Consider the following 55771-nt stretch of genomic DNA (forward strand, 5'->3'; position numbering starts at 1 on the left):
GCGCCGGCCTCGGCGCGGCCGATGGCGAGCACGCTGCCGGCGGGCACGCGGTGGCTCTGCCACTGGGCAAGCGGCGCGCCGTCGAGCAGCACCTTCACCGGTGCACCGGTCACGGCGATCACGGCATCCGCGTTGAAGCGCAGCGTGGGGCCGGAGAGCGTGATCTCCAGCGCGGCCGCGTCGTCGGCGTTGCCCACCAGGCGGTTGGCCATGCGGTGGGCGTAGGCGTCCATGGGGCCGCTGGGCGGCACGCCCACGTCCCAGTGGCCGAGACGGCCCGGCCAGTCCTGCACGCTGGTCTGCACGCCGGGCTCTACCACTTCGACGGTCGCGGGCCGGAAGTGGAAGCTGTTGAGGAAACGCGTGACTTGCCGGCCTTCGCGGAACACCGGGTCGCGCACCACCTGGCGCAGGTAGCCCAGGTTGGTCTCGATGCCGGCCAGGCGGGTGGCGGCCAGCGCGGCGTCGAGCTTGACCAGCGCCTGTTCGCGGTCGGGCGCGGTGACGATGAGCTTGGCCAGCATGGGGTCGTACCAGGCGGGCACCTCGGTGCCGCGCTCGACCCAGCCGTCCACGCGGGCATGGTGTGGCGCATCTGTGGGGAAGACGACTTCGGTCAGCAATCCGGCACTGGGCTGGAAGTTCTTGGCCGGGTCTTCGGCGTACAGCCGCACCTGGATGGACGCGCCCTGCGGCGTGGGCGCGAGTGTGGCCAGCGGCGGCAGGTCGCCGGCCGCGAGCTGCACCATCCACGCGACCAGATCGACACCGGTGACCTGCTCGGTCACGCCGTGTTCCACCTGCAGGCGGGTGTTGACTTCGAGGAAATAGAACTGGCCGGTGGCGGCGTCGTAGACGAATTCCACCGTGCCGGCCGAGCGGTAGTTCACCGCCTGCGCGAGGCGCACCGCGGTGGCGTGCAGCTCGTGGCGCTGCGCGTCGGTCAGGCCCGGCGCGGGCGTCTCTTCGATCACCTTCTGGTTGCGCCGCTGCACCGAACAATCGCGCTCGCCCAGCGCGAGCACCGTGCCCGCGCCGTCGCCGAAGACCTGCACCTCGATGTGGCGCGCCTGCTCGACGTACTTTTCCAGGAACAGGCCAGCGTCCTTGAAGTTGGCGCTGGCCAGGCGCTGCACCGAGGCGAACGCGTCGCTGAGTTCGTCTTCGCTCCACACCAGGCGCATGCCGATGCCGCCGCCGCCGGCCGTGCTCTTGAGCATGACCGGGTAGCCGATGCGCAGCGCCTCGGCGCGGGCCTGCGCCGCGTCGGCCAGCAGGCCGGTGCCGGGCAGCAGCGGCACGCCGCGCTGTTCGGCCAGATCGCGCGCCGTGTGCTTCAGGCCGAAGGCGCGCATCTGCTCGGGCGTGGGGCCGATGAAGGCGATGCCCGCGTCTTCGCAGGCCTGGGCAAAGCCCGGGTTCTCCGACAGGAAGCCGTAGCCGGGGTGGATGGCCTCGGCGCCGCAGTCCTTGGCGATCTGCAGGATGCGCTCGGCCCTGAGGTAGCTCTCGGCCGCGGGCGCGGGGCCGAGCAGGTAAGCCTCGTCGGCCTCGCGCGCATGGCGCGCCTGCGCGTCGGCTTCGGAATACACGGCCACGCTCTGCACGCCCAGGGCTTTGAGCGTGCGGATGATGCGGCAGGCGATGGCGCCGCGGTTGGCGATCAGGACCTTGCGGAACATGGGCTCTCCGGTGGCAGGCCGTCCTGCCGAGGGGTGTCGCGCAGCAGGCCGTCCTGCTGGCCGGTTTCACAAGGGTTCGGTCAGGCGGGGTTCCACACCAGGAGCTGGATCGGCGTGGGGTTGTAGGCGTTGCAGGGGTTGTTGAGCTGCGGGCAGTTGCTGATGAGCACCCACAGGTCCATCTCGGCGCGCATCTCCACGTACTTGCCCGGGCCGGACACGCCGTCGTCGAACTTCAGCCCGCCTTCGCCGGTCACTGGCACGTTCATGAAGAAGTTGATGTTGGGCACCAGGTCGCGCTTGGTGAGGCCCATGTCGGCGCGCTGCAGCGCAATCAGGTAGTTGTCGCGGCAGCTGTGCATGAACTTCTTCTGCAGTGCGTAGCGCACGGTGTTGCTCTCGGCCGCGCAGGCGCCGCCGAGCGTGTCGTGCCGGCCGCAGGTGTCGGCCACGATGGTGAGCATGGGCCGCGCGTCGTTGCTGCGGATGACCGAGCCGGTGGTCAGGTAGATGCCGCCCTGGTGCAGCATGGTGTCGGTGGCGCTGTAGTGCTCGGCCAGGTCGTCGCGGTTGTAGAAGATCACGTCGGCGGCCTGGTTGCCTTCCAGGTCGACGATGCGCAGGGTCTGGCCCTGATTGACCGCAAACAGGATGGGCTCGCCCGCGGGGTGGCGCTGGTTGAGCACGGCATTCGCCGGGTCGAGCGCGCTTTCCTGGATGCGGATGTCGGTGGCGGTGGTGGCGTTCATCTTTGAATCTCCCTCGTTCACAGGTACAGGACATCCGAGTTGTGCAGCGCCCGCGCGTTCTCGGGGCGGAAGGCGCGGCAGGCGTCGTTGGCCGGCGCGGGGCCGCAGCGCCAGGCCAGCAGGCCGACCTTCTTCGGCGCCCACTCAGGGGCAGGGTCCAGCGGGTGCGGCGCGCTGGAGACGGCGACGATCACGTCCATGTCGAAGCGCAGCTCGACGAAGTCGCCCGCGCGGCTGTGGTCCTTCGCGAAATGAAAGCGGCCCTGTTCGTCGACGCTGACCTTGCTGAACAGGTTGACCGGCGCCACGAGGTCGCGCTTGGTCAGGCCGTACTTGCCGATCTCGATCAGCAGCCCGTCCTTGCCCGAGCGGTGCATGGCGTTGCGCACCTGTTCGTAGGGCAGCGCGCCGTACTTCGCGTCCATCAGCTCGTTGTCCAGCAGCGCGCCCAGCGGGTCGTGCCAGCCCAGGCTGTCGGCCGTGACGCTGGCCATGCTGCGGCCCATGTCGCTCATCAGCACATGGCCCTTGCCGTAGTGCGCGGTGTGCTGCGCCTTGAGGCTGTCGGGCATGTTGTAGCGCTCGAGTTTTTCCAGCGCGGAGTACATGACCACGCTCACGTTGGCGCCAGCTTCCAGCGCGACGAAGCGGATCGCGCTGCCGCGCGGCATGCGCCAGCCCCAGTGGCTGCCGCCGGGCATCACCTCGCTCCACATGGCGTGGCCGGTGTGCACCCCCGCCAGCGCGGCTTGCGGAAAACGCTGCCACAGCGCGGGCGCGTCGACCGGCATGGCGGCCGGCGGGTTGGAGGGGATCACGCTCAGCGGGTCGGTGAGCGTCTCGGGAACGGGGTAGGTGTGGGTGGGGCTCATGGGGGGTCTCCGTTCGGGTTCACACGGTCTCGGCCGTAAGGCCCGAGAGGCGCTGCAGCTGTTCAAGGTCGGTCTTCATGCCCGAGGTCTCGCGGATGCGTTCGAGGATCTCGCGCTTGAGCCGCAGGAACTCGGGCGCGTGCTTGAGGTCCTGGTCGCGCTGGTCGCCAAAGGGCACGTCGTAGACGGTGTCGATGCGGCCCGGGCGCGGCGCCATCAGCACCACGCGGCCGCCGAGGTAGATGGCTTCTTCCACGTCGTGCGTGACGAAGACGATGGTGGCGCGCTCCAGCCGGTGCACGTGGCGGATCAGGTCGTGCATCACCTCGCGCGTCTGCGCGTCCAGCGCGCCGAAGGGCTCGTCCATCAGCAGGATGCCGGGCCGGCCCATGAGTGCGCGCGCAATGGCCACGCGCTGCTGCATGCCGCCCGAAAGCTGGTTGGGCCAGGCGTTGGCCGAGGCCTGCAGGCCCATGAGGCGCAGCAGCGCGTCGGCGCGGCCCGAGGCGGCCTCGACCTGCGCCGAGGTGTGGTCCTTGCGGTGCGCGGCGAGCTGGCGGCAGAACTTGATGTTCTCCATCACCGACATCCAGGGGTAGAGGCTGTAGTGCTGGAACACCATGGCGCGGTCGATGTCGGGGCCGGTGACGGGCCGGCCGTCCACCAGCAGCTCGCCGCTGGTGTGCGTTTCCAGCCCGCCGATGGTGCGCAGCAGCGTGCTCTTGCCGCAGCCCGAGGCGCCAACGAAGGTGACGAACTCGTTGTGCGCGATGTCGAGATTGATGTGTTCCAGCGCGTTCAGCGGCGCGCCGTCGAAGCGCTTGTGCAGGTCGCGGATCTGGATCTTGGAGACCAGGGGGTTGAAGGCGGGAAAGCGCATGGCGGTCAGCCTTTCAGGTAGAGCCAGGGGAACGCCTTGCGGTGGGCCAGGCGGAACAGCTGGTCCGTGGCCAGGCCGATCAGGCCGATGACGATGATCCCGGCGAAGATGGTGTCGGTCTGCAGGAAGCGCTGCGCGCGCAGGATGGCGTAGCCCAGGCCCGAGTTGGCCGCCACCAGCTCGGCCACCACCAGGTAGGTCCAGGCCCAGCCCATGGTGATGCGCAGCGTGTCCAGCAGCGCGGGCTTGGCGCTGGGCAGGATCACCTTTTCGATCAGCTCGGCGCGGCTGGCGCCCATGGTCTGCGCCGCCTCGACCTGCGCGGCCGGCACGCGCCGCACATCCTCGGCCACCATCAGCACCATCTGGAAGAAGGTGCCGATGAAGATGATGGCGATCTTGGAACCTTCGTCGATGCCCACCCACAGCATCACCAGCGGGATGAAGGCCACCGCCGGCATGTAGCGGATGAAATCGGTCAGCGGCTCCAGCAGCGCCTGCACCGAACGGAACGAACCGATGAACAGGCCCAGCGGCAGCGCGAACACGGCCGAGAGCACAAAGCCCGCGACCACGCGGTAGGTGCTGATCGCCATGTCGTTGAGCAGGTCGTTCTCGGTCAGCCGCGCCCAGAACTTGCCAAGAACCGCCGCGGGCGAGGGCATGAAGGTCGGGTCCAGCCCGCCCCAGGCGGCCAGCGCGGCCCAGGCCAGCAGCGGCAACACGAGGCCGGAGAGCGCGAGCACCCAGTAGGCGCGGCGGTTGATGGGCGCGCGCACCGTCCAGAGCGAGGACAGCGGGCGGCGCGGCGGTGGCGGCGCCAAGGGCGCGGGCTGCAGCGCAGCCGCCTCGGCGACGGGCGCCGGGGCCACCAGCGGAAACGAAGGGGGCGACGTGGACATGCGCGGGCTCCTGTTCGGGGGGACGACGGCCAGAGAGGCTCGCGCAACCGCATCAGCGGCATGCCAGCTTCTCCCGGGCTTTTGTCCCTCCGTGGAGCCACACGATCGTGGCCGACCGCTCTCGGACCAGGCGGCGCTGCGGACTACATATATATGTGTCGGTGTGCAGCGCCCGGAACCCTAGCGGTCATTCAAGGCTGCGAGTCACTGTTTTGGTGCACTCGCCTCTCTGTGCTTTTGCTTTAGCAGGTTTGGTGCCAAGGCTGGGTCACTAAAAATGCGTTGGATAGAAGCAAAGCCCCAACAAGGTGACCTCCAACCCCGTACCAACCAACGGCACAGTGCCGCCAAGCTCGGTCGACTCGATGCACAGAAACTCTGGCCCGGTCTGCAGATACATGTCCACCAAGCTCACTCCAGAACTGATCGGCATGACGCTGTGCACTGCGCCCGTGACACAGATGCCGCCTGGAACATCTGCGCTTGCCTTGATGCAGGAGTCTTCATCTTTGAAGCCTGCAGCGATCCGCCAACTTACGACTTTCTCGAACCCCAACTCGACAAGACATTCGTGCCCAAGAAGCCGCTGAAGTTCTGACTGCTTTCCGTTCACCAAGGCGTTGAAGAGAAATCTGCCGTGGCGCACTTGGGCCAAGGTCGTTGATCCGACTTCGTGCTCCAAGCTTTCAATAACGATTGCCATGAAACCGCTTCGTTCGATGATGAATGGCTCCGGACGGGTGCTTCACCTCTACGGCGTCCGTCCGTAGAGCGCCCCAAACTTGTCTTGGTCAGCCTTGGCCACTGCGATGGCGGATGGCCCTGGAAGTTGATGCTTGGCAGCAGCTGCCTTGACCTCTTCGGGCGTGGCGAAGCCGTGTTTCAACTCCAGCGCATTGAACAGGTTGACGATGTGCTCCAAGTTGTCCTCCTCGCTCAGAGCGCCAAGCACCACCCTCACGCCATCCGGTGGATCACCTACCGCTTCTTCAGCAAACCCAATCAATTCTTCTGCACCATTCGCGGTGTTGGCAAACGACTTCTCAGCCCAACCGGAATCGGTCTCGACGGCAACGTTGAGCGAGCCCGAAAACACGAGGATGGCGATGATCTTCAACATTTGCTCACTCCAATAAAAGCATAACTCTTTGAATTTGGGGCATTTGATGCAGCTCAACGCCCATTTTTATGGAGCTCGACTCCGCATCTGTGATGGCCACAAAAACAGCCACAAATAGCCAAAAACAGTCATTTCACCGCCCGGACGCCACATACCAGGTGCCGCGGCCGACACCCTGCTTGACCAGGCGGCCATCTCTGACGAGTTTGGCCAGGTGGGCTTTGATGGTGGCCCTGTTTGCACCGGTCTGTTGCTCGGCCAGGGCCGTGGTCAACCGGCCATGCTCTCTGGCCAGGGCCACCAGATCGGCGGACAGTTTCGGCAGCCGCTGGGACAGCAGTTGCTCTCTCTCGACCTTGACCGACAGGCGCTTGACCTGCGAGCTCAAGGACGAGAGAAAGAACACCAGCCAGGGCTGCCAGTTGGGAGTCTCGGTGCGAATCGTCCCCTGAGTCTGGCGCAGTGCGATGTAGTACCCCCCCTTGTTTTGTTCGATGATGCTTTCCAGTGAGCTGTAGGGCACGTAGCCATAGCCGAACTGCAGCATGAGCAGTGTGGTCAGGATGCGCGACAGGCGCCCGTTGCCGTCTTCGAACGGGTGAATCTCCAGGAACACCACGACAAAGACCGAAACAATCAACAAGGGATGCAGGGTCTTGTTGTCGCGGGCGTACCGCACCCAGTCCACCAGCTCCTGCATGAGGCGCGGCGTGTCAAATGGATTGGCAGTATCGAAGACCACGCCCACCTGCTGGCCTTCTTCATCAACGGCCACCACGCTGTTCGGCACTTTTTTGTAATGGCCGCGGTGGTGCGCGTCTTTGTCGGAATGGGTCAGCAGATCGCGGTGCAGTTGCTGGATGTGGTTTTCGTTGAAGGGGATGTGTTCCCAGGACGCGAAGAGCAGTTCCATCACCTCGGCATAGCCCGCCACCTCCTGTTCGTCGCGGGTGATGAATTTCTTGACCTTGAGGTTGGAGAGCAGGGCGTCCACCTCGGCATTGGTGAGCTTGCTGCCTTCAATGCGCGTCGATGAGGCGACGCTTTCAACAGTGGCCACGCGCCGCAGGGCCATGAGTCTTTCCGGAGCCAGAGAACCGAGCGCCCGCCACGCACCTTTGAACTCGTCAATCTGCGCGATGAGGGCCAGGATTTCTGGTGTGATGTGGATGCTGTCGGTTTTGAGCATATCCGCAAATATATCCAGAAATATCCATAAATCTAGCGAACTCGATATTTACCCCGGTGGTACAGACCGAAAATCGGCATTGCTCTGCAAGAAACACATTCCCATGACCCCCTGGCAACTCCAGCAAATGATCAAAGCCTCCGGCTGGCCGCTGGCCGCGGAGCATCTCGCGCCCGGCGCCAACTTCAACGCGCGGCTCGACGGTGGGCTGGTGCCGCTGCACTGGGCCTGTGCGGGCGGCAAGGCGGGGGTGGTCAAGTTCATGATCGAGCACGGCGCCGACGTGCTGGACGCGGCGGCCGACGGGCAGACGCCGCTGACGATGGCGGGGGGCTCGGGCAGCTTTCAGGTGCTGATGCTGGTGATCGACCGGCTCAAGGCGCTGGGCGCGCCGCCGCCGGACGAGGCGCTGCGCCGGCAGATGGCCGAGACTTTCGGCCAGAGCCATACCGACGCGAAGAACCGGCTGCTGCAGACGCTGCGCGACTGGGACCGCATCGCGAAGAAGCAGCGCCCGCCGGCGGGCTGAATCTGGCCGTGGGTCTTAGGCCGCAGCGTCGCCCAGCCGCCGCTGGACGGCCGACTCCTCTTCCACCGCCTGCTCGAAGCGCTCCAGCCCGATCTGGTTGAGCACGCGCTTGAATTCGCGGGCCACCTCGGGTTTGAGGTCCGCAATCCGCCGGGCTGCGGCGAGCGACACCGCATCGAGTTCGTCCGCCGGCACGCAGCGGTAGACCAGGCCCCAAGCCAGCGCCTGCGCCGCGTCGAACGGCTCGCCCAGCAGCGTCAGCGCCTTGGCGCGCATGGGGCCGATGGCGGCGGGCAGGGTGGCCACCAGACCGCCGGTGACGAAGACGCCGAGCGAGGCCTCGGGCAGCTTGAAGCGCGCGTCGGCGGCGGCGAAGACGATGTCGGCGTTCATCGTCCATTCGAAGCCGGCGCCGACCGTCCAGCCGTGCACTGCGGCGATGACGGGGCAGCGGTGCGCGACGATGGCGCGCGAGACCGCCTGCACCAGTTCCAGGTCGCGCTCGGTGGGCGCAGCGCTGATGTCGCGGCCGGCGCAGAAGGCGCGGCCATCGCCGCGCAGGCGGATGGCGCGCACCGCGGCGTCGGTGGCGGCGGCGTTGAGCGCTTCGAGCAGGGCCTCGGCCAGCGGGTTGTCAATGGCGTTGAGCTTGTCGGGACGGTTGAGCGTGAGCGTGAGGACGCCGGCTTCGCGCTCAAGGAGGAGTGTGGATGTGGAGGGCATGGCACAGGCTAGCAGGGTTGCGGCGTGTAGGACCCGTCCTACCGCCAGACTGCGCCTTCACCGATGCCGGGGCGGCGGCACGGCCAACAGAATGGACTGCAACAGAAAGGAGTGCCTCATGACACAACAGACTGGATACATCGTTGGCAAGGTGGAGTTCCGCCCGGGCGACGGTGCCCTGATGCGGATCCCGCAGGGCCCGGTGGACATTGAGACGAACCGGCTCGAAGCCACCCTGAGCTGGGTGGACGGCGAAACCCACGGCGCGGCGGCCATGCCGCTGACCGACTTCAAGCGCTACGTGACCAAGGGCGCAATTGCGCTGCCGTAGCCGGCCGCCGGGGGCCTACACACCGAGGTAGCGCCCCGGCTTGTGGTTGAGCGCGAGGATGGCGCCGATGGCCACGGCGCCCACCACCGACTGCGCCACCTGCAGCGGCGGCAGCACCCACAGGGCCGCCAGCACCACGACAAGGTCGACCGACATCTGCACCTTGCCGGCGCTGTAGCCCCGGGCCTGCTGCAGCCACTGCGCAAGGATGTTGACGCCGCCCACGCTGGCCTGGTGGCGCAGCAGGGCGAGCAGCCCGAAGCCGATGAGGAAACCGCCGAGCACCGAGGCGAGCCAGGGGTTGAGCAGTTCAAAGCGCACCACCTTGGGCGCCAGCGTGGTGCAGACGGACACCAGGGCCACGGCACCGAAGCTCTTGAAGGTGAAGGCCGGGCCGAGCCGGAACCACGAGAGCACGAAGAACGGCAGGCTCAGCAGGAAGAAGAACAGACCGAAGGGCAGGCCGCTGGCGTAGCTGGCGAGGAAGGCCACGCCCGCGACGCCGCCGGTGAGCAGGCCGGCGTGGCCGAACATGGTCATGCCCAGCGCGACGAAGAGCGAGCCGGCGATCAGCGCGTGGGTGTCGTCGAACCAGGAGTGGGCGGCGGGTGCGGTGGCGGTGGAGGCGGCGGGGTCCATGTGCAGGGACAAGCATGGGATGTGCCATTGACACCGTTTGTCACGACCCGGCGGGCCAGCCGCCCTAGATTGCGCAGCGGAAGAACCGTCGTGAAAGGAAACAACACATGGACAAGTCGATGATCAAGGGCATGGCGGTGGGTGGCATCGCCATGGTGGTGCTCGGGGCCGGTGCGGTCACCGGGTACCAGAAGCTGGCGCAGCCGAAGGTGGCCGAGGTGGTCGCCGTGAAAGAGGTGCTGCAGACCGTGTCGACGCCACAGGTGCGCTGCGAGAACGTGGCGGTGCGCCGGCAGGCCCCGGTGCGGGACGAGCACCGCATCGCGGGCACGGTGATTGGCGGTGTGGCGGGCGGTCTGCTGGGCAACCAGATCGGCGGCGGCAACGGCAAGAAGGTGGCCACGGTGGCGGGCGCGGTGGCCGGGGGCTACGCCGGTAACCGAGTGCAAAAGAACTTGCAGGAAAACGACGTGGTCACGACCACCGAGCAGCGCTGCAGGACGGTGCAGCAGAAGTCGCAGCGGCTGGTGGGCTACGACGTGACCTACCGCCTGGGCGGCCAGGAGGGCAAGACGCGCACGTCTTTTGAACCCGGCGCCACGCTGCCGGTGAAGGACGGGCAGGTGGTGGTCACGCCGCCGCCGACGGAGGTGCGGTCTTAAGCGGGTCCGGGCGCCGCGCTCACGCCGTCAGCGTGAGCAGGATGTCGGCATACCAGGCGCAGTTCAGCCCCAGGGATTCGTCCTGCACACGGTCGCGGTTGCCCATGTCCATGCGCGCCGAGTGCACGCCCAGCAGCTGCCAGGGCAGCGGTGCGCCGTCGCGCGTCATGGCATGGTGACGCGTCACCACCGCCGCCCCGCTGGTGCCCCGGTGGGTGCGCGCGTCGGTGAGAAAGAAACCCCGGCCCTGGAAACGCACACCGAACGGTGAGGCGATCGCCGCGTGGCGCAGCACCGGCAGCTGGTACACGGTGTCGCGGAAGCCCAGCGGGAAGCCGGCGATGCACAAGGCCGCATCGATGGGCACGCTGTCAAAGTCGCCGGGCAGGTGCTCCGGCGTGAAGGCGCGGACGATGGCGCCTTCGGGCAGGGCGGTGCGATCAATCTCCAGCACGGCCACGTCGATCTCGCCACCACCGTCGCTGCCCTGGCGCCAGACGGCCGTCCCTTTCGCATAGAGCAGCATCGAAAACTCGGTGCAGCGCGAGAGGTTCTGTGCGTCCAGGTGCAGCGTGATCGCCAGCCGGCTGGGGCGGTGGTTGCTGGGTTCGTCGATCAGCACATGGCGGCTGGTCACGAGGAACAGGCGGTCGTCGCGCTGGAAAAAGAAGCCGGAGGCGTTGGTCAGGGCGATGTCACCGTCGTAGGTGGTGATGCCCGGCGTGGCCAGGAACAGTGGGTCCACGGCGGGCGTGGGCGCGGTCGGCCGGTCGGCAGGAGCTGCATTCATGTCCGCAGTGTCGGCGCATTCGGGTGCCTGTGCCATGTTCGCGCCGCTATGACCCGGGTGGGCGGTCCAGGTAGGCCCGCACCAGCGCGTGCAGCCGCTCGCGCCCGAAGCTCGGGTCGTGGCCCGCGTGCACCACGTTCACCGGCAGGCCGAGCAGGCGTTCCATGGTGCGCGCGTAGGCCGCGCGGTCGGAGTGCGGCAGTGCGTCGAGCAGCGGGCCGTCGTAGACCGCATCACCGGAGAACAGCGTGCCGGTGGCCGCTTCCCACAGGCCGATGCTGCCGGGCGAGTGGCCGGGCAGGTGCAGCACCTCGAAGTGGCGGTTGCCCAGGTCGATGACGTCGCCGTCTTCGAGTTCGCGCGTGACCGTGGCCTGCCGGATTTGCCAGGCCGAGAGGTCGTAGTCCGGCCGGGGCAGGGCGGTGAGCGCGGCGCCGCCGGTTTCGTAACCGGGCGCCGCGAAGTCCAGGTGATTGAGGTCGATGTCGCCCAGCGTGAAGGCCGGGTCGGCGCCGCGCAGGCCGGGCGCTTCGAGCCGGTGGCACCAGCAGTCGGCGAACTCGTGGTGGCCGCCCACGTGGTCCAGGTGCACATGGGTGGCCAGCGCCGCGACGCGCTGGCCGAACAGGTGGCGCGAGGCCTGGTAGAGGCTGCTCACGCCCAGGCCGGTGTCGACCACGAGGTCAATGTCTCGCCCGCGGATGTGCCAGATGTTGCAGCGGAGCAGCGGGACGACGTGGGGCTCGGTGATCAGCGTGAGGCCGTCGCCGAGGGAGCGGAATTCAAACCAGTCGCCGTCGAGGGTCGGGAGCATGGTGGGCCTGTGGGTGGGGAGGGCCAGTCTAGGCGGGCGTCTCGCTGAACACCAGCTCGAAGTCGAGCAGACCCGGCGCAGCGTCGGGGTGGCGCTGCACCAGTTCGGCCAGGGTTTCGTCGGGCCGCAGGTCGGCCGGCCAGGCGGCGCCGCGCGGGCGCACGGTGAGGGTGTATCGGCCGGCCATGAAGCGCATCGCGCCGGTGGGCAGGCCCTGTGCGTCCACCTCGGTCTGCGCAGCGTAGGGGCCGGTGGAGCCGGGCAGGCGCTCCCACACCTCCAGATAGCGGCCGTGCACGCCTGTCTCGATCACGCGGTCGGTGGCCTCGAACACCATGTAGCCGGCGTCGGGCGTGCTGCGCGGGGGCTGCACGTCCCAGCGGCGGTGCCAGGTGCAGACATCGGGCTGGCCGCCGCTGCCGAGCGTGATGCGGGTGAGGCCGCAGAAGCCCTGCAGCTGGGCGCGGCCGGTGGGCGTGGCGGGGTCCACACCTGCGGGCACACGCAGGTCGGCGTGCCAGCCCTCGGTCTGCAGCCAGTGCACGCGGGTCGTGGTGTCGCGGCCCTCAGGCGTTTCGAGCAGGGTGCGTTGCCACACGCCGCGGTAGGCGGCGGGCACGGGTTCGTCGGTCGCGGGCAGGTCGATCCAGTGGGTCATGGGTTCACGCCGCTTCGCGGTTCGCGCGCGGCAGGGCGTTGAGCGCGGCCACCGCCTCGGCCGTGCTGCAGACACCGCCGAGGATGCCGCCTTCGACGCCGATCATGGCCAGCGCGGGCGCCTGCAGCTCGGCCTGGCTGGCGGCGGTGGCGTCGCCCACGGTGGTGCAGACGAAGCCGCGGTCGATCGCCTCGCGCAGCGTGGAGTGCACGCAGACCTCGGTGGTGACGCCGCACAGCAGCAAGCGGCGGATGCCGAAGGCGCCGAGCAGCGCGCCCAGCGTGGTCTTGTGGAAGGCGCCGTAGCCGGGCTTGTCGATCACGTGTTCGCAGGACAGGGGGCGCAGCTCGGGCACGAAGTCGTGGCCCTGCTCGCCGCGCACCAGCAGGCGTCCCAGCGGCCCTGGGCTGCCGATGGGCGCGCCGGCCGCCACGCTGCGCGCCAGCTTGGCGGGCGGGCAGTCCGACAGGTCGGGCAGGTGGCCTTCTCGGGTGTGGAAGACGTGCAGGCCGGCCGCGCGCGCGGCCACCAGCAGGGCTTTCACCTGGCCCACCACAGCCTGCATGCGCGCAATGTCCAGCCCGGCCTGGTGCGCGTAGCCGCCGGGGCTGCAGAAGTCGCGCTGCATGTCGATGACGATCAGCGCGGTGGCCTGGGGGTCGAGGTCTTGCAGGTTGGTCATGGGCGGGTGAATCCGGTGGTGATGGCCTCGGCCATGCGGCGCGCGACCTCGTCGGCCAGCAGCTGGCCCTTGGCGGCGTCGGAGCCCTTGGCGGACGACAGCACGCCCGAGGGCGGCACCCAGTCGGTGCGCGGCGGGTACATGTCGTAGGGCGGGAAGTCGGCCGGGCCGTCGTCGGGCAGCAGGTCCATGCGCACCAGGCTGGGGTGGTGGTGCAGCATCATCGAGGTCTCCAGCACGGCCGCGTGTTCCAGCGCGAAGCCGGGGAAGCCGTCGGGGAACACGTCGCCCAGGGTCTCGGGCGTCATGAAGTCCCAGTACTCCAGCCGCATCACCTGCAGCGCGCAGGCCGGGTCGCCAGCCTTGGCGTCGCGCAGGCCGAGGTCGATGCCTTCGATCAGGAACCACTGGTTTTCGTAGTGGCCGTTGACCACCACCAGCTTGTCCACGCCGTGGCGCGCGAACTCGCGCACCGCATCGCGGATCTGGCCGATCAGCGTGGCGGCGTCGACGCTGGTGGTGCCGCAGAAGTGCTGCCCGCCGCCGCACTTGGGCTGCGACTTGTAGCCGTAGCTCAGCGTGGGCGCGACCAGGCCGCCCACGCGCGCCGCGGTGTCGGCCGCGACGGCGCTGGCCAGCAGGCCGTCGGTGCCCAGCGGCAGGTGCGGGCCGTGCTGTTCCAGCGCGCCCACGGGCAGCAGCACGGGCGGGTGGTCGGCGCGGATGCGCTGCTGGTAGTCGACCCAGGAGAGCTGGTTCATCCAGACGGTGGTGTTCATGGTGTGTGCACAGCGGTGGGGGCGGTTTCGGTGAGGGGCTTTTCAGCGGGCGGGAACAGGGCTTCGGCCAGCGCCGCGAAAGTGATCAGCGCGCCGCCGGCCCAGCCCAGGGGGCTGAGGCTCTCGCCACCGAATGCAATGGCCGTGCCCACCGAGACCAGCAATTCCGCCAAAAGGATGACGCCGGCGCGGCTGCTCTCCAGGTGGCTCACGCCGTACTGCCAGGTGACGGTCGCCAGCAGCATCCAGCCGAAGCCGTAGGCCAGCAGCGCGAGCCACAGCCACGCACCGATGCCGGGCAGTTCGCGCCCGGTGAGCGCGGTGGCGATGCCCGAGAGCAGGCCGCAGCCGACGAACACGGCGAAGGTCTTGGTGCGCAGCGGCACGCGGTGCGCGGCGCGCGCGATCACGTTGTTGGCCGCGAAGGCGAAACCGGCCGAGAGCGAGAGCGCGTCGACCCAGGTGAAGGCCAGCGCCTCACCGCCGATCCCCGGACCGCCCAGCACCAGCCACAGCCCGACGATGGCGCCCGCCACCGCGGCCCAGCGCGCGGGCGGGATGCGCTCCTTGAGGAACAGCCAGCCGCCCAGCACCGACCACACGGGCGACAGATAGAACAGGAACATCACCCGCGCCACGTCGCCCAGCATCACCGCGTTGACGAAGGAGGTGTTGGCCCATCCTCCTACCAGCACCAGCGCCAGCACCAGGCCCCACTGCGCACGCCAGGCGGCGCGATCGCGCCAGAGCACGACCAGCGCGAGCAGGCCCACCGAGCCGTAGGTGAGCAACGACACCAGCGGCCCCGGCAGGCCCTGCGCGACGAAGGCCTTGAGCGGCATCCAGGTCAGGCCCCAGAGCGTGGCCGAAAGCAGCAGCACGGCGGTGGCGACGCGGTCGGTGGGGTGGGCGGGCAACAGGTTCATGTGGGAACGTTCAGGGCATCACCGAGCCGCCGTTGGGGCCCAGCACCTGGCCGGTGTAGAAGCGGGAGAGGTCGCTCGCAAGGAACAGCACGGTGTCGGCGATCTCTTCCGGCGCACCGAGGCGGTGCTGCGGAATCGCCAGTTCCTTCTCCACCCACTCGACGCTCATGTGTTCGAGCGAGACCATGGCGGTGGCCACCGGGCCGGGCGCGACCGCGTTGGCGCGGATGTGCTGCGGCGCGAACTCGCGCGCCAGCGATTTGGTGAGGCCGATCACGCCGGCCTTGGCCGCGCAGTAGGGCGCGTAGCGCTCGCGGCCCAGGATGCCGAGGTCGGACGCGATGTTGACGATGGCACCCTGACCCCTGGACAGCATGCCGGGGATGAAGGCGCGGCAGACCAGGAACACGGCCTTGAGGTCCACGGTCAGCATCCGGTCCCAGTCGGCCTCGGTGGTCTCGAGGAACGGCTTCTCCTGAATGACGCCGGCGTTGTTCACCAGCACGTCCACGGCACCCACGGCTTCGGCCATGCGCTGCACCGCGGCGGCGTCGCTCACGTCGGCCTCGATGGCCTGCGCGCGGCCACCGGCCGCGGCGATCTCGCGCACCAGGGCATCGGCCGCGTCCGCCTGCCCGAGGTGGTTGACCCACACGAACGCGCCGGCCTGCGCCAGGCGCAGCGCCGTCGCACGGCCGATGCCGGTGGCGGCGCCGGTGACCAGGGCGGTGCGGCCCCGAAACGACAGCGCGACCGTCACAGCATCACCTCGCCGTGGCTGGGGCACAGGCACTGGCCGGTGAGGGCCGCAGAACCATCGCTGGCCAGGAAGAGAAAACTGCCGGCCAGATCGTCCGGCGTGAGCATGACCGGCACGGCCTGGCGCGCCAGGATCTCGCGCTCCACCTCGGCTCCGCTGCGGCCCTGCTCCTGCGCCATGGCCGCGAGCGATCGCATGGCGGCGTCTGTGCGCACCCAGCCGGGGCAGACCGCGTTGACGCGGATGCCGCGCGGGCCCAGTTCCAGCGCGAGCGAGCGCGTGAGGCCGACGATGGCGTGCTTGCTGGCGCTGTAGGCCGAGAAGCCGGCCACGCCGATGCGGCCCCAGATCGAGGACTGGTGGATCACGCTGGCGCCGCGCGGCAACAGCGGCAACAGCGCGCGCGTGAGCCGCCACATGCCGCTGACGTTGTTGTCCAGCAGCGCGGCCCAGCGGGCGTTGGCGTCGTCGGCACCGTCGTCGACGGGCGTCGGGTATTCGCTGCCGGCGTTGTGGACCAGCACGTCCAGCCGGCCGAAGCATTCGGCCACCTGCGCGGCGACAGCGGCCACCGCGGCATCGCTGCCCAGCTCGCACACCGCGCTGTGCACCTGGTGGCTGTGCAGGGATTCGACCAGCGCGTCCAGCGGCGCGGCCTCGCGGTCCAGCAACAGCAACCGGGCGCCCTGCGCGAGAAAGGCCCGCGCCAGCGCCTGGCCGATGCCACCGGCCGCGCCGGTGATGAGCACGGTGCGGCCTTCCAGGCCGTAACGGACCGTCATACCGCGGTCAGAAACGACACACCGACAGCGCCGATGAAGCCGTCGGCCCGGCCCGGCGTGCCGGGCGGCAGCACCTGCCCGTAGTCCTTGGCCAGCACGCGCGTGACGCGGTGGCGGTGGTAGGCGCGCAGCAGCTCGCCCACCGTCACCACCTGCGGGCTCTTGTCGGCATACAGCTGGCGATGCAGCGCGGGCAGCTGGTACCAGGGCGCGACGGGGCGCTCGTGGTGCGCGTTGTGGAAGCCGAAGTTCAGCCACACCAGGTTGAGCCACTTCGCGTCCAGGCCCACCACGTCGCTGTAGGTGTTGGCCTGCTCGTAGGCGCGGTCGCGCAGCTTGTCCTGCGGAATCGGCTTGTCGTCCAGGATGGGGTAGGCGTCGTAGGTGTGCTGGAAGCAGTCGGCAAAGCGCAGCAGGTGCACGAACAGCAGGTAGGCCAGCGCGTACAGCGCCAGCGCCTTGAGCGACCACCAGGCCAGCAGCGCCCAGGCGGTCAGCCGCACCACGGCCACGCCGACGATGCGACCGCGCGCAGCCTTCTTGCGCCCGTCCATGAAGGGCAGGGCGATGACGAAACCGCGCATCACGAACTCCACCGCCGGGATGTGCAGCCACTCCAGCGCCAGCACCACGCGCCGCACCACGGGGTGTGCGCGCAGGAAGGCCTGGTGGTCGAAGGTGATGACGTCGGCGCGCTCGACGTGGTGGCGCATGTGCTTGCGGCGCAGGTCGTCGAAGCTGGCGTAGGCGCTGCCGTTGATCCAGCTCATCAGAACGCCCCAGCGCTCGTTGGCCTGCGGCGTGCGGAAGATGGCCTGGTGAGCGAACTCGTGGATGAAGTAGGCCGACCAGGTGAGGGTGAGCGCGACCAGCAGCACACCGGCGGCGTTCAGCCACCAGGCGCTCTGGCCGAGCATCCAGATGCCGGCCGGCCAGCCCAGCACGGTCACCGCAAGGGCGAGCGTGTTGGGCAGCGCGCCGTCGGCGTGCCGGAACAGGGCGGGCATGGCCGCTTTCCTTTCGGGCTCTGGCGCTTACTTGACCAGGGCCTTGACCAGCGAGGCGTCGAAGGTGGCCTCGGTGGCGGGGATGGCGTTGATCTGGCCCTTGGCCTTGAGCAGCTGGCCGATCACCTCGCCGCTGGCGTAGTAGGAGGTGGTTTCCTTGGCGGGCAGGAAGGCCTTGGGCATCTCGGCCAGCGGGATGTTGTACACGCCGCTCATCTGTTCCTTGGCTTCCTTGGCAGAGACCCCCATGAACTTGCCGATGATCTTGGCGGCCTCGTCGGGCTTGGCCTTCATGTAGGCCATGCCGTCGAGGTAGGCCTTGATGAGGCCGGTGATCTCGGCCGGCTTGGCCTTGATGACCTTCTCGTCGAACACCAGCACGTCGGCGATCAGGCCAGGCGCGTCCTTGGACGAGAACACCACCTTGAACTTCTTGCCGCCGCCCTGGCCCAGCACCTGCGACAGGCTGGGCTCGTAGGTCACGCCGATGGGCAGCTGGCCCGAGGCCATGGCCGCCGGCACGGCCTCGGGCGTCATGCTGACGGGGCTGATGTCCTTCTCGCCCAGGCCGTTGACCTTGAGCGCGTAGGACAGCAGGAAGTCGCTGGGCGAGAGCGGGTTGTAGCCAACCTTCTTGCCCTTGAAGTCCTTGACCGACTTGATGGAAGCGTCGGCCACGATGGCGTCGCCGCCGTTGGAGTAGTCGATGGGCATGACCACCTTCATGGCCTTGCCGGCCGCCACCTGGCCGACCACCTGGTCGTAGGTCAGCATGCCGCCGTCGACCGCGCCCGAGGCGATGGCCGGCGGGATCAGCGCCGGGTCGGTGAAGACCTGCAGCGAGACCTTGAGGTTGTACTTCTTGAACAGGTCCAGCGACTCGGCCACATAGAAGGGGCCATAGCCGATCCACACCACGGTGGCGATCTTCATGTTGGTGGGCGCCGCCATCGCGGCCGCCGTGGCCAGCGAGAGCGCCACGCCCAGCGCCGGCTTGAACAGCCGGCCGAGCAGGGACGAAGAAGGGGTGGACGCTGCGGGAGAGGAGAAGAGACCAGCCAGTTTCATGGGAAAGCTCCGGTTGATGAGGGACGGGCGCAGGAGAGACGATCTGATGTCGTTCTCCCGGGCTTTTGTCCCTCCGTGGAGCCTGCGATGAGGCCGGCCCACTCTCGGACCAGACCCTGCGCTGCCGCAGACGGAACCCTAGTGGACCTACGCACGAGCCGCTGCAACCACCGGTCACAGACCGCTCATCCATGCTGGCGAGGTCAATGCACGGAGCGTGCCAGGGTCTGCGGGGCGGGTGGGCGCACCAGGCGCACCAAAGCGCGGCAGAAACCCGGTGGCGCGGGCCGCGCGTGAACAGACTTGGTGCGCCGGACCTTGGCGAACCGGGTGGCGCTCAGTCGTCGCCCAGGTCCTTGCCGTGGTTGCTGCGCCAGATCGCGCGCAGCAACCAGATGGCGCCCGCGAAGGCGCTGGCAAAGCCGATGAAGCCGAAGGCCGGCAGCCCGAACAGCGTGGGGCCGCCCTGCACCGTCATGACGATGGACGAGCCCACGATCAGCGCCGCGATCAGCAGCGCCATCGCCAGCCGGTTGGCCGCGCGGTCGATCTGGTCGCCCACGCGCTTGAGGTGGGCGATGTCGATGCCCACATGCACCTTGCCGCGGCGCGCGTTGCGCAGCAGCCGCGTCACGTCGTCGGGCAGCTGCTCGGCCACCGACAGCGCGCGCCGCAGCGTCTTCCAGGCGCGCGTGGCCATGGCCTTGGGCTGGTAGCGCGCGCGCACCACCTGTTTGAGCAGCGGCAGGGCCTCGCCGGTCATGTGGAAGTCCGGGTCCAGGCCGCGGCCCATGCCTTCGAGTGTGATGAAGGCCTTGATCAGCAGCGCCAGATCGGACGGCAGGCCCAGCTGGTGGCCGCGCAGGATGGCCGTCACGTCGCCCAGCATCTGGCCCAGGTTCAGCTCGGCCAATGGGGAGCCGTGGTACTGGTCGACGAAGGTCTCGATCTCGGTTTCCAGCGACGAGAGGTTGGCGGTGTGCGCGTCGCCCGCCCAGTCCAGCAGCACGTCGGCCACCGTGCGCGGGTCGCGCTCGACCAGGCCCATCAGCAGCTGCAGCAGCTCCTCGCGGCGGCGCGCCGAGAGGCGGCCGACCATGCCGAAGTCGATGAAGGCGATGCGGTTGTCGGGCAGGTAGAACACGTTGCCCGGGTGCGGGTCGGCGTGGAACAGGCCGTCCTGCACGATCTGCTTGAGCACCGCCTGCGCGCCGCGCCGCGCCAGCAGGGTGCGGTCCAGCCCGGCCTCGTCGAGCTGGGCCAGCTCGTGGCCCGCGATGCCCTGGACGAAGTCCTGCACGTTCACGCGCGCGCGGGTGAAGTCCCAGTGCACCCTGGGCACCACGATCCAGGGCAGGGTGGCCATGTTGGTGGCGATGCGCTCGGCGTTGCGGCATTCACTGGCCAGGTCCAGCTCGCGGCGCAGCGACTGCGCCAGCTCGCGCACCAGCTGCTGCGGGCGGTAGGGCTTGAGCGCGGGCAGCTCGGCCTCGGCCAGCGCGGCCAGGCGGCCCATCAGGCGAAGGTCGGCCTCGATGGTGCGGTCGATGCCGGGGCGGCGGATCTTGACCACCACCTCGGTGCCGTCGTGCAGCTGCGCGCGGTGCACCTGCGCGATGGACGCCGCGGCCAGCGGCTCGGTGTCGAAGCGCGCGAACACCGCCTCGGGCTCATCGCCCAGGTCCTCGCGCAGCTGCGGCCGCAGATCGTCCAGCGGCAGGCCGGGCACGTTGCTGTGCAGCTTCTCGAACTCGGCGATGTACTCGGGAGAAAACAGGTCGGCGCGGCCCGCGAGGATCTGGCCGAGCTTGACGAAGGTGGGCCCCAGCTCTTCGAGCACCAGGCGCAGCTGCACCGGCGGCTCCAGCCGCGCGAGGTCGGCCGCGTGCTCCCAGCGCAGCGCATGGCCGGCGCGCTCCAGCCGGTCCGCCAGGCCCAGCCGGCGCACGCTGTCGCCAAAGCCATGGCGGATGAGCACACCCAGAATCTGGTTGAGGCGGCCCATGTCGCGGGCCGAGCCCAGGGTTTCGATCAGCATGCGGCCATCATAGGCCGGGCGTGAGGCGCACGCACCAGCGCGACGGCAGCTCCTGGGTCAGCGTGGCGCGCACCAGCAGAAAGCGCTGGATCACCGCCAAGTTGGTCCGCAGGTGCTCGGTGGCCTCGCTGCAGGTGTAGGCCATCTCACGACCGCTGCGCTGCACCGCCAGCGCCGCGGGCAGGGCCAGCTGGTCGGCCAGATGGGGGCCGACCGCCGCGCTGCTGGCCTGGTGCGCCCGCAGCTCGCGCAGCAGGCGCGCGGCCACCTGTTCGGAGCTGAGCGATTTTTCGCCGAGGGACGTGAACACCTCGGTGACGTGCTCGTGCGCCAGGGTCAGCATCAGCGCGTTGCCCGGGCCTTCGTTCTGCCGCACGTTGGGAATGCGCAGTTGGTCGCCGGACCAGCCCATCGCCTCGCCCAGCACCGCCAGCTCGCGCTCGGCCACGCGGCGCGGCACGGCCGCCACCAGCGATTCGGCGAACGACGCGCAGGCTGCGCCCCGCTCGCGAAGGTCGAAGGGTTGCAGGCCATCAACCGCTGGAGCGATCTCCGCCAGCATCTCGCCACCACCCGCGGGGTAGAAGCCATGCCGGCGCAAGGTGACGCCAACCGTCGCGCCCATGCGCGCCAGCAGCGGCAGGAACGCGCGCTCGATGGAGTGGAAGTTGGGCGCCAGCGGGTTGTGCGTGCCACCCGAGAGCGAGAGCCGGCTCGGCGCGTCGGCCAGCATCAGCGCCGGCAGCAAGGTCTGCAGCACCAGCAGGCAGCTGCCCGCCGAGCCGACCGCAAAGCGGTGCTCACCGGGCCGCAGGGCACCGGGCTCGAACACCAGCGTCTGCGAACCCAGCTCGGCCCCGCTCACCTGCGCGCCCGACACCGCCTGCGCGGCCAGCACGCAGGCCAGGTGCTGGCGCATCAGGCCCGGCTTGGGCCGCTTGGCGCGGATGCGCTCGATGGTCACGGGCTGGCCGGTGATCATCGACAGCGAGAGGCTGGTGCGCAGGATCTGGCCACCGCCTTCGCCGGTGGAACCGTCGATGGTCAGCATGCGGGCTCCTTCATCGCGGTGGGATCGAAGCGCAGCACGGTGTCGTGCAGCATCGCATCCAGCGCCACCGCGCCTCGCGTGGGCAAGGCCTGCACCGGCTCCACCGCATTGCGCGCCAACTCGGCCTCGATGAACGCGTGGATGCCCGGCCAGCGCGGACTGGTGGCGGCCTCACCGGCGCGCATCTTCACTTCCAACAAGGCATTGATCTCGGCGATCAGCGCGGCGTCGGTCGCCGGGTCCAGCGTGTGCTGGGCCAGTTCGGCAAAGCGCATGGGCGGCACGCCGGGCTGCGCGCGAATCCAGCGCGCGGCCAGCAGGGGGCGCAGCACGTAGAGGTACTTCTTGTAGCGCACGGTGTCGGCCTGCAGGTGCTCGCGAAAGTTCTTCTTCGCCATGGAGGCGTAGTGGTGCCAGCCCTTGGCGTTGGAGAACACCTGCTCGGCCAGCGCGCGGAACCGCGCCATCACCTCGGTCTCTTCGCGGTACACGATGGGCGAACGCAGCCACTCCAGCAGCGTCGGGTTGGACTCGCGCAGCAGACCCAGCGCCTTGCGCAGGTCCCAGCCGTTGATGTCCAGGTCGCCACTGATCGGCAGCTCGATCACATCGCGCCCCGGCGCCACCGTCAGGTACCACGGCAGGCGGTTCACATAGATGAAGCGCACGTCGTAGTCGCTGTCGGGCGAGGCGAAACCCCAGCCCCGGCTGCCCGATTCGCAGGCGAAGAGGATGGTGACCTGGTGCTCGACCTCGATGGCGCGCAGGTGGTCCATGACCTGTTCGCGCATGGCGGGGTCTATGGGGTGGGCGGAGTGGAGGAATTCTTGTTTGTGTGACATGTTTTTTGTCATAGATTTCAGTTCATCTATGCAATCTCTATTGATCAGTCCGTGCTGCTGGCAGCCAGGGCGGATATGGTCCTTTTTCGTGGATTCCAGACCGTCAGACACCAGATGCCCCACCACTCTTTCCCAGCGTCAAAATAGTTGCTCCAGGTGCTGCGCTCTGGTTCGGCATCGCAATTTCCGACCCAGTCCAGCACATCGATTTCCTGGTCGGCGTCAAGCCCAACAACCTCACAGAAGTCGGCGAACAGTCCTTGTCTGCACATCGCCCGGTAGGGCGGGTTGTCAAATGATTGAAACAGCCATTCGAAATCGGTGACCGATGCAAACGGTTTGATAGACGATGCGTAAGCACCCGGCACGAAAGGTCGCGGATCGACGATCTGGTCCGAACCCCAACGGGTCGGACGGGCATGGGTCAGGTCAAACTCCAATTTGCAGTCGACCTCATTGCGCTCCCTGATTTCGCGAAACAACGTGTCGAGAACCTCGCGATGCTGGATTTCCGAAGGGACCGATTCGTCGGGCTCCACGACCCGTACGGTGAAGTCGAAAACACAACCGGAAGCTTTCATTTCCTTTCGCACGTCGTCGACAAGCCGTTGCGAAAAATCTGGTGATGACTTCTTGTTTTCTTTCGGTAGTTTGTTCATGTGGTTTCTCCCTTGAAAGTGCTCACCCCTTCACACACAACACCTGCTTGAGCGTGTACACCACCTCCACCAGGTCCTTCTGCGCCTCCATCACCGCGTCGATGTCTTTGTAGGCCATCGGGATCTCGTCGATCACGGCTTCGTCCTTGCGGCATTCCACGCCCTCGGTCGCCTTGATCTGGTCCTCGACGGTGAACATCTTCTTGGCCTTGGTGCGGCTCATCACGCGGCCCGCGCCGTGGCTGCAGCTCTCGAAGCTCTCGGGGTTACCCAGGCCGCGCACGATGTAGCTGCGCGCGCCCATGCTCCCCGGGATGATCCCCAGCTCGCCCTTCTTCGCGCTCACCGCGCCCTTGCGCGTCACGAACACCTCTTCACCGAAGTGCGTTTCCTTCTGCACGTAGTTGTGGTGGCAGTTCACCGCTTCCACGTGCGTCTCGAAGGGTTTGGTGATCACCTGCTTCACCGTGGCCACCAGGTTCTTCATCATCACCTCGCGGTTCAGGCGCGCGAACTTCTGCGCCCAGCCCACGCCACGCACGTAGTCGCCGAAGTACTGTGAGCCTTCCTCGAAGTACGCCAGGTCCTTGTCGGGCAGGTGGACGTTGTTGCGCTCGGCGTCCTTCTTCGCCAGTTCGATGAAGGTGGTGCCGATGGCATTCCCCACCCCACGCGAACCCGAGTGCAGCATGAACCACACGGCACCGGCCTCGTCGAGGCAGACCTCGATGAAGTGGTTGCCGGTTCCCAGCGTTCCCAGGTGCTTGTAGTTGTTCGTGTTCTTCAGGCGCGGGTACTGCTCGCAGATCGCGTCGAACTCGTCCTTGAGCGTGGACCAGGCCTGGTCCACCAGCGAGGGCGGGTTCTCCCAGCTGCCCTTGTCGCGGCCCGCACGCTGGCGGATCGGCGTCATGCCGTGCGGCACGGCCTTCTCGATCGCGGCGCGCAGCGGCCCCAGGTTGTCCGGCAGGTCTTCAGCACGAAGCGTGGTCTTGCAGGCCATCATTCCGCAGCCGATGTCCACACCGACCGCGGCGGGGATGATGGCCTTGAAAGTCGGCACCACCGAGCCCACGGTGGCGCCTATCCCTAAGTGCACGTCGGGCATGGCCGCGATGTGCTTGAACACGATGGGCAGGCGCGCGGTGTTGGCCAGCTGCTTCTTCGCTTCGTCTTCGACGGGCACGCCCTGGGTCCACATCTTGATGGGCACGCCGCCTTCGGGTTGTTCGGTGTTGTAGTTCATTCTTTGTTTCTCCATAGATATCTGGTGGACGCGACGGGATTCGAACCCGCATCAATGGGGCAACCACGGTTTTGAGTCCAGTGGCCCAGTGGGTGATTGGAAACGCGCGCCAGTGGCAGACCCGTCATCGGAGCCAGCACCTGCATCCTCAACCTTGCTCACCCACCGACTTGCCTGCCCCACCTGGTGTTACCCAGCCTGCCGGCATGTCTAATCATTTTTGGCAGTGGCGCTCCCTTCTGTGCCAGCGCGCCCGTGACCTTCAAAAAAATGCAGCGACGAGGGTTGTTGAAACGTTTTTTCTCCGCCATCCATTGCTGGACCGGGATTTGAACCCGGGCGCCGCAGACCGCTTTCGAAGTCCTTGGCCCACGTCCCGAAGGTCGTGTGCGTCTACCTGTAGTTCCATCTGCATTCGCTGCGAAATGAGGAGGATGTCCCTCGGCGACAAGGGTTGGTGAAACGTTTTTCTCGTGCTCTACCTGACTGAGCTACGACCCCAGTGATGGAGCCGACAGGATTCGAACCCGCGACCACGAGCATCTGTAGTTCCACCGGCATTCGCCGCGAGACATCCAAAACAAAAGAGCGCGACCAGATCGACAAGACGTAGCCTTGACCGGTTGCCCGGTTGGGGATTCGAACCCCGGCATCCAGATGTAGTCCTGTCCGCATTCGCGCAAAAAATCATCCTCTCAACGGCCCCCGCGTGGCGACCAACAAGTGGTGAGACAAGACAGTTTGGATGTAGTCCCACCTGCATTCGCCACGCGACGACGTTTTCTTCTTTCTACTGCTGGGCCAGCGAGACCTTCTCAATCTCGCCCACCCAGTGGTCTGCACCAGCGTTGCCCTTGGCAAACTGCGCCAGCATCGTGAACACCGCGTCCGAGAAGCCTCCGACATTCAGGATGTCGGCGCGCTCCACGGCCTGCGTGGTGCCGTCGGGCTGGATGTCGATGCACACCAGCTTGGCCTGCGGGCAACGCAGCTTGAGCTTTTCCCACTCGATCAGCGTGTGCGTCGCGCCACCGCGCCGCGCATCGACCCACGACTCGTTGTCCGAGACGAGGACCACCAGATCCACCTTCGCGCGCTGCTGGTTCAGCAGAGCCAGCGGCGCGCTGCAGTTGGTGCCACCACCACCGATGGCGGCCAGCGCCTGGGCGTTGGTCATCACCGAGTCGCGCGGATTCAGCGTCAGCTTCACCACGTCGCGTTCGAACGGCAGCACACGGGCCTGCGGGTTCTTGCGCAACACGGCGGCTGCCACCAGGGCCGCGACGTCGATGCAGCGCACCGACGAAGTGGCACCCACGCGGTGGCCGGTCACGGGCGAACCCATGGAGCCCGACACGTCGGGACACACCACCACCTGACCCTGCAGCGCCGGCACGTTCACCAGCGCCGCTTCCATCGCGTCCTGCAGCGCCTCGCGCACGGCAGCCGGCACGTTCTCACCGCAGGCCTTGAAGGCCGCCATGAGCTGGTACGGGAACACCCGCGCCTTGGCCACCGCCACCGGGTCGCGCAGTTTCGCCGCGACCGCTTCGGTCATACCGGGCTGCTCGAACACGCCGTGCCGCGCAAAGGTGTTCAGGTTCTGACGCACCATCTGCCACGAACCGGCGCGGGCGATCTGCGCCCACTGATCGGCTTGCAACTCCAGCGCGGTCAGCATCTGGAACGGCACGTCCGGCACCTCGGCAACCTCACCTGCAGCCAGCGCGCGCTTGAAGCGCTCGAAGGCTTGCGTGGCGGGCGGCAGCGCGGCCTCGTCATACGGCTTGCCGATCAGCCAGGCGAACCAGGCGGCGCGCCAGGCCTCGGCAGGCTTGGGGTGCACCATCTTCACCACGTCGGCCAGCGAAGGCGTGTTTCCCACAGCGGCGTTCAGCAGCTGCTTTTCGGTGGCGTTGAGCAGCCATTGCTGCACCAGCTTCTTGGGCCGCGTACCGAGGGACTTGCGACCCAGGGCGCCGCTGCGCAGCATCTGCACGAAGCCGCGCAGCGTCTTGCCGTTGTCCACCACGCGGCCGAACACCTGCGACAGCAGAGCCACTTCGCGCACCGCCAGCATCGAGGCCAGCAGCACGGGCATGTCCTTCATGTAGGCGGACTGACGGGCGTACACGGCGGTCTTGGCGACGAAGGCGGGCTCGACTTGCGCGGCCAGCGTCTGCACCGCGTCCAGTTGCGACTGGGCGTCGGCGTAGAAGGTCTGGCTCAGGCAACCGGTGGCCGCGATCTGCGCCAACCGGTGCTTGGGGCTCAGGGCGTAGGCGGGTGCGCCGGCCTGGTTGCGGGCCGTGGCCTGGGGCAGCAGCCGGCCCTTGAGCGTCTGGAAGAGTTGGGTGTTGACCATGTTGTTCTCCGTGTTCATTCAACTTGTGTGCTTCTTCCTTTGCAACGGGTGTGCCAGGTCGGGATCGGATCAACCGGATTTCTCTTAGATCATTGATTTAATTGAACAATTTTTCATGAAAAGGCCCAACCAGCCCGTCGTGTCGTCAACACCTACACCTTGAAATATAGAATTTCAGCTAACTATCTATCCATGAAGCCATGCCATCCAAAACCGTCGTCATCGGATTCCTCGGCACCCAGCTCGACAGCGGTCGCGGCGCCGGGCGCTGGGAAAAGTGGCGGCCCACGGTCTCACTGGCGCAGCACGAAGACATGCAGGTGCACCGCCTGGAGCTGCTCTACACGCGCCAGCACCAGGCCCTGGCCGATCAGGTGAAGCAGGACATCGAGACCGCGTCGCCCGAGACCGAGGTGCGGCTGGTGCCGCTGCAGATGGCCGACCCCTGGGACTTCGGCGAGGTCTATGGCGTGCTCTACGACTGGGTGAAGCAGTACCCCTTTCAGCCCGAGCGCGAGCGCTACTGGACCCACATCACCACCGGCACGCACGTGGCGCAGATCTGCATGTTCCTGCTGACGGAGGCGCGCCACATTCCCGGCGTGCTGCTGCAGACCTCACCGCCGCGCAAGCAGCGGACGGGCAACCCCGGCAGCTACGCGCTGATCGACCTGGACCTCTCGCGCTACGACGGCCTGGCCCAGCGCTTCGAGGCGGCGCAGCGCGACGCGCTGGACTTCCTCAAGAGCGGCATCGCCACGCGCAACCCGGCCTTCAACGCGCTGATCGAGGAGATCGAACGCGTGGCCCTGCGCTCCAAGGCGCCGATCCTGCTGACCGGGCCGACCGGCGCGGGCAAGTCGCACCTGGCGCGGCGCATGTTCGAGCTCAAGAAGTCGCGCCACCAGGTGGCGGGCGAGTTCGTCGAGGTCAACTGCGCCACGCTGCAAGGCGACGGCGCGGCCTCGACCCTGTTCGGCCACAAGAAGGGCTCCTTCACCGGCGCCGCAACCGACCGCGCCGGCCTGCTGCGCATGGCGCACGGGGGCGTGCTGTTCCTGGACGAGATCGGCGAACTGGGGCTGGACGAGCAGGCCATGCTGCTCAAGGCGGTGGAGGAAAAACGCTTCTACCCGGTGGGCAGCGACCGCGAGGTGCAGAGCGACTTCCAGCTGATTGCCGGCACCCACCGCGACCTGCGGGCCGACGTGCGCGCGGGTCGTTTTCGCGAAGACCTGTTCGCGCGCATCAACCTCTGGTCCTACCACCTGCCGGGGCTGGCCCAGCGCCCGCAGGACATCGAGCCCAACATCGACCACCTGCTGGTGCGCAGCGCGGCCGAGCTGGGCCGCGCCGTGCGCTTCAACGCCGAGGCCAAGGCGCTGTACCTGCGCTTCGCGCAATCGCACGAGGCGCACTGGCGCGGCAACTTCCGCGACCTCGCGGCCAGTGTGACGCGCCTGTGCACCCTGGCCGAAGGCGGGCGCATCGGCACGCCGCTGGTGGAAGCGGAGCTGCAGCGCCTGCGCTGGCTCTGGCAAGACGACGCCCCGGCCGGCGGCGCCACGGCGGCGGTCGACCTGGGCACCTTGCTGCCCACCGAACAGCTGGACACCATGGACCTGTTCGACCGCCTGCAGCTGGAAAGCGTGGTTGCGGTCTGCCGGTCCTCACGCAACCTGTCGGAAGCCGGCCGCACGCTGTTCGACCGCTCGCGCAGCCAGCGCAGCGTGGTCAACGACGCCGACCGGCTGCGCAAGTACCTGCAGAAGTTTGGGCTGCGCTGGGACGATCTGGCGCAGTGAGCCTCAGCGCAACGCCAGCGACTCCCGCTTCCAAGCCGCATCCGGCCAGCGGCTGAACGGCCCCAGCGCCTCGGCGTCGAAGGCGGTGCGTTCTGGTGTGAGCGTGGCCACCTTCACCACCTCGAAGCGGCGAATCGTCTTGCCTTCGGCCAGGGCCTCGCGCGCCACCAGCATGCGCTGGCCACCGGGTTCCCAGCCGGCGAACTCGGCGTAGCCGGTGCCAGGTTGCAGCGCGGCGGGCGGCAGCACCTGCACGGCCCAGCCGCTTGCGTCCTTCCTGAACACCCACAGCTCGCGCCAGCCGTCGACCGGCTGCACCGCCAGCGCCAGCGCCGTGCCTTCGCGGTTGGGCGCGGCCGAGGCGGCCCAGACCTGGCCCCAGCTGCACCGTTCGGCCAGTGCGGGTGCGTCGGCCTTGGCTTTCGGGTCGCGCAGGCTCACGCAGGTCTGACCGTCGTCGGCACGGCGGGTGGCGACGGTCAGGCGGCCCGATGCGGGCACGGCCGGCGCGGCGGCCCAGCGCACGGCGTTCACGCGCACGGCGGCGGCGTGGAAGCGCGCGAGGTCGTCGTCGACCAGCTCAGCCTTCTCGATGCGGCCGATGGCGTCGATGGCGCGTTGCGCCGCCTGGCGCGCGGTGTCGGCCTGGTTGCGCTGGGCGCGGGCGTAGGCGATGCGGCTCCACACCTCGGCCTGGCGCGTGGCGATGCGGGCGCGCCAGTGGGGCACGAGCGCCGGTGCGTCGGCGTGGGCCAGCAGGTCGGCCAGGCCTTCGTCCAGCGCCTCGCGGTCGGCGATGCGGGCCGGCTGTTCCAGGCACTCGGCGCGGGTCAGGGCCAGCGCGGCGCGGGCCTTCTGTTCGGCGCTGGCTGCGGGCAGGACCAGCAGGCGGCGCCAGGCATCGCCTTCGTAACAGATGTTCATGCGGCCATCCTGTTCCCGTGTGGTCAGCTCGACACCGTGGCGGCGCGCCACGTCCAGGTGCGCCGTCAGCAGCGGGTCGTCGGCGCGGCCGGTGCCGGCGGTGGCGCGTTCGGCCAGGCGCTCGGCCTGGCGGCCGATGGCGTCCATCACGGCCGCGCCGGGCGGCCCCTGCAGCGCGGCGGTGGGCAGGGCCTGGATGGCGGCGGCGGCCAGCGCCAGGCCCAGCGGCTCTGCGCCGGGCTGTTCGCTCACGAAGCTCATCAGAGCCAGCAGCTGCGGCGCCTCGGCGGCGTCGCCGGCCACGCGCATGAGCTGGGTGGCGCGCACATAGCCGCCGCGCTCGCGGTGGTGGTCCCAGACCTGCAGGAAGTCGCCCTGGGCGCCGCGGATCTCCAGCGCCTCGCCGCGCCAGAGCAGGGTCTGGCTGGCGGCGCTGTCGCTGGGCGCGGCGCGCAGGACGACCTTGTCGCGCGTCACCAGGCCGACGGCAGCGGCCGGCGCGGACGCGGTGGTGGTGGTGGCGGCGCGGACCGTGGCGGTGTAGAGCGTGGCGGCCAGCGCGATGGCCAGGGTGCCGGCCCAGAGGTAACGGGCCCAGCGGGTTTTGGGTTTGAAGCTCATCTCATTGCTCCCCGTCGTCGTCGGGCAGTTCGGTGTTGCGCGGTGCGGCGGCGACGTTGCCCAGCAGGTTGCCGCCGATGAAGCCACCACTGTTGGGCGGCGCGATGATGACCTGCACCTTGTCGCTCAGGCGGTCGGCCATGGTCTTCTGGATCAGCAGCGGGTGCTTGGTGATCAGCGCGCCCTCCATCGCCATCTGTTCGGCGTTGACCTTGCCGATGTTCTTGAGGCGGTAGGCCTCGGCGTCGGCCAGTTTCTGGCGCGCTTCGGCCTCGCCCTCGGCCTCAATGCGGCGCGCCTGGGCCGCACCCTCGGCCTGCTTGACGCGCGAGACGCGCGCGGCCTCGGCTTCGAGCTGGCGCTGTTCGATCTGGCGCTGCTTGAGCGGCAGCACGTGTTTCATCGCCTCTTCCTGCGCCTTGGCCGCGATCACCTGTTCACGCGCAGCGGCCTCGGCCTCGACCTCGCGCCGTGCCTTCTCGGCCGTGGCGGTCAGCTCGCTTTCTTTCACCTGCTTCTCGCGCAGCTCCAGCGTGTAGCGCATCTTCTCGGCCGACAGGCCTTCGGTCAGCAGCACCTCCATGCCTCGACGGTAGTCCTCAGGCAGGTCGATCTTGCCGATGTGCACCGAGCGCAGCAGCAGGCCATCGGTCTTCAGGCGCTCGCGGATCTGGGTTTCGATGTCCTGCTCGATCTGGGCGCGCTGCGAGGAGAAGATCTCGCGCACCGTGTGGCGGGCGACGATCTTGTAGACCGTGGCCTGCACCGCGGGCTCGACGATCTGGCCGTCGATGTCCTTCGGGTAGCTCAGCGCCTTCGCGCCGCCGATGCGCGAGGGGTCGATGGCGTAGCGCACCCGCAGGTCCATGCCGATGGACAGGCCTTCCACCGTCTGCGCCGGGGCGGGGCCGTCGGCCGTGGCCATGGCGACGGCCATCCAGGTGCGGTCCTGCAGCGACAGCGTGGCGAGCTGGTGCAGGCCGGGCCACACCCAGACGGGGCCTTCGCGCCAGACGCTGGTGTCGCCGGTCAGGTTGTTGGTGCGCAGCGCCAGATGGCCGGGTTCCAGCGGCTGCACCGGCGGGTGTTTCACCAGCGTCCACGCAGCGCCGGTGGCGATGGCGGCGGTGCCCAGGGTGAGCAGCACGGGGCGCAACGGGTAGGGCTGGCGCGGGGCGCGGTCCACCGCGTCGGTGCCCACGGTGTCATCGCCCGCGTCGGCGGTGGCGATGCGCCCCCCCCGCAGCCATTGCGCCAGGGCCAGGCGGGTGGAACGGGTGAGGGTCTTGAGTCGGTGCAGCATGGTGTCCTCCGGGTGTTGTGGCCGGCGTTCCCAACCGCGGGTTCGCCATGCCCTGCATCGTTCCGGAGTGGCGCGGAAGTCTCAATGCGGCCGCCGGGCGGGTTTGCCGCCGGCCCCGGAAGAAAAACTCACAGGGGCCCATCCCGGGGCGCTTCGATAATCGGCCCATGCCCACCGTTGCCGTGATCGAAGACGACCGCCCCACCAGCGACCAGCTGGCCGGCTGGATCCAAGCCGCCCGCCCGGAGCTGACCGTGCACCAGTGGTTCGACCGCGACAGCGCCGAGGCCGCGCTGGCGCGCGAGCGCTACGACCTGGTGGTGCTGGACATCGAGCTGGGCCGCGAGCGGCACGCGGGCGTGGCCATCATCAACACCATCAACAAGCTGCACCAGGGCACGCCGGTGCTGGTGGTCTCGGCAATGCCGGCCGCCATCTACCGCAGCATCATGAAGGCGCTGGACGCCTGGGACTACCTGCAGAAGACCACCTTCGACGAGGCCGAGTTCGTCGAGACCTTTCTGGACATCCTGCGCAGCGCGCGCTCGCAGAAGGGCGCCGAGCCGGCGGCCGCGGCCGACGACGAACTGAGCCTGGACCCACTGTGGCAGCGCTCGCCCACCTGGCGCGGGCAGCGCATCAACCTGCCGCTGACGGCCCAGCGCATCCTGGCCGTGCTGGTGCAGCACAAGGGCCAGACGGTGAGCTACGAAGACCTGTTCGAGGTGGTCAAGAGCGGGCGCAACCGCGACAACGTGCGCAAGCACGTGAGCGCGATCCGCGACGCGTTCCGCGATCTGGACCCCACGTTCGACGCGATCGAGAACGTCCCCATGCGCGGCTTCCGCTGGTCAAGATGAAGTTCGGCCCGCTGGACCTGCCCTCGCTGCCGGCGCTCACGCTGCCGCGGCTGCCGCTGGCGGCGTTCCGGCGGCGCATCGTGTTCCACGGCGTGTTCCTGCTGCTGGCGCTGGCGGTGGTGGGGTTGGCGCTGACGCTGCTGGCCGAAGAGAAGCAGCGCGCGCGGGCGCGCTACGAGGCGGGCTTCCGGCAGACGCTCTCCACCCTGGCCGCGCAGCTGCGCCACCCGACCGGGCAGCTCGCGCTGATCAACGCCGACGCGGTGGCGCCTTCGGCAGCCGGGCTCTCGCCGGTGGTGCTGCCGTTCTCGGCGCTCGACTACTCCGACCCGTTCAAGGCGCGGCAGGCGGTGGAGATGAGCGGCTGCGCGGTGCACTGGCCGGACGACGGCGGGCAGCTGTGCGTGGGCGTGGGCAACAGCGCGTACGCGGGCGGCGTGGTCTACCTGGTGGCCGACCTGGTGCTGCCGCCCGCGGTGGCGCGCGAGAAGGGCACGCTGGAACTGGGCCCTGTGAGCCACGCGGTGATCCGCGCCGAGACCAGCGCGGGCTCCGAGCGCTGGGTCGCACCCTTCGAGGCGCCGGGCGACGCGCCGGCCGACCTGGGCGACGGCGGGCTGCGCGGCCGCATCACCGGCTTCGCGGGCGAGGGCACGCTGCTGGTCAAGGGCTCACTGCCGGTGCGCGATTTCCGCGGCTGGCTCTGGCAGGAAGCGGGTTGCGCGGTGCCGGGCCAGGCCCTGCCGGACTGCGCACGCCGCAGCCTGCTGTCGCTGCGCGTGCCGGTCGAGGCCTGGCGCAAGGCGCTGTTTGCGAAAGGCCCGCGCACCTGGCCGCCCGCCGACCTGGCGCAGACGCGGCTGCAGCTGCAGTGGGTGGCGCCGGGCGGGCAGGTGCTGTTCGACAGCGCGCGGCCGGACGCGGTGCAGCCGTTTTCGCTGCAGCAACTGGCGGGCACGCTGTCCGAGGGCGAGGTGCTGCGCATCGAACGCCTGGGTGGCAGCACGCCGCAGCTGGTGACGCAGCTGCGCGGCCAGGCGCAGGGCGAGGGCGTGGCCGCGCCCTGGCTCACGCGCCTGATCCTGCGGCTGCCCTCCAGCGACATCCGCACGCAGGTGCAGGCCAGCGAGACCGTGAGCACCTCGAGCGGCCGCTACCAGCTCAGTCTCAGCGGCGAGCTGGCCAGCGTGGACCGCAGCCTGAGCGCGACGGCCACGCGCGTGAGCGGTTTCGTCGGCGCGATGCTGGCCGCCATCTTCCTGGCCTGGCTGGTGATCGAGCTGGGCCTGATCCGGCCAGTGGCGCTGCTGACCAAGCGCGCGGCGGCGCTGAACTACAACATGCAGGACCCGCAGGTGGAGCGGCGGCTGGGCGAGCTGGAGGTGCGCGACATGGCTGGCCGCGACGAGATGGGCATCCTCGCGAGCACGCTGGCGGCGCTGCTCCAGCGGGTGAAGGAGGGCGTGCGGCGCGAGCACCTGCGCAACGAGCAGGAGCGCGACATGTGGCACGCGGTGGGCCACGAGATCATGTCGCCGCTGCAGTCGCTGATGGTGCTGCACGGCGACGCGGCCGACCCGAGCCACCGCTATGTGCACCGCATGCAGCAGGCGGTGCGCGTGCTCTACGGCACGGCCTCGCCGAGCGAGGCGATCACCGCGGCGACGGTGGAGGTGGACGCACTGGACCTGGACACCTTCCTGCGCCACGTGGCCGAGAACGCGCCGTATGCGGGTATCGCCGACGTGGTCTACGCGCCGGCCGGCGCGCCGGTCTGGGTGCAGGCCGACGAACACTCGCTGGAGGACGTGGTGACCCATGTGCTGCGCAACGCCGACCGCTTCCGCCCGGCCAGCACGCCGGTGACGCTGGCGCTGTCGGGCCTGGGCGAGGCGATGGTGGCGCTGGCAATCCACAACACCGGCCCGCCGATTCCCGAGGCGCTGCTGGACAAGATTTTCGACTACGGCGTGAGCGACGGCGCGGCCAGCGGCGCGCAGGGCGAGGGCCGCGGACAGGGCCTGTTCGTCGCGCGCACCTACATGGCCAAGATGGGTGGCACCATCACGGCCGCGAACGCCGCAGACGGCGTCACCTTCACCCTGCGCCTGCCACGCGCCACTTCACGGGCTTCCACTTCTGCATGAACCGCATCGCCGTCATCGACTTTGAAACCACCGGCACTTCGCCGAACCTAGGCGACCGCGCGACCGAGGTCGCGATCGTGATGACCGAGGGCGGGCGGGTGGTGGACCGGTTCCAGAGCCTGATGAATGCGGGTGTGCGCATCCCGTCTTTCATCACGCAGCTCACCGGCATCACGAACGCGATGGTGCAGGCCGCGCCGCCGGCGGCGCAGGTGATGGCCGAGGCCGCGCGCTTCGTGGGCGACGCGCCGATGGTGGCGCACAACGCGGGTTTCGACCGGCGCTACTGGCAGGCCGAGCTGGCATTGTGCGGGCTGCCCGCCATGCAGCCTTACGCCTGCACGGTGCTGCTCTCGCGCCGGCTGTACCCGGATGCGCCGAGCCACAAGCTGGGGCAGCTGGTGGACTGGTTCGGCCTGCCGCGCACGGGCAAGGCGCACCGGGCGCTGGCGGACGCGGAGATGGCTACGGAGCTGCTGGGGCGCATCCGGCACGACCTGATGTTGAAGCACGGCGTGGCGCGACCGGACCACGCGTTTCTGTGTGCCTTGCAGGCGTGTTCCAAGGCCGCGCTGCCAAAGTTTTTTGTCCGGCAGGCAGCGGCCCTGATGGCCTGAGTGGGCTGTCCCGTTGTCTGCGTGCGGCTTTATTTGGGCCGCACAGCGTCGGCCGTGCCCTGGATGAAGGCCTTGATCTTCTCCACGTCGCTTTCGCTGAGCTTGCCCTGGAAGTTGGGCATGCCGCGGCTGACCAGTGCCCCGGTCAACACCGTGTCCTTCAGGTTTGAGATCACCACCGGCGACGAGTAGCCCAGGTTCGGGATGTTGCCGCCGCGGTCCACCGCCGGCACGCCATGGCAGAAGGCGCAGTTCTGCACATACAGCGCCGTGCCGGCTTGCACGTCCTTCGGGTCGTAGGACACACCCTTGAGCATCTGGCCCAGGCGGTATTCGACAAAGTCGGGCCGCTTGGCCTTGCCGCCGATGGCGAAGGTGTAGACCGTGCCTGGGCCGGCGCGGTCCGAGTGGCGGGCGGCCAGGCCGTACACGCCACCCCAGCCGACGGCAATCGACACGTACTGCTGACCGTCGACTTCATAGGTGGCCGGCGCAGCCACCACACCCGTGCCAGTGGGGGCTTCCCACAGCTTGGTGCCGTTGCGCGCGTCGTAGGCCACGAAGCGCCCGTCTGCCGTGCCCTGGAACACCAGGTTGCCTGCGGTGGTCAGCGTGCCGCCGTTCCAGGGGCCCACATGGTCGACCTTCCAGGCCGGCGCCTGCTTCACCGGATCCCAGGCCACGAGCTGGCCGAAAGGCTTGCTCTTGGGCGGTTCGGCGTTGAGCACCTTGCCCAGGTTCCAGCCCAGGCCGCTGTGCGGCTCGAACACGTTCTGCGCGTTGAACTTCCACTCCTTGTTGTCGAGCATGGTCACCGGCACGCCCTGCACCGGCATGTAGGCCAGGCCGGTCTGCGGGTTGAACGACATCGGATGCCAGTTGCGCGCACCAAAGGCGCTGGGAATGATCTCGGTGGGACGGTCCGCCACGCGCGCGATGTCGGTCTCGATCGGTCGACCGCTCTTGTCGTAGCCCTTGGCCCAGTTGACCTCTGTGAAGTTCTGGGCCGAGATGAACTCGCCGTTGGTGCGGTCGATGACGAAGAAGAAGCCGTTCTTGGGCGCGTGCAGGATGACCTTGCGCTTCTTGCCCTGCAGCGTCAGGTCGGTGAGGATCATCGGCTGGGTGGAGGTGAAGTCCCAGTTGTCGCCCGGGGTCTCCTGGTAATGCCAGACGTACTGGCCGGTGTCGGGGTTGAGCGCGACGATGGACGCCAGATAGAGGTTGTCACCGCCGGCCGGGCTGCGCTTTTTCTGCGCCCAGGGGCTGCCGTTGCCGGTGCCCACGTACATCAGGTTCAGCTCGGGATCGAAGGTCATGGTGTCCCAGGCCGTGCCGCCACCGCCGAACTCCCACCACTTGCCTGCGGGGTCCCAGGTCTTGGCCGCCTTGGCCATGGACTCGTCCTCGAAGGGCTTGGACGGATCGCCTGGCACCGTGAACCAGCGCCAGGCCTGCTGGCCCGACTCGGCGTCGTAGGCCGTGATGTAGCCGCGCACGCCGTACTCGGCGCCGCCATTGCCGATGATCACCTTGCCCTTGAACACGCGCGGTGCCCCGGTGATGGTGTAGCTGAACTTGCGGTCGATGATGGTGTCGACCTCCCAGGACTTCTGGCCGGTGGCGGCGTCGATGGCGATCAGGCGGCCGTCGTACGAGGCCACATAGACCTTGCCTTTCCACACCGCCACCCCGCGGTTGACCACATCGCAGCAGCCCTTGTAGCCCGCGCCCCGGTCCACCTGCGGGTCGTACACCCACAGGCGCTTGCCGGTGCGCACATCGATCGCATGCACCACGCTCCAGCTGGCCGAGACGAACATGACGCCGTCCACCACCACGGGCGTGGCCTCCACCCCGCGGTTGCTCTCCAGGTTGTAGGACCACACCAGGCCCAGGTCCTTGGCGTTTCCAGCGTGGATCTGCTTGAGCTGGGAGAAGCGCGCCTCGCTGTAGTCCAGCCCGTAGCTGGGCCAGTCCTTGGTGGTCCTGGCATTGGCGACGATGGCCGCGCCGTCGACACGCGCAGTGGCCGCACGGATGTGTTCGGGCGAGCCTTTGGCAGGTACCTGGGCGATGGCGGGTGGCGTGAGGCAGAGCACGGCGCCGAGCGCACACACGGCCCTGTGGAACAAGTTCATGGGTTGTCTCCTGTGGGATGAGGCTGCGCCTCTGGTTGTTGTCTGTCCTCTTTCATTGTGGGAATTTGGGCGCCGCCGATCACGTCCGGGTTTTCCCGGTGGGAAAAGTGTTCTGCGGTGGAACACTCACCCACACCGCCGCTTCGGACGCGAGACTTCGCCCCCACCACCACCATGCGCGCCACCCACCGAACCTTGTCCACCCAGGACCTGCCGCCGCAGCCCTTCTTCCAGACGCCCGAGCAGCGCGCGGCGCTGGCGCGCCAGCGCTTCTTCGAGGAGCAGCAGCACCCGGCCGGCCTGGTGAGCGAGGCGGTGATCCGATCCTGGGGCCGCAGCCGCGCGCTGGGCCACGCCAGCCACAAGATGCCCGCGCTGGACCCGGTCAACCGCAGCGCGCTGAGCGCCGCGCTGGCGCGCAACCGGCGCCTGCTGGAGGCGGCGCACGGCGACCTGCAGCAGCTCGAAGCCGCGCTCGCGGGCACCGCCAGCCGCCTCATGCTGACCGACGCGAACGGGGTCATCGTGCACGCCTCGCGCGGCACGGGCGACCCCGAACAGAAAGTGCTGGACGCCGCCACGCGCGTGGGCGTGCACCTGGCAGAGGAGGTGCTGGGCACCACGGCACCGGGCATCGTGGTGCAGACCGGCATGGCCTGCACCGTGCAGGGCTGCGAACACTTCTACGAGCTGTTCGGCCAGGTGCGCTGCGCGGCCGCGCCGATCCACGACGTGCACGGCCGCCTGGTGGGCGTGCTCGACGTGTCCACCGAGTCGCGCGCCTTCGGCTTCGACGCCGCTGCGGTGGTCGGCGTGTACGCGACCTCGATCGAGAACCGCCTGCTGCAGGCGCAGTCCGACGAGCACCTGGTGCTGCACTTCCAGGCCGCGCCGGCGCTGCTGGGCACGCCGATGGAGGGTCTGGCCGGCGTGGACCACGACGGCCGCGTGGTCTGGGTCAACGCCACCGGCCACAGCCTGCTGGGCCGCCCGTCGCGGCAGGATGTGGCGCCGGTGGAAGAGCTGTTCGGCCACGGGCTGGCGCAGCTGATGCCCCTGTGCGGCGCCACCGAGGCCCGGCGCCTGCAGCTGCCCAGCGGCCTAGGCATCTGGCTGCGGGCCACGCTGGGCCTGCGCGATGGCATCGACTTCCGGCACGCGGTGGCCTGGCCGGCCACCATGCCACCCGCGCCCGAACCGTTGCCCGCCGCCGAGCCCGAGGTTCCGACACCCGCCCCGGTGGCCGCCCCCTCGCTGGCCCAGACCCAGCAGCGCCTGATCGAGGACGCACTGCAGGCCAACGGCGGCAATGTCGCGCGCACCGCACGCCAGCTCGGCGTCTCGCGCGGCCTGGTCTACCGGCACCTGCAGAAATAGGCGTCGGCCGGGGCCGCCCGGAACCCCGCTCGGGTTCACGGGCGGATGCCATCGTGCGTGATAAGGTCAAAAGCTCCCCCTCACCGACCCACGCCCGAAGGAACCCCGCACGGATGCCCCATGACGTCAACCTGATCGCCACCATCGCCGCCGCCTTTGGCCTGGCCATGGTGTTCGGACTGCTCGCCGCCCGCCTGAAGCTGCCGCCCCTGGTGGGTTACCTGCTGGCGGGCATCGTGGTCAGCCCGGCCACGCCGGGCTATGTAGCCGACGTGGGCCTGGCCGGGCAGCTGGCCGAGATCGGGGTGATGCTGCTGATGTTCGGGGTGGGTCTGCACTTCTCGCTGTCCGACCTGATGTCGGTCAAGAAGATCGCCGTGCCGGGCGCGGTGGTGCAGATCGCGGTGGCCACCGCGCTGGGCGGCGGTGTGGCCATGCTCTGGGGCTGGGACCTGGGCGCCGCCATCGTGTTCGGCCTGTGCCTGTCGGTGGCCAGCACGGTGGTGCTGTTGCGCGCGCTGGAGGCCAAGGGCCTGCTCAAGTCGGTCAACGGCCAGATCGCGGTCGGCTGGCTGGTGGTGGAAGACCTGGTGATGGTGCTGGTGCTGGTGCTGCTGCCCGCGCTGGCGGGCGTGCTCAAGGCGCACGGCGGCGACGTGGCGGTGGCGCCCGAGGCCGGCGCGATCTGGACCACGGTGGGCATCACCCTGGCCAAGGTCACGGCCTTCGTGGTGCTGATGCTGGTGGTGGGCCGCCGGGTTCTGCCCAAGCTGCTGTGGTGGATCGCACGCACCGGTTCGCAGGAGCTGTTCACGCTGGGCGTGGTCGCCATCGCGGTGGGCGTGGCCTTCGGCGCGGCCAAGCTGTTCGACGTGTCTTTCGCGCTGGGCGCCTTCTTCGCCGGGATGATGATGCGCGAGTCCGAGTTCAGCCACCGCGCGGCCGACGAGTCGCTGCCGCTGCGCGACGCCTTTGCCGTGCTGTTCTTCGTCTCGGTGGGCATGCTGTTCGAACCGTCGGTGATCGTGCAGCAGCCGGTCAAGCTGCTGGCGGTGGTGGCCATCGTCCTGATCGGCAAGACGGTGGCGGCCGTGGCCCTGGTGCTGCTGTTCCGCTACCCGCTGAACACCGCGCTGACGGTGGGCGCGAGCCTGGCGCAGATCGGCGAGTTCTCCTTCATCCTGGCCGGCCTGGGGGTGGCGCTGGAGCTGATGCCGCGCGAGGGCCAGAGCCTGGTGCTGGCGGCCGCGCTGATCTCGATCGCGGCCAACGCGGCGCTGTTCTCGGCGGTGGAGCCGCTGCGGCGCTGGATCCTGTCGCGGTCGGCCTTCGCGCGCCAGCTGGAAATGCGCGACGACCCGCTGGCCGAGCTGCCGACCTCGACCGACCGCAAGCTGCTCAGCGGCCAGGTGGTGCTGGTGGGCTATGGCCGCGTGGGCCGGCGCATTGCCCAGGCGTTGCGCGAACACCATCTGCCGTTCGTGGTGGTGGAGCAGAACCGCGAGACGGTGGACGCGCTGCGGCGCGATGGCATCGCAGCCGTCAGCGGCGACGCCATGACGCCCGAGGTGCTGGTGCAGGGCCACATCGCCGAGGCCGCGATGCTGGTGGTGGCCATCCCCGACGCCGTGGACGTGCGCAAGATGGTGGAGATCGCCCGCACGCTCAACCCCGGCATCGCCGTGGTGCTGCGCACCCACAACGAGGAAGAGGCCGATCTGCTGCGCAAGGAGAGCCTGGGCACGGTGTTCCTGGGCGAGCACGAGCTGGCGCGCGGCATGACCTCGCACATCCTGGACCGGCTGCAGGAGGCTGCGCCCGCACGGGAGGCTGCATGAGCCATCAGCCCCGCTGGCACGCCCTGGAAGGCCCCGAGGTGCTGCGGCGCCTGGGCGTGGACCCGGCCGACGGACTGGACAGCGGCGAGGTGGGCCGGCGGCTCGCGCAGCACGGCCCCAACCGCCTGCCCGAACCGCCCCGGCGGCCGGCCTGGCAACGCTTTGCGCTGCAGTTCCACAACCCGCTGATCTATGTGCTGCTGGTCGCCGGGCTGGCCACGCTGCTGCTGGGCAGCCTGGTGGACGCGGGCGTGATCCTGGGCGTGGTGCTGATCAACGCGCTCATCGGCCACGTTCAGGAAGGCAAGGCGGAACAGGCGCTGGCGGCCGTGCGCAGCATGCTGGCCGCGCGCGCCACGGTGCAGCGCGGGGGCGAGCGCCACCAGATCGACGCCGGGGAACTGGTGCCGGGCGACATCGTCTGGCTCGAACCGGGCGACCGCGTGCCGGCCGACCTGCGCCTGCTGCAGGGCCGCAACCTGCGCACGATCGAATCGGCGCTGACTGGCGAATCGGCCGCGGTGGACAAGGACCCGGGTGCCGCGGCCGAAGGCGCGCCGCTGGGCGACCGCCATGGCATGGCCTTCTCGGGCACGCTGGTGGCCTGCGGCAGCGGCTGCGGCGTGGTGGTGGCCACCGGCGGCGCCACCGAGATCGGCCACATCGGCCAGCTGGTCAGCGAGGTGCAGACCCTGGCCACGCCGCTGACGCGCCGGCTCGACCGCTTCGCGCGCCAGATCACCGCCTTCATCCTCGGCGTGTCGGTGCTGACCATGGCCTGGGGCCACTTCGTGGCCGGCATGGCGCTGTTCGACCTGTTCCTGGCGGTGGTGGGGCTGGCGGTGGCGGCCATCCCCGAGGGCATGCCGGCGGTGGTGACCATCGTGCTGGCCATCGGCACCCGGGTGATGGCGCGCAAGAAGGCCATCGTGCGGCGGCTGCCGGCGGTGGAGTCGCTGGGCTCGGTCACCGTCATCTGCAGCGACAAGACCGGCACCCTCACCCGCAACGAGATGACCGCGGTGCGCGTGGTGCTGCCGTCGCACGAGGTCGTCGTCAGCGGCACCGGCTACGCGCCCGAAGGCGGCTTCCACCTTTCGGACGGATCGGTGCTGCACCCCGGCGACGACCCTGCTCTGATGGCCCTGCTGCACTGCGCGCTTCTGTGCAACGACGCGCGCATTCACCGCGAAGAAGACAAAGGGTGGGTCCTCACGGGCGATCCGACCGAGGGTGCGCTGACCACCCTCGCGCACAAGGCCGACCTGGACGCCACCACCGAAGCCCAGGCCTACCCGCGGCTGGACGCGATCCCCTTCGAGTCCGAGCGGCAGATCATGGTCACGCTGCACCACGACCACGCCGGCCACCACGAGCTGCTGCTCAAGGGCGCGCCCGAACGGGTGCTGGCGCTGTGCACGGGCGAGGCGGGCGGCCGCCCGCTGGACCGCGCGCACTGGACCGCGGCGGTGGAGCGCGCCGGCGGCGCGGGCGAGCGCGTGCTGGCGCTGGCCCGCTGCGACTGGCCCGCCGGGCGCACCGAGGTGGACCTGGCCGACCTCACCCCGCGCTTCGAGATGCTCGGGCTGGTGGGCATCATCGACCCACCGCGCGACGAGGCCGTGGCCGCCGTGGCCGAGTGCCAGCGGGCGGGCATCCGCGTGAAGATGATCACCGGCGACCACGCGGTGACGGCCGCGGCCATCGGCCGCCAGCTGGGCCTGCAGGCCGACCGGGCACTGACCGGCGACGCCATCGCCGCGCTTGACGACGCGGCACTGCGCCGCGCCGCACAGGACACCGACGTGTTCGCGCGCGCCAGCCCCGAGCACAAGCTGCGGCTGATCGCCGCACTGCAGGCCGAAGGCCACCAGGTGGCCATGACCGGCGACGGCGTGAACGACGCGCCCGCGCTCAAGGCCGCCGATGTGGGCGTGGCCATGGGCGGCAAGGGCACGGACGCGGCGCGCGAGGCCTCCGACCTGGTGCTGACCGACGACAACTTCGCCACCATCGCGCGCGCCGTGCGCGAGGGCCGCGTGGTCTACGACAACATCAAGAAGTCGCTGATGCACATGCTGCCCACCAACGGCGGCGAGGCCGGCGTGATCCTGCTGGCCATCTTCGCCGGCCTGCCGCTGCCGGTGACGGCCGGGCAGATCCTGTGGGTCAACACAGTGACCTCGGTGACGCTGGCGCTGTCGCTGGCCTTCGAGCCGGCCGAGCCGGGCGTGATGCACCACCCGCCACGCCCGCCGCAGGAATCCATCATCACCCGCGCACTCGGCGGGCGCATCCTGTTCGTCATCGCGCTCATGGTGGCGGCCACCTTCTGGGTGTTCCACTGGGAGCTCGCACGCGGCACCGCGCTGGAGACCGCGCGCACCGCAGCGGTCAACACCATCGTGATGTGCGAGCTGTTCTACCTGTTCAACGTGCGCCACTTCACCCGCCACGCCTGGCGGGCCGAGACGCTGACCGGCAACCCCGTCGCGCTGGGCGTGGCGGCCCTGCTGGTGGGGCTGCAGCTGCTGTTCACCTATGCGCCGCCGCTGCAGCGCCTGTTCCACACCACGCCGCTGCACGCCAGCTCCTGGGCCATGATCCTGGCCATGGGGGCGGGCGTGTTCGTGCTGGTGGAGGCCGAGAAGGCGCTGCTGCGCCGCCGCGGTGTGCGCCGCATCTGAGGCTCCCGCAGGCGCAAGCGCGCCACCAACACAGTTCGACACAAGCCCCGCGCGGGCTTGCCGTAAGCTCGCCGCCATGCGTCTGGCCCTGCACACCCTGAGTCTCTCCGCCGCCCTGCTGCTGGCCGCCTGCGGCAGCACACCGCCGGCCCGCCCGCCCGCGTCCTCGCTGCCGCCGCTGTCGGCCGAACACAGCAGCGACATCGCCATCCACGCCATGGGTCTCGTGGGCACGCCCTACCGCTGGGGCGGCAACACGCCCGAGAGCGGCTTCGACTGCAGCGGCCTGATCGGCTACGTCTACCGGCACCGCGCCGGCGTGGCGCCGCCGCGCACCGTGGCCCAGCTCTCAGGCTTCGGCCAGGCGGTGGACGCCGACGAGTTGCGCACCGGCGATCTGGTGATTTTCGGCCGCGACCCGGCCTGGCACGCCGGCATCTACGTCGGCGAAGGCCGCTTCGTGCACGCGCCGTCTACCGGCGGCACGGTGCGGCTGGACCGGCTGGACAACCGCTACTGGGCGCGCCAGATGGTGCGTTACCGCAGGCCCTGACACGGCTTTTGCGAACAAGCCGGCGACAATCGGAACCATGCCCCACGTTCACGCCACCCCGCCGCTGTCCACCCACGACACCACCCGCATCGACGACCTGCGCATCGGCGCGGTGCGGCCGCTGATCACGCCCGCGCTGCTGCAAGAGTGGCTGCCCACGCCGCCGGCCGCCCAGGCCCTGGTGGAGAGCAGCCGCGCCGCGCTCTCGCGCGTGCTGCACGGGCAGGACGACCGGCTGATCGTGGTGGTCGGGCCGTGCTCGATCCACGACCACGGCCAGGCCATGGACTATGCGCGGCGCCTGAAGGAACAGGCCGATGCGCTGGCCGAGGACCTGCTGATCGTGATGCGCGTGTACTTCGAGAAGCCGCGCACCACGGTGGGCTGGAAGGGCTACATCAACGACCCGCACCTGGACGGCAGCTTCGCCATCAACGAAGGCCTGGAGCTGGCGCGCCAGCTGCTGCTGGACGTGCTCGCGGTCGGCCTGCCGGTGGGCACCGAGTTCCTGGACCTGCTCTCTCCACAGTTCATCAGCGACCTGGTCAGCTGGGGCGCCATCGGGGCGCGCACCACCGAGAGCCAGAGCCACCGCCAGCTGGCCTCGGGCCTGTCCTGCCCGGTGGGGTTCAAGAACGGTACCGACGGCAGCGTCAAGGTCGCCAGCGACGCGATCCAGGCCGCGCAGGCGCCGCACGCCTTCATGGGCATGACCAAGATGGGCCAGTCCGCCATCTTCGAGACCCGCGGCAACGCCGACTGCCACGTCATCCTGCGCGGCGGCAAGGCGCCCAACTACAGCGCCGAAGACGTCAACACCGCCTGCACCCTGCTCAAGGCCGCCGGCCAGCGCGAGCAGGTGATGATCGACGTCTCGCACGCCAACAGCAGCAAGCAGCACCGCCGGCAGATCGACGTGGCGGCCGAAGTGGCCGGCCAGATCGCCACGGGCGATGCGCGCATCACCGGCATCATGATCGAGAGCCACCTGTTCGAAGGCCGGCAGGACATCGTGCCCGGCCAGCCGCTGCTGCCGGGCGTGAGCGTGACGGACGCCTGCATCAGCTTCGAGCAGACCGTGCCGGTGCTGCAGGGGCTGGCGGCCGCCGTGCGCCAGCGCCGCGCCCGCTGACGCGCGACATGCGCCTGCCCTGGCAGACCACCGCGCCCGCGCTGAACCTGGCACTGCAGGGCGGTGGGGCGCACGGGGCCTTCACCTGGGGCGTGCTCGACGCGCTGCTGGAAGACGGACAGGTCGCCTTCGACGGCGTCAGCGGCACCAGCGCGGGGGCCATGAACGCTGTGGTGCTGGCCCAGGGCCTGATGGACGGTGGCCGCGAGGGCGCGCGTGCCGCGCTGCGGCGCTTCTGGACCGCCGTGGCCGGCAGCCTGCCGTTCGACGTGGCGGTGCCGCGGGCCGACGGCTCGGGCTACCAGCTGGCGCCGGCCATGCGCCTGATGCTGCAGTGGACCCACCACTTCACACCCGAGCAGCTCAACCCCTTCGACCTCAACCCGCTGCGCGACGTGCTGCGCCAGCAGCTGGACATCGAAGGTCTGCGCCAGCGCTCGCCGGTGCGGCTGTTCATCGCCACCACCGAGGCCAACACCGGCCGGCTGCGGCTGTTCCGCAACGCCGATCTGTCGCTGGACGCGGTGCTGGCCTCGGCCTGCCTGCCGCGCCTGCACCGCAGCGTGCTGATCGACGGCCAGCCCCACTGGGACGGCGGCTATTCGGCCAACCCCGCGGTCTACCCGCTGCTGCTGGAGACCCCCACGCGCGACACGCTGCTGGTGATGCTCACGCCGCTGCGCTACGCCGCCACGCCGCAGTCGGCGCAGGACATCGAACACCGCATGCAGGAACTGGCGTTCAACGCCACCTTCCTGCGCGAGATGCGCATGTTCGCGCACCTGCGCGAGCGCATCGCCCACATCGGCTGGTGGCGCCGCGGGCCGCTGGAGCGGCGGCTGGCGCAATCGCGCTTTCACGCCATCGAGCCCGGCCCGGTGCTGGGGGAGCTGGGCACCGACACCAAGGCCGCCGCCAGCCAGCGTTTTTTCGAGATGCTGTTCGAGGCGGGTCGGGGGCAGGGCCGGCAGTGGCTGGACGAGCACCGGGCGGCCGTCGGCCGCCACGGCACTGTCGAACTTGCGGGGCTCTTCGGTTGACCTCGGGCCGGCACTGGCCAGAATAGGGGGCCGGATCGCCCCGACGGGCCATCCCCCACCCGGAGAAACACCCATGAGCTCTCTCTTGCAGGGCCGCACCGCCCTGGTCACCGGCGGCGCCCGAGGCCTGGGCGCCGGCATGGCGCAGGCCCTGGCCGCGGCCGGCGCGGCCGTGATGATCGGCGACATCCTTGAAGACACGGGCCGAGAGACGGCCCGGTCCATCGTGGCCACGGGCGGGCGGGCGGCCTTTGTGCAGCTGGACGTGACCGACGAGGCCGGCTGGCTCGCCGCGATCTATGCCGTGCACACCACCTTCGGCGGCTTCGACATCCTGATCAACAACGCCGGGGTTGAGGAGACCGCGCTGGTGTCGAAGATCGACGCCGACGCGCTGCGGCGCATGCTGGACGTGAACATCGTCGGCACGGCCCTGGGACTCAAGCACGCGTTCCGCGCCATGCGCCCGGGTGGCGTGGCCGGGAAGGGCGGGGCCGTGGTCAACGTGGCCTCGGTCGCGGCCACCATCGCGTTCCCGGCGATCGCCGGCTACTCGGCCACCAAGTCGGCGGTGGACCGGCTCACGCGGGTGGCCGCCATGGAAGCCGGCCAGCTGGGCTACGGCGTGCGGGTGAACTGCATCTACCCGGGTCTGGTACCGACCGACATGGGCATGAAGCTGGCGGCCGACGTGGTGACGGCCGGGCTGTTCCCGACGCCGGAGGCCGCGGTCGGCGCCATCGTGGCGCAGACGCCGCTGGGGCGCCTGGGCACGGTGGCCGACATGGCCGATGCGGTGGTGTTCCTGTGTTCCGACGCGGCGCGTTTCATCACCGGCGCGGGCCTGCCGGTGGACGGTGGCATGGGCATGTGAGCCCCGCCGCGCCGCTGAGGGCCGTTCAGCGCGGCTTGCGCGGCGCCATCGGGCCGCGGCCCTCGATGTGGCGAAAGTTGATGCGGCCCTTGGTCAGGTCGTAGGGCGAGAGTTCGAGCGAGACCCGGTCACCCGCCAGGATGCGGATGTGGTTCTTCTTCATCTTGCCGGCGGAGTAGGCGATCAGCTGGTGACCGTTGTCCAGCGTGACGCGAAAACGGGTGTCGGGCAGCACCTCGTTGACGATGCCCATCATGTCGATCAGTTCTTCCTTGGCCATGGTGTGGTTCTCCTGGAGTCGTGGGATTCGGATCAGTTGGTACGGATCGCGGGGCGCGCGGTCTCGCGCACCCAGTCGATGCCCTGGGCCATGGCGTATCTTGCCGCGGCTTCGTGGGTAGCGAAATCTTCGGTAAAGCGCATCACGCGGTCGGTGCTGGCGCTGCCGGTGCCGCTGGCGATGGACACGAAGGCGGCAAAGCGCCCGTCCGCCAGGGCCCGCGGGCGGGCGCTGATGCGGTAACGCCCCAGGGTCATGGGGGCGGAGGTACAAGGGGTCCGCACCACAGGCGCGGACGCGGGAAACGTCTGGATCATCAAGAACTTCTATGGGCAGGACCTGCGGCTGAGCCGCCGGCCCGACAAGGCCCGACATACACGGTGGCAGCCCCAGGGTGCCGGGGTGCCCAACTGCGCCAACCCGAAGCACCGCACCGCATCAGCGGCATCGGGGCTTTCTGGTACCAGCCCTCGGCAGAGGCATGGGGAGAGCAGCGGGGAAAAAGTGCCTCGCCGGGGGACCGCGTTGGGTGCGGTGAGGGCTTGGCTCGCGTTGGAGGGGCTGGACAGACCGACCCTCTGCCGGGGTGGTGGGCCGCGCCATGGGCGCTGCAACCGGGTCTGTCGCCCAAGGCGAAGCCGCTAATGTACCACGATGTGGAAAAAATTGCCAAGTGACGCCGGTTCAGCGGCCACAACGCAGGCGGAACTGTTCGTCGCGCGCCTTCTTGCGGTCGCGCCGGACCGAGTCCTGCTCGCGCGGCGGCAGCGGCTGGCGCGCGTAGTCGTCCAGCACGGCCACCAGCTCGTCCAGGCGCCTGCAATCGTTCGCCTTCTTCTGGGCGGCATTCATGGGAGCGACAGGACCGACACCGGTCGGCCGCGGCGCAACCCCCTTGGTGGGCCTGGCCAGGGCTTCCCGGTTGCGGGCGAACAGGATCTGCTCGGCCAGCGACAGGTTCGCCGGCACCGTGTGCATGGCGACGATCTCGGCACCGCGGTGCTGGCAATGCACCACCGACCAGAACTGGCCCGCACCGCGACAGCGGAAAAGCGTGGTGCCACCCGCACCGTCGACACTCAGCGCGGTCGTCGTGTCAACCGGGTGGCCGCGCATGCCGGTCGGGCAGGGGCCGTCGGTGTAGGTCACCTGGCTGGCGTTTTCACAGCGGTGCACCGCGGACGAGAGCTCGGCGGGTGGTGGTGGCTCGGCAACGGGCGCCGGGCCTGCGGCGGCGGTGGCCGTGGGTTCCGGCGCCACAGAGGATGCGGGGACGGCAGCGGGTGTAGACGCCGTCGCCGGCTCCGCAACAGCCACCGGAGCGCGAGACCAGGGCCAGTTGACCAGCGCATACAACCCCAACACCACGACCGCGGCCAGCAGCCCGATGGACAGGCCGCTCATGCCGTCGCGCTCGGGTGGCCGGAACACGGTGTCGGCCACCCGGTGCGGCACCAGCGGCACGGGCCGGGAGGGCGGGATGCCGGGCGTGGTGTCCGGCCCGTTGTCGGGTTCGGGGTTCATATCCGGTGTTGCCAAGGCGGGCTCCTGCGTCGGGTCACTGTTCCACCACGGTCTTGACCACCTGCCCCACCGGCGGGTCGCTGCGGCCCCAGGTGCCGTTGAGCAGCTGCAGCCGTTTTTCGGTCAGGGGCGACTGGCGGGCCAGTTCGGCAAAACCGCCGCGCGGCAGCGGCACGGTCTGCACCACCCAGGGCCGGGCAGCCTGCTGGTCGGCCGCGGTCATGGCGCGAAAGGACTTCTCGGCCGCCACCAGGCCGGGCATGGCGCGGTTGCGCGCGGCGGCATCGGCCGCAAGGTAGAGCATCACGAAGCTGTTGTTCTTCGGGCCGGTGACCACGGTGGCCTCGATCGCCTGGGGTTGTCCGTTCTGCGCCTTGCGGGCGCCGACGAAATGGGTTGAGGCAAAGCCGTTGATCTGGCCACGGGTCACCTTGCCCTCGCTGGGCTGCAGGGCGTTGCGAATGATCTCGTCGTGCGTGCCGCCGGCCCGGGGCGGCATGGCGACCATGCGCAGCGCGGCGTCGCCCTGCGGCGCGACGAAGGTCAGCGCCTCGGGCTCGTTCTGGATGCGCCAGCCGGCCGGCGCCGTCATCGCCAGGCCCAGCCCGGCGTGGTAGAAGTTCTGGCCGCGCGTCAGCCCCTGTTCGGGACTCTCTCCGAAGCGCATGCCCCGGACCACCTGCAGGAAGCGCTGCGCACCGTCGGAGGCGTAGCTGCCCTGGTACTTCGCGGCGTTCTGGCTGATCTGCTGCAGGCGCTGGTCGTTGCTGGGATGGGAAGACAGCCAGTTGGCGCCCTCGGGTGCGGGGCGGCCTTCGGCGCGCGCCTCTTCGACGGCGAAGGCCTCCTGCAGCTTGAGCACCCGTATCACGTCGATCATGTTGCGCGGGTCGTAGTTGCTGCGCGCCAGGTACTCGGCGCCCAGGCTGTCGGCCTGCAGCTCCTGCTCGCGGCTGTACTTCGCCACGTAGCCGGCCGCCACACCCTGCGCCATCTGGCCGAACATCTCGGTGCCACCCGTGACACCGACCTTGCTCTCCAGCACCGCACCCAGCACCGTCGCGGCCAGCACACCCAGGCCGGCGGTCTGCTGGCGCGTGGCGCGCTGCGCGCCATGGCGGGCGGTGACGTGGCCGATCTCGTGGCCGATCACGCCGGCCATGTCGGCCTCGCTCTCCATATAAGCCAGGATGCCGCGCGTGATGTAGACGTAGCCGCCGGGCAGCGCAAAGGCGTTGATCTCCGGGCTGTCGAGCACGGTGAAGGTCCAGGGGATGTTGGCGCGGTGCGACTGCTTGGCCAGCTTCTGGCCGACCTCGTTCACATAGGCCTGCAGGCGCTCGTCCTTGTAGACGCCGTATTCCTTGAGCACCTCGTCGTGGGCCTTCTTGCCCTCGGCCAGCTCGGTGCGCTCGTCCATGACCGTGCGCTCGGACTGGCCGGTGACGGGGTTGACCACGGTGGTGCCGCAGCCGGCCAGCAAGGTCGCTGCCAGCAGCAGGGCGCTGGCGAGAAGTCTCGGCATTCTGGGCTCCTGTCAGCGGCCTTCACCGCGATGGGAGCCATGATAGTCAGCTCAGCGGTGCGAGGGCGTGCAGCTGCGCCAGAAAAACCGCTGGCACGTCGGCCGGCTTGCGCGTGGCTGGATCGATGAAGACGATGCCGATCTTGCCCCGCGCGACCTCGCGGCCGGTGTCCACGCAGTCCATGCAGTAGGCCAGGTCGAAGCCGCAGCGGCTGAAGTCCTGCGGCCGCATTCGCACCCGCATGGTCTCGCCATGAAAACCCTCGGACTTGTACTGCGCCACCAGGTCGCCCACCACGATGGGACAGCCCGCCACGTCGGACTCGCGGTAGCCGAGGGACTTGAAGAAACGCACCCGCGCCTCGGACACCAGGGTCAGCAGCTGGGCGTTGTCCAGGTGCCCGCCCTGGTTGACGTGGCTGATGTAGATCTGGATCTGCGTCGAGAAGACGAAGTGCCCGGGCAGCTCGACCTGGATGCGGCTCAAGGCGTCACCTGCCTGCGATCACTTGCGGTCCGGCAGCTCGATCTTGACTTCCAGCACATCCAGGTTGTCCTGGCGGTCCAGCTGGACCTTGATGTCTTCCTGGTTGATCTTGATGTACTTGCTGATCACGGCCACCAGCTCGCGCTGCAGGGCCGGCAGGTAGTCGGGCTCGGCGGCATTTCGGCCGCTGCGTTCGTGCGCCAGGATGATCTGCAACCGTTCCTTGGCGACGCTGGCGGTCTTCTTTTTCTCGCCCAGGAAGAAGGACAGGAACGACATGCTCATTTGCTCCCGAACAGGCGCTTGAAGAAGCCGGGCTTCTCGGCATCGACAAACCGCAGCGGCTTGTCCGCACCCAGGAAGCGGTCGATCACATCGCTGTAGGCCTCGGCCACGTCGGTGCCCTTGAGGTGGATCGCGGGTGTGCCCTGGTTGGACGCGGTAAGCACGTTCTCGCTCTCGGGAATCACGCCGATCAGCTTGATGCGCAGGATGTCCTGGATGTCTTCGAGCGAGAGCATCTGCCCGTCGGCCACGCGATTGGGGTTGTAGCGCGTGATCAGCAGGTGTTCCTTGATGGCTTCCTTGCCTTCGATCGCGCGTTTGGTCTTGCTGCCCAGCATGCCCAGGATGCGGTCGGAGTCGCGCACGCTGGAGACTTCGGGGTTGGTCACCACCAGTGCCTCGTCGGCGAAATGCATGGCCATCAGCGCACCGGTCTCGATGCCGGCCGGCGAGTCGCAGACGATGTAGTCGAAGCCCATGCCCGCCAGGTCGTTCAGCACCTTTTCGACGCCGTCCTGCGTCAGTGCGTCCTTGTCGCGGGTCTGGCTGGCGGCCAGCACGAACAGGTTCTCGCAGGTCTTGTCCTTGATCAGGGCCTGGTTGAGGTTGGCCTCGCCGTGGATCACGTTGATCAGGTCGTAGACCACGCGGCGCTCGCAGCCCATGATCAGGTCCAGGTTGCGCAGGCCGACGTCGAAGTCGATGACAGCAGTCTTGTGGCCGCGCAGCGCGAGGCCGGAGGCGAAGCTGGCGCTGGTCGTGGTTTTGCCCACGCCGCCTTTGCCGGAAGTGACGACAACGATCTTGGTCATGAGACAGGTTCCTTCAGGGTCAGGGATTCAGGGATTCAATGACGAGCTTGTCGCCCTCGGGGCCGGGCACCAGGCGCACCTGCCCGGGTTTGCCCAGCACTTCGGCCGGCAGCGGGTTGTCGCTGGTGCGGTAGATGCCGGCGATAGAGATCAGCTCGGGGTCCATGGACATCGCGAAGATGCGGGCCTCGGCGTTGCCGCGCGCGCCGGCAATCGCCTTGCCGCGCAGCGGCGCATAGACGTGGATGTGACCGTCGGCGATGACCTCGGCACCGGGGTTGACCATGGCCAGGACGACCAGGTCGCGGCCCCGCGCATAGACCTGCTGGCCCGAGCGCAGTGGTTTGTCGATGACCAGGGCGCTGGGCGGCGCGGTGGGGACGGGGGCCGACACCGGGGCCGGCGCGGTGGGGGCCGCCTGCTGGACGGGCGCCTCGGGCGTGCGCGCGGCGGCGCTGCGCTGCACGGTGGCATCCTGGGCCGGCATCAGTCCGGCCAGCTCGGCAGCCGCCGTCTGGGCTTCGTTGCCACCGCGAACGGCCACCGGCTCCAGCCGGAACCGTCGCAACAACGAGACCAGCGCGGGGAAATCGACCGGGCTGTCGGCCTGCTCGCCCACCTGCAGCGGCGACAGGTCGACCAGCAGCGGGTCGTGATCAAAAAAATCGGGAATATCGCCGTAGCGCTGGGTCATTTCCTCGGCCAGCTGGCCAAGGTCGGCGGTCTTGAGCAGCAAGGCCACCAGCGGCAACTGGGCGCTCTTGATTTCGAAACTGGTCGGGGCGCTGGCGCTGAGGACGGTGGACATGAATCCGGCGGGGAACAGGTGGCCGGAAGGGGTCCGGCCAAGTCGGCGGGCAGTTTACCAGCCGACCACCGGCGGACCGGCGGTGCTGCGTGTCCACATGTGTCAGGCACACTGCGCGCCATGGACATGCGCGATACCCCCCACGGTTCCTCTGGCTGGCGCCCCGGGCTCTGGTGGCGCATGACCCGGCCGGCCTTTCTGCTGCTGACCGTGGTCGCCTGCGCGCTGGGTACGGCGACGGCCTCGGCCTGCGGCTGCGGGCTGGACCTGCCGCTGGCCATGGGCACCACGGTGCTGGCGGTGATGGCGCACGCCGCCGGCAACGTGCTCAACGACCTGCACGACGCCCGCAGTGGCGCCGACGCGGGCAACACCGGCGGCATTTTTCCCTTCACCGGCGGCTCGCGCCTGATCCAGAACGGTGAGACCAGCGAACGCGAGACCGCCGATCTGGCCAAGGCCCTGGTGCTGCTGCTGGTGCCCGGCGGTCTGCTGCTGGCGGTGAAGGCGGGCGGCGGCGTGATCGGGCTGGGGCTGGCCGGCCTGCTGCTGGTCTGGGCCTATTCGGCACCGCCGCTGAAGCTGATGTCGCGCGGCCTGGGCGAGCTCACCGTGGCGCTGGCCTGGTTCCTGGTGGTGGTGGGTGCCGACTTTGTCCAGCGGCGCCAGTTGTTCGTGATCCCGGCCAGTGTAGCCCTGAATTTCTCGGCCATGGTGGCGGCCTTGCTGCTGATCAATGGAGTGCCGGACGCCGCGGCCGATGCCCGGGTCGGCAAGCGCACGCTGGCGGTTCGGCTGGGGCCCACCGGCGCCTGGGCGCTCTACACCGCACTCACCCTGGGTGCCCACGCCTGGCTGGCGCTGTCGGTGTGGCTGCTGATCCCACCGGTGCCTGCGCTGGGCGGTCTGGTCTCGCTGCCGCTGTCGCTGTTCGCCTCGGGGTGGCTGTGGGCCCACTGCCACCGCGGTGCCGCCCTGCGCCCGGCCCTGGTCGCCACGGTGGCGGCCACCTTGCTGCACGGCCTGGGCATGGCGGCCGGTTTTGCCTGGCTGGGCTGGCACCACTGAGCGGTTTTCAACAACTCTGTTGATAACTTTTTAAGAACATCATGGTTATCCACAATCGAAGAGGCTGTCGCCAAGTTGTTCCTTTTTCAGCTGAACAGCGTCAGAACTTTTCGAACAGTGTTTTCAAGCCATCAGAGGTTTGATTTCAAAGGGAAAAACAGACTTGTCCACACCGGAAGCCGCCCTCTACTACTACAACGAATTAGAGATATTGGAATAGTTAAACAAGATAGGGACAAAAAAAGCGCCTCCGGAGGGGGCTCCGGGGCGCTTTTCGACGGGTGTTCAGCCGCGCTGGCGGCCGTTCAGAGGGTGTGGGTGACCAGCTTGAAGTCCGGGTCTTCCGCGAACGGCTTGATCTGGAAGCCCAGGCCCTTCATGAGCTTGAGCATGCCGGGGTTGTTGGCCAGCACCAGGCCCTCGATTTCGGCCAGCCCCTTGTCCCGGGCCTCTTCCATGATGCTGAGCATCAGGCGCGAACCCAGGCCCTTGCCGTTGAAGTCGTCGGCCACCACCAGCGAGAACTCGCAGCTCGATTTGTCCGGGTTGGTGATGTAGCGCGAAACCCCAACGACGCGCTCGGTCTCGACCATCTCGCCGTCCTCACCGGCCTTGCGTTCGCGGTGGATGGCCACCAGGGCCATTTCGCGGTCGTAGTCGATCAGGGTCAGGCGCGAGAGCATGGACGGCGGCAGCTCGGTCATGCTGGAGACGAAGCGGTAGTAGCGGCTCTCGGGTGAGAGGTTCTGCACCAGGTCCTGCAGCATCTGGGCGTCGTCCGGGTGGATCGGGCGGATGGTGTACTCGCCGCCGCCGCGCAGCGGCCAGACCTGCTCGTAGCGCGCCGGGTAGGGCAGGATGGCCAGGTGGGCGTAGTTGCGCGCCGTGGCGGGCGCGCTCTCGATCACGATGCGGGCGTCCACCGCCACCGCGCCGTCCTCGTCCACGATGATGGGGTTGATGTCCATCTCGCGCAGCTGGGGCAGCTCGCAGACCATCTCGGAGACGCGCAGCAGCACGTGTTCCAGCTCGTCCATGTCGACCGCCGACGCGCCGCGCCACTCGCCCAGCGTGTCGGCCACGCGCGAGCGCTCGATCAGGCGGCGCGCCAGGAACTGGTTGAGCGGCGGCAACTCCATGGCCTGGTCGCCGATCAGCTCGATCATGGTGCCGCCAGCGCCGAAGGCGATCACCGGGCCGAAGGGATCGTCGGTCTTGAGGCCGATGTAGAGCTCGCGGCCGCGCTTGCTGCGTGCCATTTTCTGGATCGTCACGCCGTTGATGCGGGCGCCGGGCTGCAGCTTGGCCACGGCCTGGATCATGGTGTTGTAGACGTCGCGCACCGCGGTCGCGTTCATCACGTTGAGCGCCACGCCGTTGACGTCGCTCTTGTGGCTGATGTCGGGCGAGTCGATCTTCAGCGCCACCGGGTAGCCCAGCTGGGTCGCGATCATCATGGCCTCGTTGGGCGAGCGCGCCAGGATGGTCTGGGTGACCGGGATGTGGAAGGCCGAGAGCAGGGCCTTGGATTCCATCTCGGTGAGCACCTTGCGGCGTTCGGTCAGCACGTTCTCGATGATCAGGCGCGCGCCCTCGATGTCGGGGTTGGCCAGGGTCGAGAGTGGCGGCGGGGTCTGCTGCAGCAGCTGCTGGTTCTGGTAGAAGCTGGCGATGTTGCCGAAGGCGCCGACGGCGGCCTCGGGCGTGCGGAAGCTCGGGATGGCGGCCTTGCCCAGCACCTCGCGCGCCTCGCCGACGGACGCATCGCCCATCCAGCAGCACAGCAGGGGCTTGCTCATGCGCGCCTTGGCTTCGGCCATCACGCGCGCCACGTCGGTGGCATCGACGCCGGCCTTGGGCGAGTGCACCACCAGCACGCCGTCGACCGAGCGGTCCTGGCCGGCGGCGTGGATGGCGGCCAGGTAGTGTTCGGCGCCAGCTTCCTCCGACAGGTCGACCAGGTCGCTCAGCGACGCCAGGGGGGGCAGCTTGGGCCGCAGCTCGGCCATGGTTTCGGGCGAGAGCTTGCCCAGCTGCAGCGCGATCTCGCTGACCCAGTCGGCCGCCAGCACACCAGGGCCACCGCCGTTGGTGATGATGGCCAGCCGCTTGCCCACGGGGCGGTAGCGCGAGGCCAGGCATTTGGCAGCCGAGAACAGCTCGACGAAGGAGCGCACCCGCACCGCACCGGCGCGGCGCAGGGCGGCGTCGAACACGTCGTCGCTGCCGACGATGGCGCCGCTGTGGGTCTGGGCGGCCTCGTTGCCGGCGGTCTTGCGGCCGGCCTTGAGGACGACCACCGGCTTGGCGTTGGCGGC

General features: G+C 69.0%; 53 protein-coding genes and 2 riboswitches (2 of these 55 cut by a window edge). Of the genes, 15 read left to right on the top strand and 38 right to left on the bottom strand.

Annotation, left to right across the window (positions count from 1 at the left end):
- From uca to HFL01S_RS16770, 8 genes are all read right to left on the bottom strand, one after another.
- Positions 1-1682 carry the 5' end (the start) of an urea carboxylase gene (gene uca / locus HFL01S_RS16735; RefSeq protein WP_066260700.1) on the bottom strand. 1957 nt of this gene lie to the left of the window's left edge, so the window shows 1682 of its 3639 coding nt (coding positions 1-1682); it begins with the start codon at positions 1680-1682; the stop codon falls past the left edge of the window.
- Positions 1683-1762: 80 nt separating this feature from the next.
- Complete coding sequence (locus tag HFL01S_RS16740) at positions 1763-2431, bottom strand: urea amidolyase associated protein UAAP2 (protein ID WP_066260701.1); 669 nt, start codon at positions 2429-2431, stop codon at positions 1763-1765.
- A 17-nt stretch (positions 2432-2448) separates the two neighbouring features.
- Positions 2449-3147 carry an urea amidolyase associated protein UAAP1 gene (locus tag HFL01S_RS16745; RefSeq protein WP_066260777.1) on the bottom strand — a complete coding sequence of 233 codons (699 nt, stop codon included), beginning with the start codon at positions 3145-3147 and terminating at the stop codon, positions 2449-2451.
- 175 nt (positions 3148-3322) lie between these two features.
- Positions 3323-4183, bottom strand: a complete 861-nt coding sequence (locus tag HFL01S_RS16750; protein ID WP_066260702.1) for an ABC transporter ATP-binding protein — start codon at positions 4181-4183, stop codon at positions 3323-3325.
- Between the two features lie 5 nt (positions 4184-4188).
- The gene (locus HFL01S_RS16755) at positions 4189-5085 is read right to left on the bottom strand and encodes an ABC transporter permease (RefSeq protein WP_084383414.1); all 897 of its coding nucleotides are present in this window, start codon (positions 5083-5085) and stop codon (positions 4189-4191) included.
- 68 nt (positions 5086-5153) lie between these two features.
- Positions 5154-5280: riboswitch (guanidine-I (ykkC/yxkD leader) on the bottom strand.
- Positions 5281-5356: 76 nt separating this feature from the next.
- Positions 5357-5788, bottom strand: a complete 432-nt coding sequence (locus HFL01S_RS16760) for a hypothetical protein (RefSeq protein ID WP_066260704.1) — start codon at positions 5786-5788, stop codon at positions 5357-5359.
- Between the two features lie 48 nt (positions 5789-5836).
- Positions 5837-6205: a hypothetical protein gene (locus tag HFL01S_RS16765; protein ID WP_066260705.1), complete on the bottom strand. Its 369-nt coding sequence runs from the start codon at positions 6203-6205 to the stop codon at positions 5837-5839.
- A gap of 133 nt (positions 6206-6338) precedes the next feature.
- Entirely contained in the window at positions 6339-7394 is a 1056-nt protein-coding gene (locus tag HFL01S_RS16770) for a Fic family protein (RefSeq protein ID WP_066260706.1), read from the bottom strand.
- A 127-nt stretch (positions 7395-7521) separates the two neighbouring features.
- Between HFL01S_RS16770 and HFL01S_RS16775 the strand changes: the two genes are divergently transcribed.
- Entirely contained in the window at positions 7522-7923 is a 402-nt protein-coding gene (locus HFL01S_RS16775) for an ankyrin repeat domain-containing protein (protein ID WP_066260707.1), read from the top strand.
- Between the two features lie 15 nt (positions 7924-7938).
- Here HFL01S_RS16775 and HFL01S_RS16780 read toward each other — a convergent pair whose 3' ends face one another.
- Positions 7939-8646 carry an enoyl-CoA hydratase/isomerase family protein gene (locus tag HFL01S_RS16780; RefSeq protein WP_066260708.1) on the bottom strand — a complete coding sequence of 236 codons (708 nt, stop codon included), beginning with the start codon at positions 8644-8646 and terminating at the stop codon, positions 7939-7941.
- A gap of 118 nt (positions 8647-8764) precedes the next feature.
- Here HFL01S_RS16780 and HFL01S_RS16785 point away from each other — a divergent pair, with 118 nt between their 5' ends.
- Positions 8765-8977: a hypothetical protein gene (locus tag HFL01S_RS16785; RefSeq protein ID WP_066260710.1), complete on the top strand. Its 213-nt coding sequence runs from the start codon at positions 8765-8767 to the stop codon at positions 8975-8977.
- 15 nt (positions 8978-8992) lie between these two features.
- On the opposite strand, the gene HFL01S_RS16790 is transcribed toward HFL01S_RS16785, so the two are convergent.
- Positions 8993-9616 (bottom strand): DUF6198 family protein, encoded by a 624-nt coding sequence (locus HFL01S_RS16790; RefSeq protein WP_066260712.1) that lies wholly within the window; start codon positions 9614-9616, stop codon positions 8993-8995.
- A gap of 107 nt (positions 9617-9723) precedes the next feature.
- On the opposite strand from HFL01S_RS16790, the gene HFL01S_RS16795 reads away from it, so the two are divergent.
- Positions 9724-10278, top strand: coding sequence for a glycine zipper 2TM domain-containing protein (locus HFL01S_RS16795; RefSeq protein ID WP_066260713.1), 555 nt, complete (start codon positions 9724-9726; stop codon positions 10276-10278).
- Between the two features lie 19 nt (positions 10279-10297).
- Here the strand turns inward: HFL01S_RS16795 and HFL01S_RS16800 are convergent, their stop codons facing one another.
- From HFL01S_RS16800 to HFL01S_RS16875, 16 genes are all read right to left on the bottom strand, one after another.
- A complete protein-coding gene (locus HFL01S_RS16800; RefSeq protein WP_066260780.1) occupies positions 10298-11068 on the bottom strand; it encodes a trypsin-like peptidase domain-containing protein in 771 nt (256 codons plus the stop codon).
- A 46-nt stretch (positions 11069-11114) separates the two neighbouring features.
- Positions 11115-11882 (bottom strand): MBL fold metallo-hydrolase, encoded by a 768-nt coding sequence (locus tag HFL01S_RS16805; protein ID WP_066260716.1) that lies wholly within the window; start codon positions 11880-11882, stop codon positions 11115-11117.
- A 28-nt stretch (positions 11883-11910) separates the two neighbouring features.
- On the bottom strand, positions 11911-12540 hold the full coding sequence (locus HFL01S_RS16810) for a hypothetical protein (RefSeq protein WP_066260718.1): 630 nt from the start codon (positions 12538-12540) through the stop codon (positions 11911-11913).
- 4 nt (positions 12541-12544) lie between these two features.
- Positions 12545-13222, bottom strand: a complete 678-nt coding sequence (locus HFL01S_RS16815; protein ID WP_066260719.1) for a cysteine hydrolase family protein — start codon at positions 13220-13222, stop codon at positions 12545-12547.
- Positions 13219-14001: a creatininase gene (locus tag HFL01S_RS16820; protein WP_066260720.1), complete on the bottom strand. Its 783-nt coding sequence runs from the start codon at positions 13999-14001 to the stop codon at positions 13219-13221. Before HFL01S_RS16820 ends, HFL01S_RS16815 begins: the two co-directional genes overlap by 4 nt.
- Positions 13998-14927, bottom strand: coding sequence for a DMT family transporter (locus HFL01S_RS16825; RefSeq protein ID WP_066260721.1), 930 nt, complete (start codon positions 14925-14927; stop codon positions 13998-14000). The genes HFL01S_RS16820 and HFL01S_RS16825 overlap by 4 nt, the downstream gene beginning before the upstream one ends.
- Before the next feature lie 10 nt (positions 14928-14937).
- A complete protein-coding gene (locus HFL01S_RS16830) occupies positions 14938-15687 on the bottom strand; it encodes a 3-oxoacyl-ACP reductase family protein (protein ID WP_084383417.1) in 750 nt (249 codons plus the stop codon).
- Positions 15684-16469 (bottom strand): SDR family NAD(P)-dependent oxidoreductase, encoded by a 786-nt coding sequence (locus HFL01S_RS16835; RefSeq protein WP_066260722.1) that lies wholly within the window; start codon positions 16467-16469, stop codon positions 15684-15686. The genes HFL01S_RS16830 and HFL01S_RS16835 overlap by 4 nt, the downstream gene beginning before the upstream one ends.
- On the bottom strand, positions 16466-17476 hold the full coding sequence (locus HFL01S_RS16840) for a fatty acid desaturase family protein (RefSeq protein ID WP_066260724.1): 1011 nt from the start codon (positions 17474-17476) through the stop codon (positions 16466-16468). The genes HFL01S_RS16835 and HFL01S_RS16840 overlap by 4 nt, the downstream gene beginning before the upstream one ends.
- 27 nt (positions 17477-17503) lie before the next feature.
- Positions 17504-18544 carry an ABC transporter substrate-binding protein gene (locus tag HFL01S_RS16845; RefSeq protein WP_084383418.1) on the bottom strand — a complete coding sequence of 347 codons (1041 nt, stop codon included), beginning with the start codon at positions 18542-18544 and terminating at the stop codon, positions 17504-17506.
- Between the two features lie 52 nt (positions 18545-18596).
- Positions 18597-18697, bottom strand: a riboswitch (guanidine-I (ykkC/yxkD leader).
- A gap of 184 nt (positions 18698-18881) precedes the next feature.
- Complete coding sequence (locus HFL01S_RS16850; RefSeq protein ID WP_066260725.1) at positions 18882-20582, bottom strand: ABC1 kinase family protein; 1701 nt, start codon at positions 20580-20582, stop codon at positions 18882-18884.
- A 7-nt stretch (positions 20583-20589) separates the two neighbouring features.
- Positions 20590-21633: an RNA 3'-terminal phosphate cyclase gene (gene rtcA / locus HFL01S_RS16855; protein WP_066260726.1), complete on the bottom strand. Its 1044-nt coding sequence runs from the start codon at positions 21631-21633 to the stop codon at positions 20590-20592.
- Positions 21627-22475, bottom strand: a complete 849-nt coding sequence (locus HFL01S_RS16860; RefSeq protein ID WP_066260730.1) for a nucleotidyltransferase domain-containing protein — start codon at positions 22473-22475, stop codon at positions 21627-21629. Before HFL01S_RS16860 ends, rtcA begins: the two co-directional genes overlap by 7 nt.
- Before the next feature lie 44 nt (positions 22476-22519).
- Positions 22520-23134 (bottom strand): hypothetical protein, encoded by a 615-nt coding sequence (locus tag HFL01S_RS16865; RefSeq protein WP_157538915.1) that lies wholly within the window; start codon positions 23132-23134, stop codon positions 22520-22522.
- 22 nt (positions 23135-23156) lie between these two features.
- Positions 23157-24380 (bottom strand): RtcB family protein, encoded by a 1224-nt coding sequence (locus HFL01S_RS16870; RefSeq protein ID WP_066260733.1) that lies wholly within the window; start codon positions 24378-24380, stop codon positions 23157-23159.
- 790 nt (positions 24381-25170) lie between these two features.
- A complete protein-coding gene (locus HFL01S_RS16875; protein ID WP_245644839.1) occupies positions 25171-26763 on the bottom strand; it encodes an RNA-binding protein in 1593 nt (530 codons plus the stop codon).
- Positions 26764-26945: 182 nt separating this feature from the next.
- Here HFL01S_RS16875 and rtcR point away from each other — a divergent pair, with 182 nt between their 5' ends.
- Positions 26946-28550: an RNA repair transcriptional activator RtcR gene (gene rtcR, locus HFL01S_RS16880; protein WP_066260737.1), complete on the top strand. Its 1605-nt coding sequence runs from the start codon at positions 26946-26948 to the stop codon at positions 28548-28550.
- A 3-nt stretch (positions 28551-28553) separates the two neighbouring features.
- Here the strand turns inward: rtcR and HFL01S_RS16885 are convergent, their stop codons facing one another.
- Positions 28554-30095 (bottom strand): hypothetical protein, encoded by a 1542-nt coding sequence (locus HFL01S_RS16885; protein ID WP_245644840.1) that lies wholly within the window; start codon positions 30093-30095, stop codon positions 28554-28556.
- A 1-nt stretch (position 30096) separates the two neighbouring features.
- A complete protein-coding gene (locus tag HFL01S_RS16890) occupies positions 30097-31398 on the bottom strand; it encodes an SPFH domain-containing protein (protein ID WP_066260738.1) in 1302 nt (433 codons plus the stop codon).
- 167 nt (positions 31399-31565) lie between these two features.
- On the opposite strand from HFL01S_RS16890, the gene HFL01S_RS16895 reads away from it, so the two are divergent.
- Genes HFL01S_RS16895 through HFL01S_RS16905 form a run of 3 tightly spaced genes read left to right on the top strand, consistent with a single transcriptional unit; the run spans position 31566 to position 35022 of the window.
- A complete protein-coding gene (locus HFL01S_RS16895; RefSeq protein WP_066260739.1) occupies positions 31566-32258 on the top strand; it encodes a response regulator transcription factor in 693 nt (230 codons plus the stop codon).
- A complete protein-coding gene (locus HFL01S_RS16900; protein ID WP_066260740.1) occupies positions 32255-34405 on the top strand; it encodes a sensor histidine kinase in 2151 nt (716 codons plus the stop codon). Before HFL01S_RS16895 ends, HFL01S_RS16900 begins: the two co-directional genes overlap by 4 nt.
- On the top strand, positions 34402-35022 hold the full coding sequence (locus tag HFL01S_RS16905) for a 3'-5' exonuclease (RefSeq protein ID WP_066260742.1): 621 nt from the start codon (positions 34402-34404) through the stop codon (positions 35020-35022). Before HFL01S_RS16900 ends, HFL01S_RS16905 begins: the two co-directional genes overlap by 4 nt.
- Before the next feature lie 29 nt (positions 35023-35051).
- On the opposite strand, the gene HFL01S_RS16910 is transcribed toward HFL01S_RS16905, so the two are convergent.
- Entirely contained in the window at positions 35052-37163 is a 2112-nt protein-coding gene (locus tag HFL01S_RS16910) for a PQQ-dependent dehydrogenase, methanol/ethanol family (RefSeq protein WP_066260743.1), read from the bottom strand.
- A 174-nt stretch (positions 37164-37337) separates the two neighbouring features.
- Between HFL01S_RS16910 and HFL01S_RS16915 the strand changes: the two genes are divergently transcribed.
- From HFL01S_RS16915 to HFL01S_RS16945, 7 genes are all read left to right on the top strand, one after another.
- Entirely contained in the window at positions 37338-38540 is a 1203-nt protein-coding gene (locus HFL01S_RS16915) for a helix-turn-helix domain-containing protein (RefSeq protein ID WP_066260745.1), read from the top strand.
- 113 nt (positions 38541-38653) lie between these two features.
- Positions 38654-40378, top strand: coding sequence for a cation:proton antiporter domain-containing protein (locus HFL01S_RS16920; protein WP_066260747.1), 1725 nt, complete (start codon positions 38654-38656; stop codon positions 40376-40378).
- A complete protein-coding gene (locus HFL01S_RS16925; protein ID WP_066260748.1) occupies positions 40375-43065 on the top strand; it encodes a cation-translocating P-type ATPase in 2691 nt (896 codons plus the stop codon). The genes HFL01S_RS16920 and HFL01S_RS16925 overlap by 4 nt, the downstream gene beginning before the upstream one ends.
- 76 nt (positions 43066-43141) lie before the next feature.
- On the top strand, positions 43142-43618 hold the full coding sequence (locus HFL01S_RS16930; RefSeq protein WP_066260749.1) for a C40 family peptidase: 477 nt from the start codon (positions 43142-43144) through the stop codon (positions 43616-43618).
- 37 nt (positions 43619-43655) lie between these two features.
- Positions 43656-44750: a 3-deoxy-7-phosphoheptulonate synthase gene (locus HFL01S_RS16935; RefSeq protein WP_066260753.1), complete on the top strand. Its 1095-nt coding sequence runs from the start codon at positions 43656-43658 to the stop codon at positions 44748-44750.
- An 8-nt stretch (positions 44751-44758) separates the two neighbouring features.
- Positions 44759-45790: a patatin-like phospholipase family protein gene (locus tag HFL01S_RS16940; RefSeq protein ID WP_066260754.1), complete on the top strand. Its 1032-nt coding sequence runs from the start codon at positions 44759-44761 to the stop codon at positions 45788-45790.
- 73 nt (positions 45791-45863) lie between these two features.
- Positions 45864-46664, top strand: a complete 801-nt coding sequence (locus tag HFL01S_RS16945; protein WP_066260755.1) for an SDR family NAD(P)-dependent oxidoreductase — start codon at positions 45864-45866, stop codon at positions 46662-46664.
- 25 nt (positions 46665-46689) lie between these two features.
- On the opposite strand, the gene infA is transcribed toward HFL01S_RS16945, so the two are convergent.
- From infA to minC, 8 genes are all read right to left on the bottom strand, one after another.
- Positions 46690-46944 (bottom strand): translation initiation factor IF-1, encoded by a 255-nt coding sequence (gene infA / locus HFL01S_RS16950; RefSeq protein ID WP_066260756.1) that lies wholly within the window; start codon positions 46942-46944, stop codon positions 46690-46692.
- A gap of 32 nt (positions 46945-46976) precedes the next feature.
- Positions 46977-47261, bottom strand: coding sequence for a hypothetical protein (locus HFL01S_RS16955; RefSeq protein WP_245644841.1), 285 nt, complete (start codon positions 47259-47261; stop codon positions 46977-46979).
- Positions 47262-47628: 367 nt separating this feature from the next.
- The gene (locus HFL01S_RS16960) at positions 47629-48483 is read right to left on the bottom strand and encodes a hypothetical protein (protein ID WP_157538917.1); all 855 of its coding nucleotides are present in this window, start codon (positions 48481-48483) and stop codon (positions 47629-47631) included.
- Positions 48484-48502: 19 nt separating this feature from the next.
- Positions 48503-49993: a M48 family metalloprotease gene (locus HFL01S_RS16965; protein WP_066260758.1), complete on the bottom strand. Its 1491-nt coding sequence runs from the start codon at positions 49991-49993 to the stop codon at positions 48503-48505.
- A gap of 46 nt (positions 49994-50039) precedes the next feature.
- Positions 50040-50480, bottom strand: a complete 441-nt coding sequence (locus HFL01S_RS16970; RefSeq protein WP_066260760.1) for an acyl-CoA thioesterase — start codon at positions 50478-50480, stop codon at positions 50040-50042.
- An 18-nt stretch (positions 50481-50498) separates the two neighbouring features.
- On the bottom strand, positions 50499-50759 hold the full coding sequence (minE, locus tag HFL01S_RS16975) for a cell division topological specificity factor MinE (RefSeq protein ID WP_066260762.1): 261 nt from the start codon (positions 50757-50759) through the stop codon (positions 50499-50501).
- A gap of 2 nt (positions 50760-50761) precedes the next feature.
- Positions 50762-51577: a septum site-determining protein MinD gene (gene minD, locus HFL01S_RS16980; protein ID WP_066260763.1), complete on the bottom strand. Its 816-nt coding sequence runs from the start codon at positions 51575-51577 to the stop codon at positions 50762-50764.
- Between the two features lie 19 nt (positions 51578-51596).
- On the bottom strand, positions 51597-52385 hold the full coding sequence (gene minC, locus HFL01S_RS16985) for a septum site-determining protein MinC (RefSeq protein ID WP_066260764.1): 789 nt from the start codon (positions 52383-52385) through the stop codon (positions 51597-51599).
- A gap of 120 nt (positions 52386-52505) precedes the next feature.
- Between minC and HFL01S_RS16990 the strand changes: the two genes are divergently transcribed.
- Complete coding sequence (locus HFL01S_RS16990) at positions 52506-53453, top strand: prenyltransferase (RefSeq protein ID WP_066260765.1); 948 nt, start codon at positions 52506-52508, stop codon at positions 53451-53453.
- A gap of 305 nt (positions 53454-53758) precedes the next feature.
- On the opposite strand, the gene HFL01S_RS16995 is transcribed toward HFL01S_RS16990, so the two are convergent.
- Positions 53759-55771, bottom strand: the 3' portion of a protein-coding gene (locus tag HFL01S_RS16995) for a bifunctional acetate--CoA ligase family protein/GNAT family N-acetyltransferase (RefSeq protein ID WP_066260767.1). Its footprint extends 666 nt past the window's final position; the window shows 2013 of its 2679 coding nt (coding positions 667-2679); its start codon lies off the right edge, out of view; the stop codon is at positions 53759-53761.

The organism is Hydrogenophaga flava NBRC 102514 (assembly GCF_001571145.1).
Taxonomy (GTDB): Bacteria; Pseudomonadota; Gammaproteobacteria; order Burkholderiales; family Burkholderiaceae_C; genus Hydrogenophaga; species Hydrogenophaga flava.

Coding starts and splice junctions, on each gene's coding strand:
- HFL01S_RS16740 (WP_066260701.1), bottom strand. CDS start 2,431: ATGAACGCCACCACCGCCACCGACATCCGCATCCAGGAAAGCGCGCTC.
- HFL01S_RS16745 (WP_066260777.1), bottom strand. CDS start 3,147: ATGTGGAGCGAGGTGATGCCCGGCGGCAGCCACTGGGGCTGGCGCATG.
- HFL01S_RS16750 (WP_066260702.1), bottom strand. CDS start 4,183: ATGCGCTTTCCCGCCTTCAACCCCCTGGTCTCCAAGATCCAGATCCGC.
- HFL01S_RS16755 (WP_084383414.1), bottom strand. CDS start 5,085: ATGTCCACGTCGCCCCCTTCGTTTCCGCTGGTGGCCCCGGCGCCCGTC.
- HFL01S_RS16760 (WP_066260704.1), bottom strand. CDS start 5,788: ATGGCAATCGTTATTGAAAGCTTGGAGCACGAAGTCGGATCAACGACC.
- HFL01S_RS16765 (WP_066260705.1), bottom strand. CDS start 6,205: ATGTTGAAGATCATCGCCATCCTCGTGTTTTCGGGCTCGCTCAACGTT.
- HFL01S_RS16770 (WP_066260706.1), bottom strand. CDS start 7,394: ATGCTCAAAACCGACAGCATCCACATCACACCAGAAATCCTGGCCCTC.
- HFL01S_RS16775 (WP_066260707.1), top strand. CDS start 7,522: ATGATCAAAGCCTCCGGCTGGCCGCTGGCCGCGGAGCATCTCGCGCCC.
- HFL01S_RS16780 (WP_066260708.1), bottom strand. CDS start 8,646: ATGCCCTCCACATCCACACTCCTCCTTGAGCGCGAAGCCGGCGTCCTC.
- HFL01S_RS16785 (WP_066260710.1), top strand. CDS start 8,765: ATGACACAACAGACTGGATACATCGTTGGCAAGGTGGAGTTCCGCCCG.
- HFL01S_RS16790 (WP_066260712.1), bottom strand. CDS start 9,616: ATGGACCCCGCCGCCTCCACCGCCACCGCACCCGCCGCCCACTCCTGG.
- HFL01S_RS16795 (WP_066260713.1), top strand. CDS start 9,724: ATGGACAAGTCGATGATCAAGGGCATGGCGGTGGGTGGCATCGCCATG.
- HFL01S_RS16800 (WP_066260780.1), bottom strand. CDS start 11,068: ATGAATGCAGCTCCTGCCGACCGGCCGACCGCGCCCACGCCCGCCGTG.
- HFL01S_RS16805 (WP_066260716.1), bottom strand. CDS start 11,882: ATGCTCCCGACCCTCGACGGCGACTGGTTTGAATTCCGCTCCCTCGGC.
- HFL01S_RS16810 (WP_066260718.1), bottom strand. CDS start 12,540: ATGACCCACTGGATCGACCTGCCCGCGACCGACGAACCCGTGCCCGCC.
- HFL01S_RS16815 (WP_066260719.1), bottom strand. CDS start 13,222: ATGACCAACCTGCAAGACCTCGACCCCCAGGCCACCGCGCTGATCGTC.
- HFL01S_RS16820 (WP_066260720.1), bottom strand. CDS start 14,001: ATGAACACCACCGTCTGGATGAACCAGCTCTCCTGGGTCGACTACCAG.
- HFL01S_RS16825 (WP_066260721.1), bottom strand. CDS start 14,927: ATGAACCTGTTGCCCGCCCACCCCACCGACCGCGTCGCCACCGCCGTG.
- HFL01S_RS16835 (WP_066260722.1), bottom strand. CDS start 16,469: ATGACGGTCCGTTACGGCCTGGAAGGCCGCACCGTGCTCATCACCGGC.
- HFL01S_RS16840 (WP_066260724.1), bottom strand. CDS start 17,476: ATGCCCGCCCTGTTCCGGCACGCCGACGGCGCGCTGCCCAACACGCTC.
- HFL01S_RS16845 (WP_084383418.1), bottom strand. CDS start 18,544: ATGAAACTGGCTGGTCTCTTCTCCTCTCCCGCAGCGTCCACCCCTTCT.
- HFL01S_RS16850 (WP_066260725.1), bottom strand. CDS start 20,582: ATGCTGATCGAAACCCTGGGCTCGGCCCGCGACATGGGCCGCCTCAAC.
- rtcA (WP_066260726.1), bottom strand. CDS start 21,633: ATGCTGACCATCGACGGTTCCACCGGCGAAGGCGGTGGCCAGATCCTG.
- HFL01S_RS16860 (WP_066260730.1), bottom strand. CDS start 22,475: ATGTCACACAAACAAGAATTCCTCCACTCCGCCCACCCCATAGACCCC.
- HFL01S_RS16865 (WP_157538915.1), bottom strand. CDS start 23,134: ATGAACAAACTACCGAAAGAAAACAAGAAGTCATCACCAGATTTTTCG.
- HFL01S_RS16870 (WP_066260733.1), bottom strand. CDS start 24,380: ATGAACTACAACACCGAACAACCCGAAGGCGGCGTGCCCATCAAGATG.
- HFL01S_RS16875 (WP_245644839.1), bottom strand. CDS start 26,763: ATGAACACGGAGAACAACATGGTCAACACCCAACTCTTCCAGACGCTC.
- rtcR (WP_066260737.1), top strand. CDS start 26,946: ATGCCATCCAAAACCGTCGTCATCGGATTCCTCGGCACCCAGCTCGAC.
- HFL01S_RS16885 (WP_245644840.1), bottom strand. CDS start 30,095: ATGAGCTTCAAACCCAAAACCCGCTGGGCCCGTTACCTCTGGGCCGGC.
- HFL01S_RS16890 (WP_066260738.1), bottom strand. CDS start 31,398: ATGCTGCACCGACTCAAGACCCTCACCCGTTCCACCCGCCTGGCCCTG.
- HFL01S_RS16895 (WP_066260739.1), top strand. CDS start 31,566: ATGCCCACCGTTGCCGTGATCGAAGACGACCGCCCCACCAGCGACCAG.
- HFL01S_RS16900 (WP_066260740.1), top strand. CDS start 32,255: ATGAAGTTCGGCCCGCTGGACCTGCCCTCGCTGCCGGCGCTCACGCTG.
- HFL01S_RS16905 (WP_066260742.1), top strand. CDS start 34,402: ATGAACCGCATCGCCGTCATCGACTTTGAAACCACCGGCACTTCGCCG.
- HFL01S_RS16910 (WP_066260743.1), bottom strand. CDS start 37,163: ATGAACTTGTTCCACAGGGCCGTGTGTGCGCTCGGCGCCGTGCTCTGC.
- HFL01S_RS16915 (WP_066260745.1), top strand. CDS start 37,338: ATGCGCGCCACCCACCGAACCTTGTCCACCCAGGACCTGCCGCCGCAG.
- HFL01S_RS16920 (WP_066260747.1), top strand. CDS start 38,654: ATGCCCCATGACGTCAACCTGATCGCCACCATCGCCGCCGCCTTTGGC.
- HFL01S_RS16925 (WP_066260748.1), top strand. CDS start 40,375: ATGAGCCATCAGCCCCGCTGGCACGCCCTGGAAGGCCCCGAGGTGCTG.
- HFL01S_RS16930 (WP_066260749.1), top strand. CDS start 43,142: ATGCGTCTGGCCCTGCACACCCTGAGTCTCTCCGCCGCCCTGCTGCTG.
- HFL01S_RS16935 (WP_066260753.1), top strand. CDS start 43,656: ATGCCCCACGTTCACGCCACCCCGCCGCTGTCCACCCACGACACCACC.
- HFL01S_RS16940 (WP_066260754.1), top strand. CDS start 44,759: ATGCGCCTGCCCTGGCAGACCACCGCGCCCGCGCTGAACCTGGCACTG.
- HFL01S_RS16945 (WP_066260755.1), top strand. CDS start 45,864: ATGAGCTCTCTCTTGCAGGGCCGCACCGCCCTGGTCACCGGCGGCGCC.
- infA (WP_066260756.1), bottom strand. CDS start 46,944: ATGGCCAAGGAAGAACTGATCGACATGATGGGCATCGTCAACGAGGTG.
- HFL01S_RS16955 (WP_245644841.1), bottom strand. CDS start 47,261: ATGATCCAGACGTTTCCCGCGTCCGCGCCTGTGGTGCGGACCCCTTGT.
- HFL01S_RS16965 (WP_066260758.1), bottom strand. CDS start 49,993: ATGCCGAGACTTCTCGCCAGCGCCCTGCTGCTGGCAGCGACCTTGCTG.
- minE (WP_066260762.1), bottom strand. CDS start 50,759: ATGTCGTTCCTGTCCTTCTTCCTGGGCGAGAAAAAGAAGACCGCCAGC.
- minD (WP_066260763.1), bottom strand. CDS start 51,577: ATGACCAAGATCGTTGTCGTCACTTCCGGCAAAGGCGGCGTGGGCAAA.
- minC (WP_066260764.1), bottom strand. CDS start 52,385: ATGTCCACCGTCCTCAGCGCCAGCGCCCCGACCAGTTTCGAAATCAAG.
- HFL01S_RS16990 (WP_066260765.1), top strand. CDS start 52,506: ATGGACATGCGCGATACCCCCCACGGTTCCTCTGGCTGGCGCCCCGGG.